Annotated in this window: 60 protein-coding genes and 1 pseudogene (2 of these 61 running past the window's edge); 18 read left to right on the plus strand and 43 right to left on the minus strand. The window is 63.7% G+C overall.

Going from position 1 to position 55150, the window contains the following annotated elements:
- The 6 genes from FJ974_RS19790 to hmgA all read right to left on the minus strand — a co-directional run.
- Window positions 1-46, minus strand: partial view of a BrnA antitoxin family protein gene (locus FJ974_RS19790; protein WP_140537848.1) — the beginning only. 281 nt of this gene lie to the left of the window's left edge; 46 of the gene's 327 nt are visible here — the first part of the coding sequence; its start codon is at window positions 44-46; the stop codon falls past the left edge of the window.
- The gene (locus FJ974_RS19795; protein ID WP_140537847.1) at window positions 33-290 is read right to left on the minus strand and encodes a BrnT family toxin; all 258 of its coding nucleotides are present in this window, start codon (window positions 288-290) and stop codon (window positions 33-35) included. Before FJ974_RS19795 ends, FJ974_RS19790 begins: the two co-directional genes overlap by 14 nt.
- 72 nt (window positions 291-362) lie before the next feature.
- Window positions 363-899: a DinB family protein gene (locus tag FJ974_RS19800; RefSeq protein WP_140537845.1), complete on the minus strand. Its 537-nt coding sequence runs from the start codon at window positions 897-899 to the stop codon at window positions 363-365.
- A gap of 25 nt (window positions 900-924) precedes the next feature.
- Entirely contained in the window at window positions 925-1938 is a 1014-nt protein-coding gene (locus FJ974_RS19805; RefSeq protein WP_140537844.1) for a fumarylacetoacetate hydrolase family protein, read from the minus strand.
- Window positions 1935-2834, minus strand: a complete 900-nt coding sequence (locus FJ974_RS19810) for an MBL fold metallo-hydrolase (protein ID WP_140537842.1) — start codon at window positions 2832-2834, stop codon at window positions 1935-1937. Before FJ974_RS19810 ends, FJ974_RS19805 begins: the two co-directional genes overlap by 4 nt.
- On the minus strand, window positions 2831-4144 hold the full coding sequence (gene hmgA, locus FJ974_RS19815) for a homogentisate 1,2-dioxygenase (RefSeq protein WP_140537840.1): 1314 nt from the start codon (window positions 4142-4144) through the stop codon (window positions 2831-2833). Before hmgA ends, FJ974_RS19810 begins: the two co-directional genes overlap by 4 nt.
- Before the next feature lie 86 nt (window positions 4145-4230).
- On the opposite strand from hmgA, the gene FJ974_RS19820 reads away from it, so the two are divergent.
- On the plus strand, window positions 4231-4680 hold the full coding sequence (locus FJ974_RS19820) for a MarR family winged helix-turn-helix transcriptional regulator (RefSeq protein WP_140537839.1): 450 nt from the start codon (window positions 4231-4233) through the stop codon (window positions 4678-4680).
- 198 nt (window positions 4681-4878) lie between these two features.
- On the opposite strand, the gene tdh is transcribed toward FJ974_RS19820, so the two are convergent.
- Genes tdh through FJ974_RS19835 form a run of 3 tightly spaced genes read right to left on the minus strand, consistent with a single transcriptional unit; the run spans window position 4879 to window position 7618 of the window.
- Window positions 4879-5913 (minus strand): L-threonine 3-dehydrogenase, encoded by a 1035-nt coding sequence (tdh, locus tag FJ974_RS19825; protein ID WP_140537837.1) that lies wholly within the window; start codon window positions 5911-5913, stop codon window positions 4879-4881.
- Between the two features lie 46 nt (window positions 5914-5959).
- Window positions 5960-6403 carry an SRPBCC family protein gene (locus FJ974_RS19830; RefSeq protein ID WP_140537836.1) on the minus strand — a complete coding sequence of 148 codons (444 nt, stop codon included), beginning with the start codon at window positions 6401-6403 and terminating at the stop codon, window positions 5960-5962.
- Window positions 6404-6430: 27 nt separating this feature from the next.
- Window positions 6431-7618 (minus strand): glycine C-acetyltransferase, encoded by a 1188-nt coding sequence (locus FJ974_RS19835; RefSeq protein WP_140537834.1) that lies wholly within the window; start codon window positions 7616-7618, stop codon window positions 6431-6433.
- A gap of 301 nt (window positions 7619-7919) precedes the next feature.
- Between FJ974_RS19835 and FJ974_RS19840 the strand changes: the two genes are divergently transcribed.
- Window positions 7920-9989, plus strand: coding sequence for a putative bifunctional diguanylate cyclase/phosphodiesterase (locus FJ974_RS19840; RefSeq protein ID WP_140537833.1), 2070 nt, complete (start codon window positions 7920-7922; stop codon window positions 9987-9989).
- Window positions 9990-10098: 109 nt separating this feature from the next.
- Here the strand turns inward: FJ974_RS19840 and FJ974_RS19845 are convergent, their stop codons facing one another.
- From FJ974_RS19845 to FJ974_RS19855, 3 genes are all read right to left on the minus strand, one after another.
- Window positions 10099-10557, minus strand: coding sequence for a type II toxin-antitoxin system VapC family toxin (locus tag FJ974_RS19845; RefSeq protein WP_140537831.1), 459 nt, complete (start codon window positions 10555-10557; stop codon window positions 10099-10101).
- Window positions 10558-10574: 17 nt separating this feature from the next.
- Window positions 10575-10817, minus strand: coding sequence for a type II toxin-antitoxin system Phd/YefM family antitoxin (locus FJ974_RS19850; RefSeq protein ID WP_140537830.1), 243 nt, complete (start codon window positions 10815-10817; stop codon window positions 10575-10577).
- Window positions 10818-10885: 68 nt separating this feature from the next.
- Window positions 10886-11317, minus strand: coding sequence for a MarR family winged helix-turn-helix transcriptional regulator (locus tag FJ974_RS19855; RefSeq protein ID WP_140537828.1), 432 nt, complete (start codon window positions 11315-11317; stop codon window positions 10886-10888).
- A gap of 160 nt (window positions 11318-11477) precedes the next feature.
- Here FJ974_RS19855 and FJ974_RS19860 point away from each other — a divergent pair, with 160 nt between their 5' ends.
- Window positions 11478-11885 (plus strand): hypothetical protein, encoded by a 408-nt coding sequence (locus tag FJ974_RS19860; protein WP_140537827.1) that lies wholly within the window; start codon window positions 11478-11480, stop codon window positions 11883-11885.
- 200 nt (window positions 11886-12085) lie between these two features.
- Here the strand turns inward: FJ974_RS19860 and FJ974_RS19865 are convergent, their stop codons facing one another.
- Window positions 12086-14131 carry an FAD-dependent oxidoreductase gene (locus FJ974_RS19865; RefSeq protein ID WP_140537825.1) on the minus strand — a complete coding sequence of 682 codons (2046 nt, stop codon included), beginning with the start codon at window positions 14129-14131 and terminating at the stop codon, window positions 12086-12088.
- Between the two features lie 60 nt (window positions 14132-14191).
- Here FJ974_RS19865 and queF point away from each other — a divergent pair, with 60 nt between their 5' ends.
- Window positions 14192-14653, plus strand: a complete 462-nt coding sequence (gene queF / locus FJ974_RS19870; RefSeq protein WP_140537824.1) for a preQ(1) synthase — start codon at window positions 14192-14194, stop codon at window positions 14651-14653.
- Window positions 14654-14874: 221 nt separating this feature from the next.
- Here the strand turns inward: queF and FJ974_RS19875 are convergent, their stop codons facing one another.
- The 6 genes from FJ974_RS19875 to FJ974_RS19900 all read right to left on the minus strand — a co-directional run bounded on the left by FJ974_RS19875 (window position 14875) and on the right by FJ974_RS19900 (window position 22045).
- The gene (locus FJ974_RS19875) at window positions 14875-15465 is read right to left on the minus strand and encodes a hypothetical protein (RefSeq protein ID WP_140537822.1); all 591 of its coding nucleotides are present in this window, start codon (window positions 15463-15465) and stop codon (window positions 14875-14877) included.
- 4 nt (window positions 15466-15469) lie between these two features.
- Window positions 15470-15949, minus strand: coding sequence for a DUF3828 domain-containing protein (locus FJ974_RS19880; protein WP_140537821.1), 480 nt, complete (start codon window positions 15947-15949; stop codon window positions 15470-15472).
- A gap of 110 nt (window positions 15950-16059) precedes the next feature.
- The gene (locus FJ974_RS19885; RefSeq protein ID WP_140537819.1) at window positions 16060-17169 is read right to left on the minus strand and encodes a mandelate racemase/muconate lactonizing enzyme family protein; all 1110 of its coding nucleotides are present in this window, start codon (window positions 17167-17169) and stop codon (window positions 16060-16062) included.
- A gap of 44 nt (window positions 17170-17213) precedes the next feature.
- The gene (locus tag FJ974_RS19890) at window positions 17214-19196 is read right to left on the minus strand and encodes an FAD-dependent oxidoreductase (RefSeq protein ID WP_140537817.1); all 1983 of its coding nucleotides are present in this window, start codon (window positions 19194-19196) and stop codon (window positions 17214-17216) included.
- 121 nt (window positions 19197-19317) lie between these two features.
- Entirely contained in the window at window positions 19318-20967 is a 1650-nt protein-coding gene (locus FJ974_RS19895; protein WP_140537815.1) for an ABC transporter substrate-binding protein, read from the minus strand.
- Window positions 20968-21004: 37 nt separating this feature from the next.
- Complete coding sequence (locus tag FJ974_RS19900; RefSeq protein WP_140537814.1) at window positions 21005-22045, minus strand: trans-3-hydroxy-L-proline dehydratase; 1041 nt, start codon at window positions 22043-22045, stop codon at window positions 21005-21007.
- Between the two features lie 71 nt (window positions 22046-22116).
- Between FJ974_RS19900 and FJ974_RS30420 the strand changes: the two genes are divergently transcribed.
- Window positions 22117-22368 carry a hypothetical protein gene (locus FJ974_RS30420; RefSeq protein ID WP_413468360.1) on the plus strand — a complete coding sequence of 84 codons (252 nt, stop codon included), beginning with the start codon at window positions 22117-22119 and terminating at the stop codon, window positions 22366-22368.
- Here FJ974_RS30420 and FJ974_RS19910 read toward each other — a convergent pair.
- A complete protein-coding gene (locus FJ974_RS19910) occupies window positions 22275-23825 on the minus strand; it encodes a trimethylamine methyltransferase family protein (RefSeq protein ID WP_140537812.1) in 1551 nt (516 codons plus the stop codon). The two genes, FJ974_RS30420 and FJ974_RS19910, sit on opposite strands and share 94 nt — an antisense overlap.
- A 91-nt stretch (window positions 23826-23916) precedes the next feature.
- Between FJ974_RS19910 and FJ974_RS19915 the strand changes: the two genes are divergently transcribed.
- From FJ974_RS19915 to FJ974_RS19925, 3 genes are read left to right on the plus strand one after another with little or no spacing between them, the layout of a single operon-like run.
- A complete protein-coding gene (locus FJ974_RS19915; RefSeq protein WP_140537811.1) occupies window positions 23917-24819 on the plus strand; it encodes a LysR substrate-binding domain-containing protein in 903 nt (300 codons plus the stop codon).
- Window positions 24820-24864: 45 nt separating this feature from the next.
- Window positions 24865-26733, plus strand: coding sequence for a DNA mismatch repair endonuclease MutL (gene mutL, locus FJ974_RS19920; RefSeq protein ID WP_140537809.1), 1869 nt, complete (start codon window positions 24865-24867; stop codon window positions 26731-26733).
- Between the two features lie 4 nt (window positions 26734-26737).
- Entirely contained in the window at window positions 26738-27055 is a 318-nt protein-coding gene (locus tag FJ974_RS19925; RefSeq protein ID WP_210240728.1) for a DUF1905 domain-containing protein, read from the plus strand.
- Between the two features lie 31 nt (window positions 27056-27086).
- Here the strand turns inward: FJ974_RS19925 and FJ974_RS19930 are convergent, their stop codons facing one another.
- Complete coding sequence (locus FJ974_RS19930) at window positions 27087-27434, minus strand: DUF2185 domain-containing protein (RefSeq protein ID WP_140537806.1); 348 nt, start codon at window positions 27432-27434, stop codon at window positions 27087-27089.
- A gap of 76 nt (window positions 27435-27510) precedes the next feature.
- Entirely contained in the window at window positions 27511-28404 is an 894-nt protein-coding gene (locus tag FJ974_RS19935) for a DMT family transporter (RefSeq protein WP_140537804.1), read from the minus strand.
- A gap of 90 nt (window positions 28405-28494) precedes the next feature.
- On the opposite strand from FJ974_RS19935, the gene FJ974_RS19940 reads away from it, so the two are divergent.
- Entirely contained in the window at window positions 28495-29421 is a 927-nt protein-coding gene (locus tag FJ974_RS19940; RefSeq protein WP_140537803.1) for a LysR family transcriptional regulator, read from the plus strand.
- A 6-nt stretch (window positions 29422-29427) separates the two neighbouring features.
- Here FJ974_RS19940 and FJ974_RS19945 read toward each other — a convergent pair whose 3' ends face one another.
- Window positions 29428-30018 carry a hypothetical protein gene (locus FJ974_RS19945; RefSeq protein ID WP_140537801.1) on the minus strand — a complete coding sequence of 197 codons (591 nt, stop codon included), beginning with the start codon at window positions 30016-30018 and terminating at the stop codon, window positions 29428-29430.
- Window positions 30019-30132: 114 nt separating this feature from the next.
- Between FJ974_RS19945 and FJ974_RS19950 the strand changes: the two genes are divergently transcribed.
- Entirely contained in the window at window positions 30133-30366 is a 234-nt protein-coding gene (locus tag FJ974_RS19950) for a DUF2093 domain-containing protein (protein WP_140537865.1), read from the plus strand.
- A 6-nt stretch (window positions 30367-30372) separates the two neighbouring features.
- Here FJ974_RS19950 and lpxK read toward each other — a convergent pair whose 3' ends face one another.
- From lpxK to epmA, 7 genes are all read right to left on the minus strand, one after another.
- On the minus strand, window positions 30373-31401 hold the full coding sequence (gene lpxK / locus FJ974_RS19955; RefSeq protein ID WP_140537800.1) for a tetraacyldisaccharide 4'-kinase: 1029 nt from the start codon (window positions 31399-31401) through the stop codon (window positions 30373-30375).
- 17 nt (window positions 31402-31418) lie between these two features.
- On the minus strand, window positions 31419-32735 hold the full coding sequence (gene waaA, locus FJ974_RS19960; protein ID WP_140537798.1) for a lipid IV(A) 3-deoxy-D-manno-octulosonic acid transferase: 1317 nt from the start codon (window positions 32733-32735) through the stop codon (window positions 31419-31421).
- On the minus strand, window positions 32732-33511 hold the full coding sequence (locus FJ974_RS19965) for a lysophospholipid acyltransferase family protein (protein ID WP_140537796.1): 780 nt from the start codon (window positions 33509-33511) through the stop codon (window positions 32732-32734). The genes waaA and FJ974_RS19965 overlap by 4 nt, the downstream gene beginning before the upstream one ends.
- Window positions 33512-33516: 5 nt before the next feature.
- Window positions 33517-33762 carry a DUF4170 domain-containing protein gene (locus FJ974_RS19970; RefSeq protein ID WP_140537794.1) on the minus strand — a complete coding sequence of 82 codons (246 nt, stop codon included), beginning with the start codon at window positions 33760-33762 and terminating at the stop codon, window positions 33517-33519.
- 75 nt (window positions 33763-33837) lie between these two features.
- The gene (locus tag FJ974_RS19975; RefSeq protein WP_140537793.1) at window positions 33838-34647 is read right to left on the minus strand and encodes a 3'(2'),5'-bisphosphate nucleotidase CysQ; all 810 of its coding nucleotides are present in this window, start codon (window positions 34645-34647) and stop codon (window positions 33838-33840) included.
- Complete coding sequence (locus FJ974_RS19980) at window positions 34634-35977, minus strand: TldD/PmbA family protein (protein WP_140537791.1); 1344 nt, start codon at window positions 35975-35977, stop codon at window positions 34634-34636. The genes FJ974_RS19975 and FJ974_RS19980 overlap by 14 nt, the downstream gene beginning before the upstream one ends.
- Before the next feature lie 159 nt (window positions 35978-36136).
- A complete protein-coding gene (gene epmA, locus FJ974_RS19985; protein ID WP_140537789.1) occupies window positions 36137-37180 on the minus strand; it encodes an EF-P lysine aminoacylase EpmA in 1044 nt (347 codons plus the stop codon).
- Window positions 37181-37303: 123 nt separating this feature from the next.
- Between epmA and efp the strand changes: the two genes are divergently transcribed.
- The 3 genes and pseudogenes from efp to FJ974_RS20000 all read left to right on the plus strand — a co-directional run bounded on the left by efp (window position 37304) and on the right by FJ974_RS20000 (window position 39271).
- Window positions 37304-37873, plus strand: a complete 570-nt coding sequence (gene efp, locus FJ974_RS19990) for an elongation factor P (protein WP_140537788.1) — start codon at window positions 37304-37306, stop codon at window positions 37871-37873.
- 187 nt (window positions 37874-38060) lie between these two features.
- The gene (locus FJ974_RS19995) at window positions 38061-38456 is read left to right on the plus strand and encodes a VOC family protein (protein ID WP_140537786.1); all 396 of its coding nucleotides are present in this window, start codon (window positions 38061-38063) and stop codon (window positions 38454-38456) included.
- A 91-nt stretch (window positions 38457-38547) separates the two neighbouring features.
- Window positions 38548-39271: pseudogene (locus tag FJ974_RS20000) on the plus strand (DUF899 family protein).
- A gap of 117 nt (window positions 39272-39388) precedes the next feature.
- On the opposite strand, the gene FJ974_RS20005 reads toward FJ974_RS20000, so the two are convergent.
- Window positions 39389-40105: an ArsR/SmtB family transcription factor gene (locus FJ974_RS20005; RefSeq protein ID WP_140537784.1), complete on the minus strand. Its 717-nt coding sequence runs from the start codon at window positions 40103-40105 to the stop codon at window positions 39389-39391.
- Window positions 40106-40215: 110 nt separating this feature from the next.
- Between FJ974_RS20005 and FJ974_RS20010 the strand changes: the two genes are divergently transcribed.
- The 3 genes from FJ974_RS20010 to FJ974_RS20020 all read left to right on the plus strand — a co-directional run bounded on the left by FJ974_RS20010 (window position 40216) and on the right by FJ974_RS20020 (window position 43387).
- Entirely contained in the window at window positions 40216-40947 is a 732-nt protein-coding gene (locus tag FJ974_RS20010; protein ID WP_140537783.1) for an MBL fold metallo-hydrolase, read from the plus strand.
- The gene (locus tag FJ974_RS20015) at window positions 40944-42200 is read left to right on the plus strand and encodes an MFS transporter (RefSeq protein ID WP_226891304.1); all 1257 of its coding nucleotides are present in this window, start codon (window positions 40944-40946) and stop codon (window positions 42198-42200) included. Before FJ974_RS20010 ends, FJ974_RS20015 begins: the two co-directional genes overlap by 4 nt.
- A 104-nt stretch (window positions 42201-42304) precedes the next feature.
- Window positions 42305-43387, plus strand: coding sequence for an acyltransferase family protein (locus FJ974_RS20020; protein ID WP_140537779.1), 1083 nt, complete (start codon window positions 42305-42307; stop codon window positions 43385-43387).
- Window positions 43388-43403: 16 nt separating this feature from the next.
- Here the strand turns inward: FJ974_RS20020 and FJ974_RS20025 are convergent, their stop codons facing one another.
- Together FJ974_RS20025 and FJ974_RS20030 are read right to left on the minus strand one after the other, a co-directional pair.
- Window positions 43404-44063 (minus strand): PQQ-binding-like beta-propeller repeat protein, encoded by a 660-nt coding sequence (locus FJ974_RS20025; protein WP_140537778.1) that lies wholly within the window; start codon window positions 44061-44063, stop codon window positions 43404-43406.
- A gap of 37 nt (window positions 44064-44100) precedes the next feature.
- Window positions 44101-45321 carry a helix-turn-helix domain-containing protein gene (locus tag FJ974_RS20030; protein WP_140537776.1) on the minus strand — a complete coding sequence of 407 codons (1221 nt, stop codon included), beginning with the start codon at window positions 45319-45321 and terminating at the stop codon, window positions 44101-44103.
- A 124-nt stretch (window positions 45322-45445) separates the two neighbouring features.
- On the opposite strand from FJ974_RS20030, the gene FJ974_RS20035 reads away from it, so the two are divergent.
- Both FJ974_RS20035 and FJ974_RS20040 read left to right on the plus strand, forming a co-directional pair.
- Window positions 45446-46195: a DUF899 domain-containing protein gene (locus tag FJ974_RS20035; protein ID WP_140537775.1), complete on the plus strand. Its 750-nt coding sequence runs from the start codon at window positions 45446-45448 to the stop codon at window positions 46193-46195.
- 87 nt (window positions 46196-46282) lie between these two features.
- Window positions 46283-46543 (plus strand): hypothetical protein, encoded by a 261-nt coding sequence (locus FJ974_RS20040; protein WP_226891305.1) that lies wholly within the window; start codon window positions 46283-46285, stop codon window positions 46541-46543.
- Window positions 46544-46614: 71 nt separating this feature from the next.
- Here the strand turns inward: FJ974_RS20040 and FJ974_RS20045 are convergent, their stop codons facing one another.
- From FJ974_RS20045 to FJ974_RS20090, 10 genes are all read right to left on the minus strand, one after another.
- Window positions 46615-47316 (minus strand): hypothetical protein, encoded by a 702-nt coding sequence (locus FJ974_RS20045; protein ID WP_140537773.1) that lies wholly within the window; start codon window positions 47314-47316, stop codon window positions 46615-46617.
- Window positions 47317-47353: 37 nt separating this feature from the next.
- Complete coding sequence (locus FJ974_RS20050; RefSeq protein ID WP_140537772.1) at window positions 47354-48502, minus strand: hypothetical protein; 1149 nt, start codon at window positions 48500-48502, stop codon at window positions 47354-47356.
- A gap of 611 nt (window positions 48503-49113) precedes the next feature.
- The gene (locus FJ974_RS20055; RefSeq protein WP_226891306.1) at window positions 49114-49866 is read right to left on the minus strand and encodes a 3-methyl-2-oxobutanoate hydroxymethyltransferase; all 753 of its coding nucleotides are present in this window, start codon (window positions 49864-49866) and stop codon (window positions 49114-49116) included.
- 98 nt (window positions 49867-49964) lie between these two features.
- Entirely contained in the window at window positions 49965-50744 is a 780-nt protein-coding gene (locus FJ974_RS20060; RefSeq protein ID WP_140537767.1) for a TIM barrel protein, read from the minus strand.
- 6 nt (window positions 50745-50750) lie between these two features.
- Window positions 50751-51059: a MocE family 2Fe-2S type ferredoxin gene (locus FJ974_RS20065; protein WP_140537761.1), complete on the minus strand. Its 309-nt coding sequence runs from the start codon at window positions 51057-51059 to the stop codon at window positions 50751-50753.
- An 11-nt stretch (window positions 51060-51070) separates the two neighbouring features.
- On the minus strand, window positions 51071-52030 hold the full coding sequence (locus FJ974_RS20070) for a sugar phosphate isomerase/epimerase family protein (RefSeq protein WP_140537759.1): 960 nt from the start codon (window positions 52028-52030) through the stop codon (window positions 51071-51073).
- Entirely contained in the window at window positions 52027-53031 is a 1005-nt protein-coding gene (locus tag FJ974_RS20075; protein WP_140537757.1) for a Gfo/Idh/MocA family oxidoreductase, read from the minus strand. Before FJ974_RS20075 ends, FJ974_RS20070 begins: the two co-directional genes overlap by 4 nt.
- 80 nt (window positions 53032-53111) lie before the next feature.
- Window positions 53112-53957, minus strand: coding sequence for an ATP-binding cassette domain-containing protein (locus FJ974_RS20080; protein ID WP_140537755.1), 846 nt, complete (start codon window positions 53955-53957; stop codon window positions 53112-53114).
- Between the two features lie 73 nt (window positions 53958-54030).
- Window positions 54031-55050, minus strand: coding sequence for an ABC transporter permease (locus tag FJ974_RS20085; RefSeq protein WP_140537863.1), 1020 nt, complete (start codon window positions 55048-55050; stop codon window positions 54031-54033).
- A protein-coding gene (locus FJ974_RS20090) for an ABC transporter permease (protein WP_226891639.1) crosses the window boundary here: on the minus strand, window positions 55050-55150 show its 3' portion. It continues 844 nt past the right edge of the window; the window shows 101 of its 945 coding nt (coding positions 845-945); its start codon lies off the right edge, out of view; its stop codon occupies window positions 55050-55052. The genes FJ974_RS20085 and FJ974_RS20090 overlap by 1 nt, the downstream gene beginning before the upstream one ends.

The following is a 55150-nucleotide window of genomic DNA, read 5'->3' on the forward strand; positions in this document are numbered from 1 at the left end:
GGAACTCCTTGTCAGGTGTCGTAACGTTCAGCTTAGGTTTTGCCATCGAACAATCTCCTTTCCGCCTGGTTGGCCGGACGCATCGAAATCATCGAAAAGCCTTCCGAGCCAAGCCGGGCAAAGACCACCGCAACAACGCCGCCAGCTACCCGACCAATCGCCATGAAGCGACCGGCCTTGGCCGCCCGAATCGTCGACGCAAGGAAGAACTCTTCATCCAACGCCGCGAAATCCAAGCCGTGTTTATCGATGTTGGCCAGCCGCTTCGGCTCATCCCAAACGATCTTCATCGGAATTTATGTACCTACAGTAACTAAGTCAATAATTTTTCGTAACTACGATAATTCATGAAGCATTCTCACTTACAGCCCCAGCCGCTCCACCTCCACTCGCCTCAGCTTCAAATCGTAGTCGAGCAGGAACTCATCCAATTGCGGTGGCGCGATCGACGTACTCGAAAGCATCGCATGCACCTGGCCGCGATGGTGGATGTCGTGCAGAAAGACGTGCGCCAGGATGTCGCCGATCCTCTCCGGGATCGTGCCGTCCTCGCGCCGGTCGGTGATGACGCGGCGGTCGAGATCGGCTTCATACAAACCGTCACAGAAGGTGATCAGCCTGCGATCGAAATCGGCCTGCGCTTCTGCCAGACTCGCGGCATTATCGAACGGCACGAAATTGTCATAGGCGGCGGCGCCGATACCGCCCTGCTCCAGGAAATCGAGATAGAGATGGTCGACCGCAAGGATGTGGTTCAGCGTTTCCCTGATCGAGGGAAAGAAACTGGTGCGCTCGGCCTCGAACTCGCCGGGCTGCAGCGCGAGCACGGCGCGGTAGAGCCGGTCGTTCGACCAGAGATTGTTGCGCGCCATGCGTCGCAGATGCTCGAGCAGGGTCATCGTTCCAGGCTCCTCGTGCCCGCGCTCACCCGTCGTATCTCTCGACCGTCTGCTCGATGGCGCCGAAGATCGAATGGCCGGTTTTGTCCTTCATTTCGATGCGCACCGTGTCGCCGAAACGCAGAAACGGCGTCTTCGGCTCGCCGCTCTCGATGGTCTCGATCATGCGCAGTTCGGCGATGCAGGAATAGCCGGCCCCGCCCGCCGCGACCGGCTCGCCCGGCCTGCCGTCCAGCTTGTTGGAGACGGTGCCCGAGCCGATGATGGTGCCGGCGGCGAGCGGCCGCGTTTTCGCGGCATGCGCGATCAGCGCCGGGAAATCGAAGGTCATGTCGATACCGGCATTGGCGCGGCCGAACGGTTTGCCGTTGAGATCGGCAAGCAGCGGCAGGCTGACCTTGCCGCCATCCCAGGCATCGCCCAGCTCGTCCGGCGTCGCCGCGACCGGCGAAAAGGCCGACGACGGTTTCGACTGGAAGAAGCCGAAGCCCTTGGCGAGCTCCGGCCCGGTGATGGCGCGCAACGTCACATCGTTGACCAGCATGACGAGGCGGATCGCATCTCTCGCCTGTTCGACCCCCGCACCCATCGGCACGTCGTCGACGATCACGGCGACTTCCGCTTCCATGTCGACGCCGAAGGCCTCGTTGGCTACGCGGATCGGATCGCGCGGCGGAATGAAGGAGTCTGAACCGCCCTGGTAGATCAGCGGATCGGTCCAGAAACTCGCCGGCATTTCGGCGCCGCGCGCCTTCCGCACCAGCTCGACGTGGTTCACATAGGCCGAGCCGTCGGCCCATTGATAGGCGCGCGGCAGCGGCGAATGGGCGTCGTGCTCGTGGAAGCGCGCTGAAGGCACCGCATTGTTCTCCAGCGATTCCGCCATGGCGGCAAGATGCGGAGCGATGCGCTGCCAATTGTCGAGCGCCGACTGCAGCGTCGGCACCAGGAAGGAGGCATCGGTGTAGCGCGTCAGGTCGCGCGAGACGACGACCAACTTCCCGTCGCGCGTCCCGTTCTTCAATGTGGCAAGTTTCATTCGATTCCCTCTCCTCGCGCAGCCTTCTTGCTGCTTAGCCCCACAACAAGGCCGTCGCGGGCAATCGTCAAGTCGCCGGTCCAAGTTTTCCTGACGGCGGCTGTCCAGTCGGCCTCGCCGATCGCTGGATCATCAGCGGGAATGAGATGGTTGAGCACCAGTCGGCCGACGCGGGCATCATGGGCGATGCGGCCTGCGTCCTCGGCTAAGCTATGGCTGGCGAACAGATGCTCGCGCAGCCGCGCGCCGTTGCCGGTCCTGGCGACCAGCCGTTCCACGCCGTCTTCCAGCATGGCTTCGTGGACGAGGATGTCGGCATCCCTGCCAAACTCGGCCAGCGGCGGAAAGAAGGCCGTGTCGGCGGAGAACACAACGCTCCTGGCGCCATGCTCGAAGCGCAGCGCAAAGCAGTCGGTCACCGGCGGATGGTCGACACGCAACGCCGTCACCGTCAGGCCGCGTTGATCCAAGACCGATCCCTCGCCAAATTCCTCGACAGAGACGAGATCGCGGATATCCGGCCGCCCTTCGTCGACGATGCGGATTTCGATGTCGAACTCCATCGCCTGGCAGAAAAGCTGCCAGCAGTGGTTGGTGCCGGGCGGGCCGTAAACGGTTACCGGCGTCGCCAGACCAGCGGTCCAGGCAGTGTGGATCAGCGGCCCGAGTTCCAGCACATGGTCGGAATGGAGATGCGTGATGAAGATGAGGTCGAGCTCCTTCAGGCTCATGCCGGCATCGACTAGGCCGCGCGCGACGCCAAGCCCGCAATCGACAACAATGGTTCGTCCACCAAGCTCCAGCAGTGAGGACGTCGGCCAAGCACCACCCGGCCGCAACGCCGGGCCGCCCTTGGAGCCCAGAAGCACCAGCCGATCCGCTTTTACGGCGCTCAAGACCAGTCGCCCTCGGGCGTGCCGTTGAAGCGTTTCTTCAGGTCGGCCCAGCAGTCGATGTAATTGTCCTGTCTGGTGTCGATCTCGGCGGCGTAGCGGGTCAGCATCTGAGGAAAACGCGTCTCGAACATGAAGGCCATGGTGTTGTCGAGCTTGACCGGTTTCAAGTCCGCGCGGGTGGCTTTCTCAAAACCTGTCGCATCCGGCCCATGCGCCAGCATCTGGTTGTGAAGGCTGATGCCGCCGGGGACAAAACCTTCCTCCTTGGCGTCGTACTGGCCGTGGATCAGGCCCATGAATTCGCTCATGATGTTGCGGTGGTACCATGGCGGCCGGAACGTATCCTCCGCCACCAGCCAGCGCGGCGGGAAGATGACGAAGTCAATGTTGGCGGTGCCTTCCTCGCCGCTCGGCGCCGTCAGCACGGTGAAGATCGACGGATCGGGATGGTCGAACAGGATGGCGCCGACCGGCGAAAAAGTCGCAAGATCATATTTATAGGGCGCGTAGTTGCCGTGCCAGGCGACAACGTCCAGCGGCGAGTGGCCAATCTCGGTGACATGGAAGGAGCCGCACCATTTGACGATCAGCCGGCACGGCGTCTCCTTCTCCTCGAACCAGGCGCAGGGCGTCTTGAAGTCGCGCGGATTGGCCAGGCAGTTGGCGCCGATCGGGCCACGGTCGGGCATGGTGAGCTTGGCGCCGTAATTCTCGCAGACATAGCCGCGCACTTCACTGTCGGCGAGCTCGACCTTGAAGACGAGGCCGCGCGGCAGCACCGTGATCTCGCCGGGCCGAAGCTCGATGACGCCCATCTCGGTGACGAGGCGCAGCGCCCCGACCTGCGGCACGACCAGCAATTCGCCGTCGGCATTGAAGAAATGGTCGTCGACCATGGAGCGGTTGGCGACATAGACATGCGCCGCCATGCCGCTTTGCCCCAATGCATCGCCGGCGGTGGTCATGGTGCGCATGCCGGAAATGAAGTCGGTCGGCTCGCTCGGCATCGGCACCGGGTTCCAGCGATACTGGCCGAGCGCCAGTTCGTGGTCGCCGAGATTGGGCGCGGTCTTCCACAGCGGATAGCTCGCCGCCTTGAAGCGGCCGGTATGCCGCACACTCGGTCGGATGCGGTAGAGCCAGGAGCGTTCGTTAGTGCCGCGCGGCGCGGTGAAGGGCGAGCCGGACAGCTGCTCGGCATAGAGGCCGTAGGCCGGCCGCTGCGGCGAATTGCGCCCCTGCGGCAGCGAGCCGGGCAGCGTCTCGGTCTCGAAATCGTTGCCGAAACCCGGCATGTAGGAAAGGGCCATCGGTTCCTCCCGGATTGACCAAACCAGTTTCATTTGTAACCATCGAAAATGTAACTATCAATCCGCAATGCCCGGATGTTTTAGCCATGGAACCGGAAATCCTCGAACTGGAAAGCTTCCTGCCCTATCGGCTCTATCGCCTCGCCGACAGCATCAGCCGCGAATTCTCCAAAATCTACAAGGATCGCCACGGCCTGACGCGGCCGGAATGGCGCACGCTTTCAGGCCTCGGCCAGCGCGGCTCGATGACGGCGACGGAGCTTGGCGAGCAATCGGCGATGCACAAGACCAAGGTGTCGCGCGCGGTGGCCGAGCTGGAGCGGCGGCGGTGGTTGATACGGACGCCGGACGAGAATGACCGCCGTGTGGAGCATCTGGCGCTGACCAAGGCCGGGCTTGCCGCCTATCGGGAGATGGTGCCGCTGGCGAAAGCGTTTGAAACGGAGTTGCTGGAGAGGCTGAGCGCGGAGGAGCGCGCGGCGGTTGCGAAAGGTGTGGCTGCGCTGGAGACCAGTCTGGTATCGGACCGGAAATAGACGTTGGCGCGAGGCCCCCCTCTCTGTCCTGCCGGACATCTCCCCCTCAAGGGGGGAGATCGGCAGCTTTGGCGACGGCGCTCATCTTGCAACGTCTGCGATTGGCGAAGGCCGGCGTGACGGCCAATCTCCCCCCTTGAGGGGGAGATGTCCGGCAGGACAGAGAGGGGGCGAAGGAACTCGACTTCTCCTCAGGGCCTACCAATCCATCACCACCTTGCCCGAACTGCCGCTCCGCATTGCATCGAACCCTGCCTGGAAATCGTCGATCCCAATCCGATGTGTGATCAGCCCCGAAACATCCAGCGGCCCCTGCACCAAAGCGATCATCTTGTACCAGGTCTCGAACATCTCGCGGCCGTAAATGCCCTTGAGATGCAGCATCTTGAAGATGACCTTGTTCCAGTCGATCTCGAAGCCGGTGGGCGCGATGCCGAGGATGGCAATCTTGCCGCCATTGTTCATGGTGTCGATCATGTCGCGGAAGGCGGGTGCTGCGCCCGACATTTCCAGCCCGACGTCGAAGCCCTCTGTCATGCCGAGCGCCGGCATGACATCGCGCAGCTTTTCCTTCGAGGCGTCGACGACGTGCTGGACACCGAGCTTCCTGGCCAGTTCCAGCCTGACCGGGTTGATGTCCGTGATGACGACCTTTCTTGCGCCGACGCACTGCGCCACCAGCGCGCCCATGATGCCGATCGGGCCGGCGCCGGTGACCAGAACGTCCTCGCCGACCAGATCGAAGGATAATGCCGTGTGGACGGCATTGCCCAGAGGATCGAAGATGGCGGCGATCTCGTCCGGCACGTCGTCGGGGATCGGCACGACATTATGCTGCGGGATCGCCAGATACTCGCCGAAGGCGCCGGGACGGTTGACGCCGACGCCGAGCGTGTTGCGGCAGAGATGCCCCCTGCCCGCGCGGCAGTTGCGGCAATGGCCGCAGACGATGTGGCCTTCGCCCGAGACCCGCTGGCCGACCTTGTATTCGGTGACCGCGGCGCCGAAATCGGCGACCGTGCCGACGAATTCGTGCCCTGTCACCATCGGTACCGGCACTGTCTTCTGCGCCCACTGGTCCCAATTGTAGATGTGGACGTCGGTGCCGCAGATCGCGGTCTTCCTGACCTTGATCAGCACGTCGTTGGGGCCGATTTCCGGCACCGGCACCTCTTCCATCCAGATGCCAGGCTCGGCCTTGGCCTTCACCAGCGCCTTCATCATGTTGGACATTGGACGCTCTCCAAAAAATCTTCTCTATCTTGACGGATCGGAAGCATCAGCCCGTCGCCTCCAGAATGGTCTTCAGCCGCAGCAGATCCCGATCTGTCGAGCGCCGAACGGCCAAGGCCATGAACGGGGCCATCAGACGGGAAAAGCCGGTCGGCGTCCCGCGGTTTCGGAGCGTCATATGGGTGCGGCCTTCGCCGGCGTCCCGCCACGCATAGCCCGTTTCCATGGGAAACGGCCCTTCAGCGGTTCGCATCACGAGTTTCTCGCCAGGCACCAACTCCACGATCTCGTAGGTGTAAACAAGCCGCCTTCCGAGAAACCGCGCCACGAACCCAATTCTCGATCCCACCCTGGCCGGTCGAGGCGTCTTCCACTCCACCGAATCGATGTTGACGTACCAGCGCGGGACATTGTCCGGATCGGCGGAAAAGCCGGCGACCACCGCACGCGGCCTGGCGATCTCGATCTCGCTCGTCACATCGATCGCCATGATAGACTTCCATTCTCCCCCTCAGGGTCAAGCGATGACACCCAATTCCTTTCCCACGTCCCCAAACGCCGCCACGGCGCGGTCGATATCGGCGCTGGAATGCGCCGCCGACATCTGCGTACGGATGCGCGCCTGGCCCTTCGGCACCACCGGGAAGGAGAAGCCGATGACATAGATGCCCCGTTTCAGCATGCGCGCCGCCATCTCCTGCGCGAGTGCTGCGTCGCCCAGCATCACCGGGATGATCGGGTGATCCGCCCCGGCAAGCGTAAAGCCGAGCTTGCCCATCTCGGACCGGAAGCGTTGCGCATTGGCATATAGGCGCTCGCGCAGCGCACCGCCATGGCGGATCAGTTCGAAGACTTTCAGCGAACCGCCGGCGATCGCCGGCATCAGCGTGTTGGAGAAGAGATAGGGCCGCGAGCGCTGGCGCAGCCAGTCGACCACCTGTTTCTTGCCGGACGTGTAGCCGCCTGAAGCGCCGCCGAGCGCCTTGCCGAGCGTGCCGGTGATGATGTCCACCCTGCCCTCGACGCCGCAATGCTCGGGCGAACCGCGGCCGTTCCTGCCGACGAAGCCCACCGCATGGCTGTCGTCGACCATGACCATGGCATCGTATTTCTGGGCGAGGTCGCAGACCCCCTCAAGATTGGCGATGATGCCGTCCATCGAGAAAACGCCGTCGGTGGCGATCAGCCGGAAGCGGCAGTCCTTCGCTTCCTTCAGCCGGGCTTCCAGATCGGCCATGTCGTTGTTGGCGTAGCGGAAGCGCCTGGCCTTCGACAGCCGCACACCGTCAATGATCGAGGCATGGTTCAGCGCATCCGAGATGACGGCGTCCTCCTCGCCGAGCAATGTCTCGAACAGGCCGCCATTGGCGTCGAAGCAGGAGCCGTAGAGGATGGTGTCGTCCATGCCGAGGAAGGACGAGATCGTGGCCTCGAGCTGTTTGTGCTCTTCCTGCGTGCCGCAGATGAAACGCACCGAGGCCATGCCATAGCCGTAGCGGTCGAGCGCCTGTTTCGCCGCCTCGCGCAAATCGGGGCTGTCGGCGAGGCCGAGATAATTGTTGGCGCAGAAATTCAGCACCTTCTGGCCGCCGACCTCGATCTCGGCCGACTGCATGGAACTGATGACCCGTTCGGACTTGTAGAGTCCGGCCGATTTCAGGCCGGCAAGCTCGTTGTCGACGTGGGAAAGAAATGCTGCGCTCATGGTCCGGCCCTGTTCGGTTCGAGACCGGACTGTCGCGCCGCGGTCAAGAAAAATCCATCGCAAAAACGACGGCTTCGGTGGCGTTGCGAAAGCCTGATGGCAATCGATCACGACAGCCGGATGACGATGCGCTCAAAAGCAAGCCAGGCACGAAACGACATGATAACCATCTTAAGAGCTTTGTAGCTCTACCTAGGTCGGCTCCGCGCCTGCTTGCCAAGCTGTTAACCATTTCAAGGCAAGCGTTTACCCGCCACGCATCCATGGCAGGAATCCGCCGGGCCGGAGGGGTCATCCAGTTATGTCGCAGCAGCCAGTGCACAGTGTTTCGCGCAAGCTGACTCTGCTGATCAAGAGCGGCTACTGGCTGGCGCTGACGATCATCGCTGCCATGGTGATAGCCTCATTCATCCTTTTGCAGCAGCTGATGGCCCAACAGCAGCGCAACGACGCGCTGCTCGACATCGTCTCGACGCAGAAGGCGCTGTCGCAGCGTATCGTCTTCCTGGCCAGCGCCACCGGTGCGGCCTCGCGCGACAAGCAACCAGCGCTGGTCACCGCGCTCAAGCAGGCAACGGGCGAGTTCGAGACCAATTATGACAGGCTGCTCGAGCAGACGGGCGCCGATCCGCTGTCGCCGGCGCGCAACGACCCGAAATCGATCGAATACGTACTGTTCAACAAGCCGTTCCACCTCGACTATTTCTCGGTCGGCCTCGTCGACAATGGCGAAAGGCTGGTCTCGTCCTTCGAATCCTCGCTCGGCATGCAAAGCGACGGCTACAAGGGCGGCGGCGAGCGCGTCGGTCTCGACGCCTCCGTCGCCAATGCCACCATGTCCGGCTATGCCGCGCTCGGGCAGCGCATCAGCGCCTACGCCGACGAGCGGTCGAGCAAGGTGCTCGATCTGCACCGAACGCTGTTCTACGCCACCATCGGCGTCATCATTCTGGTGGCGCTGTTCATCTTCCGGCCGATGTCCAACGCCATCCTGCGCAAGACGCATGAACTGGTCGACGCCCGCAATTCGATGGCCTTCATCGCCGTGCATGACGGCCTGACCGGCCTGCACAATCGCACGTTCCTCACCGATCATTTCGATACGCTGATCAAGGGCGCGCAGCGTCGCCGCGAGCGGCTGGCGGTGATCCAGCTCGATCTCGACCGCTTCAAGCAGATCAACGACACGCTGGGGCATGCCGCCGGCGACTATGTGCTGGTGGTCACCGCGCAGCGGATGCGCGATTCCTGCCGCGCATCCGACCTCTGCGCCCGGCTCGGCGGCGACGAGTTCGTCATGATACTCAACGGCGCCGGCAGCACCGAGGATATTCATGCGCTGGCCAAGCGCATCATGTACCAGGTCAACGAGCCGATCGCTTTCCAGGGCACGACCATCATGCCCGGCGCCAGCGCCGGCATCGCCGTCTACCCGGTCGACGCCGACAACGCGCAGGATCTTCTCGTCCATGCCGATCTGGCGCTCTACTCCGCCAAGAAGATGGGCGGCGGCAGCTTCTCCTTCTTCTCCGAGGAACTGCGGCGCGAACTCGACTACCGCAAGCAGCTCGAGCAGGACATTCGCACCGCAATTGCCGAAAAGGCCTTCGACGTTTACTTCCAGCCGCAGGTGTCGCTCACCAGCGGCAAGATCAGCGGCATCGAGGCGCTGGTGCGCTGGAAGCATGCCGGGCGCGGCATGATCTCGCCCGGCGAATTCATCCCGGTCGCCGAGAAATGCGGCTTCATGCCGGATATCGGCCGCATCGTCATCGCCAAGGCGATCAACGAAGCAGCCGAATGGAACCGCGCCGGCATCGAGTTCGGGCGCCTCGCCGTCAACGTCTCGGGCACCGAACTGCGCGAGCCGGATTTCGACAAATTCCTGTTCTTGACGCTGGAGCGGGCGGGGCTGGCACCGCAGAAGCTGGCGCTGGAAATCGTCGAATCCGTCATCCTCGACGACGAGAAGACCGGCATCGCCGCCAAGCTCAGGCACATCCGCGCCGCCGGCGTTCATCTCGAACTCGACGATTTCGGCACCGGCTACGCCTCGCTCAGCCACGTCAATCCGAATGAGATCGACCGGCTGAAGATCGACCGGCGCTTCGTCCAGAACATCAACGAGAACGGCGACAACACCAAGATCGTGCGCGCCATCACCGAGCTCGCTCGTGGCCTCGGCATTTCGATCGTCGCCGAGGGTGCTGAGACCGAAGCCGAGCTCGATTCGCTGATGGCGATCGGCTGCGACCAGGTGCAGGGCTATTCCATCGCCTTCCCGATGCCGCAGGACAAAGCGCGCGAATGGCTGCTGGCGCGCAGCCCGAAAAGGGCGAAGCTGAAGGTGCTGCAGGGTAATTTGGCGTAGCGTATCGTCAGCAAACTTGATGCGCCCGTGCGGGCGCCTTCGATGGCAGGATAACGGCGCTGATCGCGGCGCTCAGACTGCGTCACTACGCCTTCGGCACCCTTCCGGGCTATGACTGAGGCGGTTGCTCAACCGGCAGAGCCGGCAATACCTTCAGCGGATTGAGCATGGGCACGCCTAGAGGCGCAAAGTGGCGCTCGTTGTCCGTCAGTATTATCAAACCGTGGACTTCAGCCGTTGCAGCAATCGCTATATCCTCAAAGCCCGGCCGATGCGCCCTGGCTCGATCGAGAATTGAGCCGGCTGCGTGCGCGGCACGCAGATCAAATGGTAGTATCCTTTCGTTGTAAAGATACTCAATTGCCTGCCACCATTGGCGCAGCAGAGCCGTTTTGCTGGTTGCGCCCTCGCGCTCGGCCTTCGCTATTCCAGAGGTGATTTCGGATGCGGTGACCACCGATAGGAACAGATGGTTGCTGGCATTATCCAGCCAATCCACCAAGGCTCGCCGGTCATTTTTTTTGGACGGCGCCATCGCCGAGATGATATTTGTGTCCAGCAAGAACATCGGAAGCAATGACCGTACTACAGGTCAACCTTGCGTACAGGTTTGCGCGAACGAGGTGGAATGTCATCCTCAGTCCCAGGGAACGCTGCCAGCAATCGCCCGAAGCTCGGCACCCGAGATAGCCTCTCATAGTCCTCGAAAGACAGGATCACAGCTTGCTTGCGACCGTGCCGCGTGATGACGGCTGGTTCTCCGGCGACCGCTTGGTCGACCACCGCTGAAAGCGTGGCTTTGGCATCCTTCAATTGAATCTCTCGCATAGCCGAACTCTACAATATGACTAGAGTGGTCATATAGCATTGCCGGTCCGCGGAAGCAATAGCATCTTTTAGAGGCTGCCAACATTCGCGCGAAGCGCCGCCAAGACCTTGGCAAATTCCGCCAGCCGGTCGTCTGGCAAGCCCGCCCGCAGGCGCTTGTCGAAGGCCAGCGCTGCCATCCGCAATTTCTCGAACAGCGCTTCGCCGGCCTCGGTCAGCGCCACCTGATGGACCCTGCGGTTTTCCGGGTCACGGCGGCGCGTCAGCAACCCTTGCGCCTCCATCGCATTGAGATGATGGGTCAGCGTCGCGCCCTGGATGCCGATCATGCCGGCAAGCTCGCGCTGGTTGGCGAGTTCCTTCGACTTGACCGAGAGCAAGGTCAGCCAGACCGGCAGCGTTCCACCGGCCTCGACCATCGCAGCGTCAAAGGCCTGCGCCACGATCTTGGAGGTGCGGGCGAGATTCATGCCGACAGGCGGGCGCTCGAACGGCGTCATGGCCGCGACACTAGAGCAAGCAAATGAATGGCGAAACTCCGCATCATGGATTGACTTCTAACCGTTAGATATCTAATTTTGACTAAATGATGGCGTTGCCCGTTTCGTTTCAATCCCGGGCGACACACGCTGGCGGCGGGCGAAAAAGAGGAATGCAGTGATGCAATATGTCTACATCATCGTCATCGGCCTGCATGTCATGGCCGGCGTCTTCTGGGCCGGCACGACAATCGCGGTTGCGCGAGACCCCGACATTCGGGCGGAACGGTTCTTCCGGCCGCAAATGGGCGCGGCCGGTCTGGCTTTTCTGACCGGCTTGCTGCTGTGGTATTTTTTCCATGAGGGTGCCTTCGGCTCGATGGAAAAGGTGCTGGCACTCGGCATCGTAACGGCACTGATCGCCGCCGGCGTGCAGGGTGCGCTTGTCGGCTCCGCCAGCAGGCAGCTCGCCGGCGCCGACGCGGGGACGCAAACCCAGCTGCGCGCAAAAATGACCAGAGGCGAACGCATCGCCGGCGGGCTGCTGGTCATCACCGTGTTTTGCATGGCGACCGCCAAGCTGTTTTGACATCGCACGGCCGGCGAAACCGACCGGGCGCGGCGCGCAACGGACCAAAGCGGCAGGTGGCTCTCCTTGCGGAGGTCGGTTGCGCGCCACAATAGACCTACTCCATCCCGACCAAAATCGGCATGGAACAGCCTCTATCCTTTTTGAGCAGGATCTTTTCCGAAAACCGGTTTCCACTTTTCGGGACTATGTTCCATGCGTCAGATGCGTATTCCGAACCGGATGCCGTCATAGATGGCGGCGTGGATGTTGCGGGAGGCGACCGCATCGCCGATGCGGAAGACCACGAAGCCGCCTTGCGGATTGCGCGATGGAAATATATCGCCGCCGCTCACGAGCCGCTCGTAGTCGACCGCGCCGGCATTTTTCGACAGCTGCTTCAGCGACAGGTAGAGTTCGTCGAGCGGAGCGGTGCCATGCTCGACCACCACCTGGTCGACGCGCCGTTCGCCGCGCCAGCCATCGGCGAAATCGGACGCCAACTCGGCGATGAGCTGGTTGCCCTCGCGGCGCACCGAACGCAGGCGGGTGTTGATGGTGATGGTGACGCCCTTTTCGTGGAAGGCGCGCATGTAGGGCACGTGGTTCATGCCGCCCATTTCCGGCGCGAAGAAGCGTTCCGGCGAGACTAATTCGAGTTTCGAACCGCTGTTGGCGATCAACTCGGCCGCGCCCATGCCCTGATGGCCGCCATTGTCGTCGTAAAGCAGCACGTTCTCGGCCGGCTTGACGCTGCCCGCCATGATGTCCCAGCTCGAGGTAACGAGGTTGTCGCCCGCCGCCAGCGGCGGGTTTTGCGGCAAGCCGCCGGTAGCGATAACCACCACGTCCGGCGACAGCGCCAGCACGTCGTCCTTCTCGGCCCATGTGTCGTAACGGATCTCGACGCCCAGCCTGTCGAGCTCCGCCAGCCGCCAATCTATGATGCCGATCAACTCCTTGCGGCGCGGGTTCTGCGTCGCCAGCCGCACCTGCCCGCCAGCCTGGCTCGACGCTTCCAGCACCGTCACCTGATGGCCGCGCTCGGCGGCGACACGGGCCGCTTCAAGGCCGCCGGCGCCTGCGCCCACAACCACGACTTTCTTCCTCGGCCCTTCGCTTTTCGCGATGATATGCGGAATGGTCGCCTCGCGCCCCGTCGCGGCGTTATGGACGCACAGCGCCTCGCCGCCTTCATAGATGCGGTCGAGGCAATAAGTGGCGCCGACGCAAGGCCGGATCTCGTGCTCGCGGCCTTCCATTACCTTCCGGATGATATACGGGTCGGCGATGTGGGCGCGCGTCATGCCGACCATGTCGAGCTTGCCGGCGGCGATGGCGTGGCGTGCCGTGGCGACGTCGGAAATGCGCGCCGCATGGAAAGTCGGGAATTTGGTCGCCGCCCTCACCTCGCCGGCGAAATCGAGATGCGGCGAGGAGCGCATGCCGGTCACCGGAATGACCCTGGTCAGCGCCGCGTCGGTTTCGATCGAGCCGCGGATGATGTTGAGGAAATCGACCTTGCCGGAGGCGGCGAGCCGCCTGGCGATCTCGATGCCTTCGTCCTTCGACAGCCCCTTTTCGAGATCCTCGTCGGCGACCATGCGGATGCCGACGACAAAGTTTTCGCCGACGGCCGCACGCACGGCATCGAGCACCATGTTGGTGAAGCGCAGCCGGTTGTCGAGCGAGCCGCCGTATTCGTCGTCGCGATGGTTGGTGGCCGGCGACCAGAAACCGTCCATCAGATGACCGTAGGACTCGAACTCGATGCCGTCGAGGCCGGCCGCCTGGCAGCGCTGGGCGGCGGAAGCATAGTCGGCGACGATGCGCTCGATATCCCAGTCCTCGATAGTTTTTGGAAAGGAGCGATGCGCCGGCTCGCGCACGGGCGAGGCCGACAGCACCGGCAGCCAGTCGGCCTTGTTCCAACCGGTGCGGCGGCCGAGATGGGTGATCTGGATCATCACCTTGCAGTCATGCTCGTGGCAGGCATCGGCCAGTTCGGCGAGCCAGGGCACGATGCGGTCGTCATAGACATGCAGATTGCCGAAGGCGGCCGGGCTGTCGCGCGAGACGATCGCCGAGCCCGCCGTCATGGTCAGCGCCATGCCGCCCTTGGCCTTCTCGGCATGGTAGAGTCGGTAGCGCTCCTTCGGCATGCCGTCCTCCGAATAGGCCGGCTCATGGCTGGTCGACATCACCCGGTTCTTCAGCGTCAGGTGCTTGAGCTGATAGGGTTGGAGAAGCGGGTCGTTGCTGGTCATCATCTTCCTGCCGTTTCAAATTGTGCTAATGAGCCGCAAAAAACAAAGAAGGCTTTGCTCATGACCGATACTAAAAACCTCACCCAGCTCGGCGGGCACGTCGAGACGCCTCGAAGCCCTGAACAGGCGGTCCTGGAGACCGTGCCGTTTTCGCGCGGCGACGGGCCGCCGGCGATCGTGCGCTTCACCTGTCCGGAATTCACCTCGCTCTGCCCGGTCACCGGCCAGCCCGACTTCGCCCACATCGTCATCGACTACGCGCCGGATGCGATGCTGGTGGAATCGAAGTCGCTGAAGCTGTTCATGACCTCGTTTCGCAATCACGGCGCCTTCCACGAGGAGTGCACGGTGATGATCGGCCGCCGCATCGTCGAAGCGACCAAGCCGCTGTGGCTGCGCGTCGGCGGCTATTGGTTCCCGCGCGGCGGCATCCCGATCGACGTTTTCTGGCAGACCGGCGCGCCGCCCAAAGACGTCTGGCTGCCCGATACCGGCGTTGCGCCCTATCGCGGACGGGGCTGAAATTTGTTGCGAAGGGCTGGCGGGACAGCGCCCCCCTCTGTCCTGCCGGACATCTCCCCCACAAGGGGGGAGATTGGCAGCTTCGGCGCCCCGCTTATCCTGCAACGTAGGAGATCGGCGAAGGCCGGCGTGACATCTGATCTCCCCCCAAGTGGGGGAGATGGCCGGCAGGCCAGAGGGGGGCGCGAAGGATTGCCAGCCCTGATCTTCAATCACTGCCATCATTCGCATTGATACTGGCTGAGCGCCCATTCGCCGGTCACCGACAAAAGATCCGAAATCTTCCAGTCGCCGCCGACCTTCTTCAGCTTCCATTCCAGCCGGTGCGCATTGCCTTCGACGACGAAGGCGACGACGACCTTGGCCTCGTCGCCATTGACCGCCTCGATGGTCTTGAAACTCCTGTCGATTGCGAGCTTGTCGTAATCGGCATTGTCGAGCGCCATGTTGGGGTCGAGGCATTCGCCCTGCCCCGAGGCCCGCAGCGCATCGCTCTTGTCGAGCACGGTCTTGGCCGGATCGATGAAGTTCTTGCGCTGGGCCGGGTCGAGTTCCAGTCCAAGATGCTCGTAGAACGGTTTTACCACTGCAGTCGGCGATCCCGGCAGGATGAGCGCAGGCGCCGCCGCTTCAGGCGCCGGACTTTGCGGCGCCGGCGCGGCGGGCGGCGGCGAGGTATCTGCCGGCGCGTTGCCGCCGGCCGGCACATTCGACGGCGGCGCGCCGAACAGGCCTTGCGCCAGAGCGCTGCCGCTTAGCCCCACGGCGAGCATCGAAATCGTCGATAGCGTGAGCACAAGACGGCGAGCCACGGCATCACTCCGGAGCCTTGTCGGGCAAGCATTCCAGCGCGCTCAGCGTCCAGTTGCTGGTCTTCGAGCTGATGTCGGCGATCTTCCACTTGCCGTCGACCTTCTTCAGCAACCAGAGCATTTCGCGTTTGGCATCATCGCCTTCCGGAAAAAGACTGAACGTCGCCGTCACTTCGGCCATATCGCCATTGACGGTTTCGGCGAGCCTCAGCGTCTTCGACAGGGTCTTCTGGTCGAAATCCTGGGCATCGAGGCCTGGGTCAAAGTCGAGGCAGGCGACCTCGTCCGGATTGTTCTTCGAGGCCTTGTCGTTGAGATCGAACAGCCTGGTGACCGGGTCGGTAAAGCGGTCGCGATATTTGGCGTCAGCCTCGAATTTCACCTCAGGCACATAGAAGAATTTTACCGCGTTGGAAGCCGGCCCCGCCAGTGCTGCGGCAGGCAAGCCAATCGAAAGGACAGCGGCAAGCACTATCGGTTTCATGCAGGATCTCCGGACGTTCGGCATCGAGGTGGCAAGATCAACACCACGCATCATGCATATCGGCTTTTTTGCGGCTCATGAAGATTTCGGGCATATTGTCCATACGATCCTCAGCCTCCGAAAACAGCGACCGGCGCTTTGAGTTGTGAGCGCTCGGGCTTGACGCCGAGCCCTGGCACTTGCGGGACGCGTATATGGCCGCTTTCGATAACGATGGGGTTTACGGGGTCGGTATGGCCTTCGATGTATTCCTGCGCGATCCAGGCGCCCTCGAAACGTCTAGGCTCGACAGTGGCGGCGAGGTGCACGCAGGCCGCGGCGATGACGTCCCCGCCCCAGGCATCGTCGCAACTGTGCGGAAGCGATCGTATCGCGCAAAGATCGCGGACCGTGACCATCCTGGTGAGGCCGCCAAGGCGGGTCACCTTCAATCCGAATCCGTCCGCGATACTGGAAGAAATCGCTCGCAGCACGGCATTCAAATCCTCCGTGTTCTCATCGAGATAGATCGGATGGGTAACGCGTCCCTTGAGGCTCGCGACTTCCTCCATGGTGTTGCAGGGCTGTTCGAAGACGAACGGGATTGCCTGGCACAGCCGGTCGATGTGCAGCGCCGCGGCAGCGGTCAGGCCTCGATTGGCGTCGACGGCTATGCGGGCCTTGAAACCAATCGCTTCCGACACTTTGTGCACGGTGGCGACGTCCTGCTCGAGATCCCGTCCGCCGATCTTGATCTGAAGCCGTGGATATCCAACCTTGACCTTGTCGAGGGCAATGCGCGCGGTCTCGTCGGGGGCACCGACAATCGTCGAATAGTAAGACGGCACACGGTCGGTGAGCGCACCGCCAAGAAGCGTCGAAACCGGAACGCCGAGCCGCTGGCCGGCGAGGTCGAGGAGCGCTATGTCCAATGCCGCCTTGGCATAGTTGTGGCCGTTCAGCCGCTCGTCCATTTTTTTGGCGAGGCGGCGCATGGACCCTGTGTCCTCGCCGACGAGTCCAGGTGCCATCTCGGCAATTGCGGCTCTGGCGCCAAGAGCATGTTGGGGCTGATAGACAGGGCCGATCGGGCAAGTCTCGCCCCAGCCCGACAGTCCGTCCTCGGTGGTCACTTCAACAAGCGTTGAGTCCAGATCCTGCACGGTATCGCTGGCCATCCGGTAGGCCCCGCCTTTGACGGGCAGAAGCAGCTGATAGACCTTGATTGTTTCGATACGCATTCAGCAATCAGCCCCGTTCATGTCCTGCCTGGTCCGCTTTCGCGTCAAAGACCAAGCGCCACCTTGCGCCCGTCATGAATGGCGAAGGCCGCCTGCCTGGAGGCGGTGCAGTCGCCGATGGAAATATGCGCAATGCCGCGCCTTTCGAGCTCGATGGACAGGCTGTCTTGCGCCATGCTGGTGGCAGCGAAGACCAGTGCGTCGGCCTCGATCTCCTGCTCGGTTCCGTCGAGCAGCGAAGCGACTCTGGCCACCTTGCCATCCCAATGCACGATGGCGCTTTCGGTCACAAATTTGACCTTCAGCGAGGCAAGCGCCCGGCGCAGCGGCGCATCGACCGCCATTCGCTGCAGTTCCTTGCCGACCAAGGCGTCAGGCGTCACGATCGTCACGTGGTGCCCGTCCTCGGCGAGTTTCCAGGCGGTGCCGCAGCCTTTCCAATTGCCGCCGTCGTCCAGGACGATGACGTTTTTTCCCGGTCTTGCTTCTCTGGCCATCACAGCTTCGGCGGAAAGAACGGCACCTCCGCCCGGAATGCTCTCCCACTGCGGCAGCGCCCGCTGGAAGGCACCATCTTGAGGCAGGGAGCCGGTCGCGATGATGACGTGGTCTGCGCCTTCGCGCTCTACATCCTCCACCTCGACATGCTGGCCGTAGCGCACGTCGACCTGAAGCTGGCTCAGTTGCCGTTGGTACCAATCGATGAGGTCGAGGATTTGCGCCCGGCGCGGCTGCAGGCCGGCCAGCCGGAATTGGCCGCCGAGGCGGTCCGAGGCCTCGGCCAGCGTGACACGGTGACCGCGCTCGGCCGCCACGCGCGCCGCTTCGAGACCGGCCGGCCCGCCGCCGACGACAAAGACGTGTTTCGGCCTGGCGGCCGGAGTGAAGCGGTCGCCTCCCCACTCCCATTCCCGGCCCGCCGACGGATTGATGACGCAGCTGATCCAGTAGTCGCGGCTGCGCCGGCCCCAGCACATCTGGTTGCAGGACAGGCAGCCGCGGATGTCCTGGTGCCGTCCGGCGGCGGCCTTTGCGGCGAGATGCGGATCGGCGATCTGCCCGCGCACGATTGAAACGAGGTCGGCACGGCCTTCGCTCAGCACGCTCTCGGCATTTTCCGGGGTGCGGATGTGGCTCTCGGCGGTGACCAACGCATGGCTCACTGTCGATTTGAGCACCGCCGCAAGGTCCGTGCCGAGCTTGTCCGGATAAAGGAAGGTCGGCATGATCTTGTAGAAATCGAAATAGGAACCCGTCCCGCAGGTGACGTAGTCCATCAAGGCGTCGCGGTCGTGGAGGTCGACGATCTCGGCCAATGCCTCGCGCTGCAGCGCCACCTCGACGTCCGGTTCGTCGGTGACCGCAAGACCGACGATGAAATCCTCGCCGCATTCCCTGCGGATGCGCGTCATCACCTCGCGGCTCATGCGGGTACGGTTTTCAAGGCTGCCGCCCCACCGGTCGTCCCGGCGGTTCGACCAGGGCGTCCAGAACTGGTCGAGCATCGAATGGTACGCGGCCCAGACCTCGACGCCGTCGAACCCAGCCTCGCGGCAGCGGCGCGCTGCCTGGACGAAGCCGTCGATCGTTTCCTCGATCTGGCGACCGGACATGCGGTGCGAACCGTCGGAGTCGTGATAGCTCGGCAAGCCGGAAGGCGACCAGCCGGCATGGAACGAGTTATCGGCGTCCGCGTGCTGGCCGACATGGTAGAGCTGCTGAATGGCGACGGCGCCATTGCCGCGGATGGCTTCCGTCACCTTGCGAAAATGTGGAATGACGCTGTCGTCGGAGGGGCGAAAATTGCCGCGCGTCAGCACCGCGGCCTGATGCACGGGCATCGGCTCGACCACGATCATGGCCGCGCCGCCGATTGCGCGCTCGGCGTAGTAGCCGACATGGCGTTCGGTCGGGACCCCATCCTCGGCCATGTTTGCGGTATGGGCCCCGAATACGATCCTGTTGCGCAATGTCTTGCCGCGCAATGTCGCCGGCTCGAACAGACGCTTGAAGACCCGGTCAGACATACGCTCTCTTTCGACAGAAATTAATTCGCAGTCGGACATCGGCTTCGCTGCGTCTTTTTTGACAAGCATCGCCGGCACCTCTGAAAGGGTGCCGGCGCAGCCGGGCTGCCAAACCTTGGAGTTAGGCGTCGAGCCAGACGTTCTGGAGATCCATCTCGAAGGTCTGATGGACTCCGTAATTCTTCACCTTCTTGTTCATGTGGCTGTAGAGCTTCTGCCAGAACGGCTGAATGATGACGCCAGAATCCTGCAGGATCTGCTCGACATCCTTCATCACCTCCTTGCGCTTGGCGACGTCGATCAGCGACAGCGCCTGCTTGAGCTTGGCGTCGAACTCCGGGTTTGAATACGCCGTCTCATTCCAGGCCTCGCCGGTGCGGTAGCCGAGCGCCAGCACCTGCACCCCGAGCGGACGCATGTACCAGATGGTCATCGAGTAGGGGTATTTCGTCCAGTCGTTCCAGAAGGTCGAACCCGGCAGCACGGTCCGCTTCACCTTGATGCCGGCCTCGCGCAGCTGGCCGGCAATCGCGTCGCCGGTGGCCTTTTGCCAATCGTCCTCGACGGTGATCAGCTCGTGCTCGAAGTCGGCCTGACCGGCATCTGCCATCAACTTCTTGGCGCCGGCGGCGTCGCGGGTCTTCTTGGGCAGCGGATAGTATTCCGGATGGATCGGGCTGACATGGTGGTTTTCACCGACCGTGCCGCGCCCGTTATAGCCGAGTTGAAGCACCGCATTGTTGTCGACGGCCATCTGCAGCGCGTTGCGCACCTTCTGGTTGTCATAAGGCTTATGGGTGATGTTGGTTCTGGCAACCAGCGTGGTCGCGGTCGCGACCTCGGATTTCACCAGGCCCATCTTATCGAGGATGTCGATGAAGTCGGAAGGCGTCTCGAAATTGAGGTCGATCTCGCCGGAATCGAACGCATTCACCGAAGCGTTGAAGTCGGTGCCGTAGTCGATGAATTCGACGCCGTCGAGCGGCGCCTCGCCGCCCCACCACTTGCCGTTCTCGCGGCGCTTGACGACGGCCTTGGTGCCGACCGCGTAGGACACCAGCTCGAAAGGTCCGGTGCCGATCGGCTTCTTGATCGGATCGGCGCCGTCGGCATCGAAATTGCGGTGGACGACCAGCGCCGGATAGTCGGTGAAGTTCGGGATCAGCGAGATGTCGGGTTCGCTGAGCTTCAGTCTGACCGTGTTGTCGTCAACCTTGGTGATGGCGCCATCCCTGGCTTTGCCGGTTTTGGCGTCGATCAGCGCGCCGACGCGCGCGGCCATGGAATTGCCGGCAGCATTCTTCTCGCACCAGCGTGTGACGTTGAAGACCACATCATCGGCGTTAAAGGTATCGCCATTGTTCCAGGTGATGCCCTTGCGCAGATGCAGCACATATTCGGTGGCGTCGTCATTGATATCCCAGCTTTCGAGCAGGACAGGCTCGAAGGTGAACTGGCGCGTGTAGCGGACAAGTGGCTCCAGCCAGGTGCGGGTTACGTTCGCCATCTCCACCCAGTCATAAGTGCGCGGATCCTTCTGCGCCTTTACCGACATCGAGACATGCAGTGTGCCGCCCTTCTTCGGCTCCTGCGCCAACGCCGGCTGCGGCACGGCAAGGCCGATCATTCCATAGGCGGCGGCCGTCGAAGCGCCGAAGGCGCTTGCCAGCGCCAGGAACTCGCGCCGGTCCATCCGCCCCGCGCGCGTCTCTTGCGCCATCGCCTCGATGGCGGCTGGAACGCGATCACCATTGCTTCTGTAGAGTGTCATTTTTTTCCTCCCAGGTTACGAAGGCGGACAATCGCCTTCACGGTTTTGCGCGCTTCATCGGCCAGGTGTCCGCCACGCGATAGCCGGCCGGCCAAGGATCCTCGGGGTCCAGCATGTGCTGATGGATGCCGGTGATCCAGCCGCGGCCACTGATCTGAGGGCGTATGGCGGGCGTGTCGGCGACATTCGTGGTGCCCAGGATCTTGCCGTGAAACTCCGACCCGATGATCGATACACCGGTAAAACAATCCTCCACCGCCATTTCACCCTTCGCATGCAGGATCGCCATGCGAGCCGATACAGCGGTTCCGGTCGGTGACCGGTCGAGCTTGCCAGGCTTTATGGAAACAACGGATTTCGCGAGGAGGCGGTTACCATCACGGGCGATTGCGCCCGCGAAGAGACAGAACGAATGGTGGCGCCAATCAGGGCGATCGGGGTGAAAGAATGCCATCTGCTCATTGGCCGCATCGGTGACGCGCACCCCAAGTTCAGCGAGATCACGGGCTTCGTCGGTTTCCAGGGCAAGGCCAAGCGCAGGTGCGTCAACGACGACGAAACTGTCACCCCCATAGGCCGTATCGACCGTAATGGTACCGAGGCCATCGACCTCAAGCGGCACGCCGAGCTTGCTGGCGAAAGACGGCACGTTCTCGATCGTGATGCGCTGGGCTTTCCCCCCGGCGCAGTCGGCCCGCACGCGCACCAGGCCGCCGGGAGCCTCGAGCACCAATTCGGTCACCGGCTCCCGCATGGGAATGATCCCGGTATCCAGAATCACCGTCGACACGCAGATCGAATTTGAGCCGGACATTGGCGGCGTATCCTCCGGCTCCATTATGATCCAGGCCATCTGCGCGTCCGGATGCTTGGGAGGGATCAGAAGATTGACGTGCCGGAAAACACCGCCGCGCGGTTCGTTGAGAAGGAAGTTACGAAGCTCGTTGTCCTGCGCGATCCATTTGCGCTGATCCCAGACGGTCTCACCGGGCGGAGGAGAAACACCGCCGACAATCACATCCCCGACCTCGCCCTCGGCGTGGCAGGAAACGACATGGATGACTTTCGTGCTTCGCATTCGGACTACTCAGAGCCGCTTGTCTGGCGATTTCGGACGGTCATGAGCTTGCTGATCGACAACATCGCGCAATCCTGGCCGCTTGCCGCGCCGGCGATGCTGAAGGCGCCGCCAAGCTGGTCTACGATCACATCATGAACGCCTGCCAAGCGCTTCAGAAACATCTGGGAAACGGCCAGACGCGCGGTGAATGGGCCTGGGATACTGTCAGTCATGATGGCAATCGGGATCAACTGACGCTGTCCGGTAGTTTCTCCTCGCGCTGCGCGATCAAATCCGCGAGACCCTCGGCGATGCCCTCGTCGAGTTTTGGCTCCTCATAGTCGGCCAGCATGTTGCGCGCTTTCTCGCGGCCGCGGGTGTCGTGGTCCTTTGCCCCTTCGGCGCTCCACTGCTCGAACGAATTGAAGTCCATGATGCTCGGCATGAAGAAGGCCCGCTCGAAATGTTCGAGCGTGTGCTGCGTGCCGAGGAAATGGCCCTGCGGCCCTACCTCACGGATCGCCGCCATGGCCTCCTTGAAATCGTCGAACGGCAGCCCGCCGGCATATTTATACCAGCCGACCAACTGCTCGCAGTCGGTGGCGAATTTCGAATAGCCGCAGGCAAGACCAGCTTCGAGCCATCCGGCCGAATGCCAGATGTAATTGGCGCCGGCGAGGATGGCGGCATGCATCAGCATGTTGGCCTCGTAGCCGGCCTGGGCGTCGTTCAGCTTCGAGCCGACATGGAAGCCGGAGGTGCGCCACGGCAGTTTGTATTTCCGCGCCAGCGCGCCCATCAGATACATCATCTGGGCGGCCTCCGGCGTACCGCCCATCGGCGCGCCGGTCTTCATGTCGACAGTGACCATGAACTGGCCGTAGATCTGCGGCGAACCCGGACGCACGAGCTGCGTGAAGGCAACGCCGGCCAGCGCTTCGGCATTGACTTGCGCCACCGCGCCGACGGCGGACGCCGAGGTCGAGGCGCCGCACAGCGCGAAGGGCGCCAGGATCAGCGGCTGGTTGTGACGCGCATAGACCTTCATGGCGTCGAGCATCGTGGCGTCCCACACCAGCGGCGAATTGCAGTTGGTGATCGACACCAGCACGGGATTATCGCGGACGAACGCCTCGCCGAAGACTATTGCGGCCATCGCCATTGTGTCCTCGGCCCGCTCCTTCGAGGTAACGATGCCCATGAACGGCTTGTCGGAATGCTTCAGCGCCGAATGGATGATGTGGAGGTGCCGCTTCGGCACCGGGATTTCCATCGGCTCGCAGATGATCGAGCTCGATGAGTGCAGCGCCGGCGCCATGTAGGCGAGCTTGTGGAAGTTGTTGAGGTCGGCGAGCGTGCCGTAGCGGCGCTTGTTATCGAGATCGCGCACATAGGGCGCGCCATACATCGGCACGAAGATGGAGTTGTTGCCGCCGACGCGCACCGTGCGCTCGGGATTGCGCGCATTGAGCGTGAATTCCGGCGGCACTTTCGAGACGAGTTCCATCAGGAGCGCGCGGTCGATGCGGACGCGCGTCTCCGAGACATCGGCGCCGGCCTTCTTCCAGAGTTCGATCGCCTCGTCGTCGCGGAACTCGCAGCCCACCTCTTCGAGGATTGCGAGCGACTCCTGGTGGATCAGTTCCACCGCTTCGTCCGGGACCATCTGATAGACCGGGATCCGGCGAACCAGGGTCGGAAAGGAGGCAATCGGTGCGCTGCGAAGCGCCTTGCGGCCGAGCCGGCCACCGCCACGGCGGTGGGTGGGTTCAGTCAGTTCAGCGGCCGGTGCGTTCATGGAGGCTCCAATTCTTTGGTTCAGCCAAGTTAGCGGGACGAAATATGACTGTGACGCTGGAAAATCCTGATCGCTTGTATAAGCTACACTTATGCGAAGCTTGCGTCACCTCCTCCCCTCCGCCGGCAGCCTGGTCGTCTTCGAGGCGGCGGGTCGGCTTTCGAGCTTCACCGCAGCCGGACGCGAGCTCGGCATGACGCAGGCTGCGGTGTCCTACGCGGTGCGCGGCCTGGAGGAAAAGCTTGGCGCCCAGCTCTTTCAGCGCCGCCATCGACAGGTGCTTCTGACGGAGGCAGGCGAGCGCTTTCACGCCGATGTTTCGCTGGGCCTCTCGCATATCCGCAAGTCGGCCGAAGACCTGCGCCTGCAGGCTACCGGCGGCCATGTGACGCTCGCCGCCTCGACCGCCTTCGGTTCGTTCTGGATGATGCCGCGCCTGCAGCAGTTCCGCGACGAACTGCCGGGCGTCGATCTGCGCATCCAGACCGCCGACCGCGACCTCGACATCATCGCCGAGGGCATTCCGCTCGCCGTGCGCGGCGGCGTGCCGCGCGAATGGCCGGACTATCACTCGCTATCGCTCTCCGACGAAGAGATTTTCCCGGTCGCTGGCCCTAGTTACCTCGCCAAATTCGGCCGGCCGAAGACCGTCGAGGAACTGGCAACGCACCGGCTCATCCATCTGGAGGAGCCCTATCGCGAGGCCCCGAACTGGGACGAATGGTTCGCGTCCGCCGGAACCAGTCTGCGCAATGCCGAACGCGGCTTGCGCATCAACGACTATGCGCTGGTGATCCAGGCGGTGATGGAGGGCCAAGGCATCTCGCTCGGCTGGCGGCATCTGGTCGAGCGGCTGGTGGCATCCGGGCTGCTGGTGCCAGTGACCGATCATGTGATGAGGACCGGCATCGGCTTTTATGTCATCTGGCCGAAGAACCGTGAGCTCAGCGGCAATGCCCGCAAAGTGAGAGACTGGCTGGTGGCGCAGGCGTGAAGTATCCCCTCCCCTGCGACCAACGAATCCGCCTATACTCGCCTTATGCCCATCCGCCAGCTTTCCGAAACGATGATCAACCAGATCGCCGCCGGCGAGGTCATCGAGCGTCCGGCGAGCGTGGTCAAGGAGCTGGTCGAGAACGCGCTCGATGCCGGCGCCAGCAAGGTCGAGATCGTCACTGCCGGCGGCGGGCTGAACCTTATCCGCGTCACCGACGATGGCTCGGGCATTGCGGAAAAGGAGTTGGCGCTGGCGATTGCGCGCCATTGCACCTCCAAACTTGCCGACGACATCAACGACATCCGCTCGCTCGGCTTCCGCGGTGAGGCCCTGCCCTCGATCGGTTCTGTCGCGCGGCTGTCGATCCGCTCGCGCACGGCGGCAGGCGACGGCGCCGCCGAGATCGGCATCGAGGGCGGACGCGTGCTGCCCGTCAAGCCGGCGGCGGCCAATCGCGGCACCACGGTCGAGGTGCGCGACCTGTTCTTCGCCACGCCGGCGCGGCTGAAATTCATGAAGGGCGAGCGCGCCGAAAGCTCGGCGACCAGCGATGTGGTGAAGCGCATCGCCATCGCCTTCCCGGCCGTGCGCTTCACGCTGGCCGGCTCCGACCGTTCGACCCTGGAATTGCCGGCGACTGGTGACACGCCGGAAGGCCGGCTTGCCCGCGTCGCGCAAGTGATGGGCGCGGAATTTCCCGACAATGCGATCGCCATCGATGCAATGCGCGATGGCGTGCATCTTTCAGGCCATGTCTCGATCCCGTCCTACACGCGCGCCAACGCGCTGCAACAATATGCCTATGTCAACGGCCGCCCGGTGCGCGACAAGCTGATCGCCGGCGCCATCCGCGGCGCCTTTGCCGATGTCTTGCCGCGCGACCGGCATGCGGTAACGGTGCTGTTCGTGTCGCTCGATCCGGCAATTGTCGATGTCAATGTCCATCCGGCCAAGGCCGATGTGCGCTTTCGCGATCCGGGCCTGGTGCGCGGACTGATCGTCGGCGCCATCCGCGAGGCGCTGGCGGGCGCCGGCATTCGCGCCGCGACCACGGGTGCGGCCGGCATGATGGCGGCGTTCCGGCCGGGTGCGGCGCCTTTCGGGCATGGCGGTCCGGCCAATGGCCACCGCAGCTATGAAGCGGCCTATCGCGCGTCGGGCTTTGCCGGTTTCGATCCGTTGCGCTCGCCGCAGCGGCCGCTCGACATGGGCGAGGCACGATCGCACGGAAACGGTTTTGGCGAAAACGATCAGGCGGCGTTCGACACCGGGCCGCTGGCCAGTGCCGATGCGCGCGCCGGCGAGAGCGTGGCGGCTGAGGCGCTGCTCGGCATGACTTTGGGCGCGGCGCGCGCGCAGGTGCATGAGAACTACATCGTCGCCCAGACCAGGGATTCGCTGATCATCGTCGACCAGCACGCCGCGCATGAGCGGCTGGTCTACGAGGCGCTGAAAAATGCGCTGCACTCGCGCGCGGTTCCCTCGCAGATGCTGCTGCTGCCGGAAATCGTCGATCTGCCCGAGGAGGACGCCGAACGGCTGGCGCTGCATTCCGAAACGCTGGCCAAATTCGGGCTCGGGCTGGAGCGTTTCGGCCCGGGCGCGGTGGCCGTGCGCGAGACGCCGTCGATGCTGGGCGAGACCAATGTCCAGCAGCTGGTGCGCGACCTTGCCGACGAGATCGCCGACAACGACACGGTCGAGACGCTTGAGGAACGCCTGGACAAAATCGCCGCCACCATGGCCTGTCATGGCTCAGTGCGCTCCGGCCGCCTGCTCAAGGCCGAGGAGATGAATGCGCTTTTGCGCCAGATGGAAGCGACGCCCGGCTCCGGCACCTGCAACCATGGCCGCCCGACCTATATCGAGCTCAAGCTCGCCGACATCGAAAGGCTGTTCGGAAGGCGGTGAGTCCGTGAGCGGCAAGACAGGCTCGATAGTTCAGTTCCGGTTCGACGCCGAAGTGATCCATTGGAGAGGCCCGTCACCATACTTCTTTGCGCCAATACCCGCGCACTATGGCGAGGAGATCAAGCAGGTAGCGAAGCTCGCGACATATGGGTGGGGGGTGATACCTGTCGAGGCAACGATTGATGGCGTCGGGTTCCGCACATCCCTGTTCCCCAAGGACGGAAGCTATCTATTGCCCCTCAAGGACGATGTCCGGCGCAAATGCAATTTAACGGCAGGCGATTCGATTTCCGCCGTCATCGCAATACGACTTCGCGGATGATGACAATGCGACGGCAGAGTTCCGCAGGGTGTTACAAGCGGTCTGTTGGCGGTTCCAACTTTTCAGGAATGAACTTCCCGGCAAATCTTGAGAACGCGCTTCCGGGAGGGGCCTCTAAACAGGAGGCTATGAGCACATCGTAATTTGCAATCGTATTAACGTCATACAATCCGAGATTGCTGGGGTTCTCGACATACTCTTTGGGCTCATCGCCTGCAAAAAAGCGCCAGCCACTATCATCCGGACCATTAGGCATTTCGCGATAGAGATAGCCTACTTGTGCACCATCCACCGTGATGCGGTCGGTCGCAATACAGCTGCCGTAGCCAACCGCGATCGGACGAAACGTGGACGCATCGCGAAAAAATGTCTTAGGCATCTCAAACTTGCTGCGGGATCGGTTCCTTGAGTCAAGTGAGCCTTAACGTGCCGGCATCAGTCAAGCTCCCTAGTCCTCACCGCTTCAAATTCACCACGATCACGCCACCCAGCGCCAGCGCGCCGCCGAGGATGCCGAGCAGGCTCGGCACTTCGCCCAGCCAGAAGAAGCCGATCAGGGCCGACATCGGCGAGACCAGATAGAGGAAGTTCGAGGCGCGCGCCGCCGGCAGACGCGACAGCGCCGTCGCCCAGGCAGCATAGGCGATCAGGCTGGGCACGATGCCGAGATAGATGACGGCGCCGAGACCGGCGGTGTCGGCGACCGCCGCCTGCCCGAAGGCTGCCGGCAGGAAAGGCGACAGGCAGAGCGCGCCGAGCACCATGTTGGAGGCGGAAATGGTGAGCGGATGATGGCGGGCAAAGAGCGGCTTCTGGACAATGGTGTTGACGGCCGAGCACAATGCCGAGCCCAGCACCAGCAGCGCGCCGGCATTGAAATGCAGGCCGTGCCCGTCGGCCACCGCAATGACGCCGATGCCGGTGAACGAGATCGCCGTGCCGGCCCAGGCCATGCCGGAAAAGCGCTCGCCGAGCAGCGCCATGGCCATGATGGCGGTGAAGATCGGGCTGACATTGATGATGAAGCCGGCTGCACCGGCCGAGACGGTCAGCTCGCCGAAATTGAGCATCGCCGTATAGAGCGCGACGAAGACGGCGCCGCCGAAGACGAAGCGCCAGATCTCGCCGATCCGGGGCAGCGCGGGGCGCTTGACGGCGAGGAAGACCGCCGCGGGAACCGCCGCGATGGCAAAGCGCAGCGCCCCTAATTCCAGCGGCTGGAAGGCCGCAAGTCCGGCGCGGATCGCCGGAAAGGCCGAGGCCCAGCCGATCACCGTCAGTGCCACCGCGATGGCCGCCGTGGTGTCCATGCGCTGTGTCTCATTCAACGTGCCGGTGTAAGCGCTCATCGCCGTTTCCTCGCCTTTCGATGCCATGAATGGAGAAAACGCCATTGCCAGCCGATTGACAAACGACCAATTCGAGGGTCAGCTGTGAACATGGATCACAGCTCTGACCAGATATTGCCGCTCGAAACCTTGCGTGCCTTCGATGCGGCGGCACGAACCGGCAGCTTCTCGGCCGCGGCCGAGAAGCTCAACCTCACCCATGGCGCTGTCAGCCGGCAGATCGCCAAGCTGGAGGACTGGCTTGGCCTGAAAGTGTTCGAGCGCAATGCGCGCGGCGTGACGCTGACCAACGAGGGCAACAGGCTGCATCTGAGGACCACCGAGGCATTCGCGCTGATCTCGGTCAATTCGGACCGCTGGGTCGAGCCGCGCGGCACAGCCGTGGTGCGGCTGGCCTCGATCCCCTCGGTCAGCGGCCTGTGGCTGATGCCGCGCATGGCGGCGCTCGAAAACAGTCCGACCCGGCTGCGCATCGTGCTCGATGTCGACAACCGCCAGGCCGACCTCGCCGACGAAGGCATCGACCTGTCGGTGCGCTGCGGCCGCGGCCGCATTCCGGGCCGGGTCTCGGTGCAGCTGTTCGAGGAGCATATCTTTCCGATCGCATCGCCGGATCTGGCCAAGGAGATCGGCCACGGCGACCCTGCCCGGCTGCTCAAATTCCCGCTGATCAACGATTCCGACGCATCCGGCTGGCGCGCCTGGCTCGCGGCGCAGGATATCGACTACCGCCCGCGCCCGCAGGACCGGCGCTTCGAGGACTACAATCTGGTGCTCGACGCGGCCGCGCATGGACTTGGCATTGCACTGGCGCGGCCGCCGCTGACGCAGGACCAGATGAAGTCGGGCCGCATCGTCGCCGTCGACCAGCGCGTCGCGCTCAATCCGGTCTCCTACTGGCTGGACCGGCCGGTCGGCCGTCCGCGCGCCGCCGCCGTCGATCTTGCCAGGCGGATTGCGGAACAGGCCGGACTGGCGCCGGAAAAGCTGGAGACCTTCCTGCTGGACGAAGAGTAAAACTCGTCAGCGAAGCAGCAGCACGACGATTGTGGCGACCGTGGCCGAGATCAACGCCGTCACGACCGAAATCATCCACAGCGGTTGGGAGGGCTTGGAGCGCGGCGCATGACCGCGCGGGGCCGCGGTGCCGCCGCGCAGCGCCGCATTGGAATTGGCGGCAACCAGCACTGAAGGGGCAGCGAGTGCGGGCGAAAACGACGATGGCGGCGGGGCTGCCGTGACCCTGGCCGCGCTGTCGGCGACGGCCGGCTGAGCCTGGCCGCGCCGAGGCTGAACGGACTCCGCTGCCTGGTTGCCCCGCGGAGCCCTTCCCGGCGCATCGTCCATGCCTGCGTCCGCTTCCATGATGGCGCGGTAAGCGTCCTCGATCTCGCCGGAAGACAGGCGCTGCGGCAGTTGGGCGGCCGGCCGTTGCAACGATGCTTCCAGCGCCTGCGCGGCAAACTGCGCCGATTGCACCGTCGACGGCGCCGGCGGCTGGATAAGCGCCTTGATCAGCGTGGTTGTGGCCGCGTCGGCCTTGGCCGCCGGCACCGGCTGCGGGGTCAGCGCTTCGCTGAGCAGCGAATTCAGGCGGGTTGAGGCGATTTCCATGCCGGGTTTCCGGAACCATTGTCCATTCCAGCCATAATACACGAGCATTGCGTCAAGCTTGACCGCGCCCAAGATTTATGGCGATTGAACCTGGATGAACCCAAGCGTCATTTCATGATGAACCGTTTTGAAGGCCCCGGCGGCAAGGAAGCGCGCATCCGCTATCTCGACGGCGATTTCCAGGTCACCAGCCCCGGCTCGTTCGTGCGCTGCGCGGTGACCGGCGAGAGCATTGCGCTGGACGAGCTCAAATATTGGAGCGTCGCCCGGCAGGAGCCTTACGTGAACGCCGCAGCGTCGCTGCGGCGCGAGATCGAGACGCATCCGGAATTGCGCAAGCGGGGCTGACGCCGCTTAACCCCTTAACTTCCGCAGCCGCCACGCATCCAGCGTTTCGCCGATGATGCGTTCCGGCACGTGGTCGAGGTCAAAGACCGCGTCGATCTCGAGCACGTCGAGCTGATCAAAGAAGCCGGCTGGCGTGGTGCCGTGGCGCAGGCGCGCGGCGTCCTTGGCCGTGCTGACGAGGCGCAGCCCTTCGCGCCCGGCCAACGCCGCCAGATCGGCGAGTTCGTCGTTTGCATAGAAATGATGGTCCGGAAAGGCGCGCGATACCACAACCTCGCCGCCGGCCGCGCGCACCGTGTCGAAGAATTTTTCCGGATGACCGATGCCTGCAAAGGCGAGGAAGCGGCCGCCGGCAAAGCGGGCGCGGTCGGCTGGCTCGGCATGCGCCAGAAAGATCGGCCGGCCGGCGCGCGCCGCCTGGCGCACCACCGGATCGGCGGCGGTCCCCTCACCCATCTTCAAAAGCCCGCTGGTGAAGACCAGCTGGTCGACGACCTTGGCCCTGAGCGGCCCGCCCGGAATGACGCGGCCGTTGCCGATGCCGTAGCGCGCGTCGACGACAACCAGCGCGTAATCGATATGGATGCGCGCGGACTGAAAGCCGTCATCCATGATCAGGAAATCGCAGCCATGCTTTTCGATCAGCAGTTTTGCGCCGGCGGCGCGGTCGGCCGTCACCGCCACCGGCGCATGTTCGGCAAGCAGCAGCGGCTCGTCGCCGACATGCCTGGCGGCATCGTGATGCGCATCGACGACGTGCGGCTTGGCGAAGGAGCCGCCGTGGCCGCGCGACAGGAAGCCGGGCGTGAGCCGCATGCGCTTTGCCTGTTTGGCCAGGGCGATGGCAACAGGCGTCTTGCCGCTGCCGCCGACGGTGAGATTGCCGACGCACAGAACCGGCGCCTCGACTTTTTCGCGCGGCGCGTGCCGCATGCGGCGGCCGGCGACCAGCCCGTAAACCGCCGACAGCGGCGACAGCGCCAGCACACGCCAGTCGGGCTTCTCCCACCAGAAGGGCGGCGCTTCGCTGGTCATGATCGCCAACCCACGACCTAGCGCCCGTTGGCGCCTTTCAGGCGCGCCTTGACGACCAGCGGCTGGATGTAGGGCTCGAGCGATTTCAGCGTGCGCGCCAGCGCGCCGCGCATTTCGTCGACGGTCGCGGCGCCTGCCGCCATCATCTCGTGGCGCGCCGCCTCGTTGGTCAGCAGGAAATTGACGGCGCCAATCAGCATGTCGCGGTCGCGCACCAGCTTGGCGCCGCCGCTGTCGAGCAGGCGCTGATAGGCCTCGCGGAAATTCTGCACGTTGCGGCCGGCCAGCACCGCGGTATCGAGCATTGCCGGTTCGAGCGGATTCTGGCCGCCCTCGGATGTCAGCGAGCGGCCGACAAAGGCAATCTCGGTCAGCCTGAGATAGAGGCCCATCTCGCCGATCGTGTCGCCGAGCAGGATATCGGTGTCTGGCGAGATGCGGTCGCCCTTGCTGCGCCGCGCGACGTTCAGCCCCATGCCGGAAATCTGCGCGGCGAGCGCATCGGCGCGATCAGGGTGGCGCGGCACGACGATGGTCAGCAGGCCGTGATGGCGCTTGTGCAGGCTGGCATGGACTTCCGCCGCGACAACCTCCTCGCCGTCATGCGTGGAGATCGCCGCCCAGGTCGGGCGCAGACCGATCTGCCTCCGCAAGGTGGCGAGCGTGCGCTCATCCGCCGGCGGCGGATTGGTGTCCACCTTGAGATTGCCGGAGACGGTGACCGGCCGGGCGCCGAGCGTGCGGAAACGCTCGCCGTCGACATCCGACTGGGCAACGACATGGGCGAGATTCTCGAACAGCGCCTCGGCGACGCTGGCGCGCTTCTTCCAAGAGATGAAGGAGCGGTCCGAAAGCCGGCCATTGACCAGCACCTGCGGCACGTTGCGGGCGCCGAGCTCGAGAATGGTCATCGGCCAGATTTCCGATTCGGCGATGATCGCCAGTTCGGGCTGCCAGTGGTTGAGGAAACGGCTGACCGCCGGCTTCAGGTCGAGCGGCACATATTGGTGGATGATTCGCTCGCCGAGCCGCTCGTCGGCAACTTTGGCCGAGGTGACGGTGCCGGTGGTCAGAACGACGTTGACGCCATAGTCGAGGATGCTTTCGACCAGTGGCACGACGGCGATCGTCTCGCCGACGCTGGCGGCGTGGATCCAGATCACCGGCCCCTCCGGACGCGGCCGGCCCGCAACGCCGTAGCGCTCGCGGCGGCGGATGCGATCCTCCTTGCCGCGCGAGGCGCGCCAGGCGACATAAGGCCCGATCAGCGGATATGCGACGGCGCCCGCATAGCGGTAAGCCGTGAGGGCGGCGCGCGCCCAGCGCTCGCTCATTTGTGGCCGTCCACGAGGCCGTAGGCCTCTTCTGTCGCGGCATTGAGCGAGGCGGTGACCTCCTGGCGCTTGCGTTCCATCTCTGCGTCATCGGCATCGGCCGGCACATAGACGGGCGTTCCGATGACGATCGCGGAGCGGCCGAACGGCAGGTTGATGGTGGTCTTGTCCCAGCTTTTTTCCAGCACCTTGCGGCGGCTGGTGGTGATCGCCGTGGGCAAGATCGGCCGGCCGGAAAGCTTTGCCAGAAGCACGATGCCCAGCCCGGCATCGCGCGGCGTGCCATGCGGGATGTCGGCGATCATGGCAACGTTCTTGCCCGCGACAAGCGATTTCTTCAGCGCAATCAATGCTTTGGCACCACCCTTGTCGAGATGCCTCGAATTGTCGCGGCCGCCGGAGCCGCGCACTGCCTCGATGCCGAATTTCTCCAGCATCAGCGCATTGAGCTCGGCATCGGCACTGCGCGAGACCATGGCGACCAGCGGCCGCTCCTTAGGATAAAAGGCGGGGGTTAACAGATGCTGGCCATGCCAGAGCGCGATGATGCCGGGCTGGAGATGCGCATAGGCGCCGCCGGCAAATTTGGCAGAGCCTTCGACCAACGGGCTTGTGATGCGAATCAGGCGCACGAACCAGGCGAACAGGCTGGCGATGAAATTCTTGACGAAGCCCGACTGCGCGAGCGGCTCGCGGATGCGCCGCCACAAGTTGCGCGTTCCGCCACGCCTGGCGGCGGGACTGGTGGCCGCGCGCTTCACCGCTTCATGCTCCATCGGCGTCAACCGGCAGCCTTCGATTCCGGATCGAGCAACCGGTGCAGGTGGACGACGAAATAGCGCATATGGGCATTGTCGACGCTGGCCTGCGCTTTCGCCTTCCAAGCGGCGTGCGCCGATTGATAGTCGGGGTAGATGCCGACGATGTCGAGCGCATCCAGGTCACGAAACTCGGTTCCACCCAGCTTTTTCAGCTCGCCCCCGAACACGAGGTGCAAAAGCTGCTTCTTTCCGTCTTCCACGGCCATGCCGATCCTTCGCAGATTCATGAGTTTTGTGAAACGTTTAGACCAAAGCAGCCGGCTTTGGAACTGTGGGCCCGCTCACCCTTCGTCAGATCCGGCAATGACGCCAGCCAGGATGTCCAGCAGTTCGCCGCTGCCGGCGGCGAGCGCGCCGTGGTTGATCACACTGCCGGCATAACGCGGCGGCTGTCCGCCGCGGTCGAGCAAGGCGCCGCCGGCTTCGACGAGGATCAGGTCGGCGGCGGCGATGTCCCAATCATGCGCATTTGGCTTGACGAAGGTCGCGTCGAGCTTGCCGGCGGCGATCATCGCCAGCCGGTAGGCGAGCGAGGGGATGTAGGCCGCGCGCCGGATCCGGCCTTGCCAGGCCTCGGGCATCAGGTCGATCAGCGGCTTTGGCCCGCCGATGTCGACCGTGTCGCCAAGCGGGCGCACACGGATGCGCTTGCCATTGAGGAAGGCACCCTCGCCGGGCATCGCCCAGTAGGTCTCCTGCTTGGCCGGGCATTCGAGCACGCCGGCGAGCGAGCGGCCGTCCTCGACCACGGCGACACTGACGCACCAGGAATGCAGGCCGTCGAGAAAGCCGCGCGTGCCGTCGATCGGGTCGACGACGAAAGTGCGGCACGCCGAAAGCCGCGCATGATCGTCGGCGGTCTCCTCCGACAGCCAGCCGTAATCCGGCCGCGCCTTGAGCAAGGTCTCGCGCAGATAGTTGTCGGCCGCGTGGTCGGCCTCGCTGACCGGCGAGGTGCCGCCTTTCATCCACACTTGCGGGCTGTTGCCGAAATAGCGCATGGCGATCGCGCCTGCCTCGCGGGCGGCGTCGCGCAGCAGAGCGAGATCTTTACGGGCTTCGGCCAAGACAGGCTGATCAAGCGCCGGCAAGGGTCATCCCTTCGATCAGCAGCGTGGGTGCGGCGGTGCCGAAATTGCGGTCGAGATCGCTTGCCGGCACCATGTTGAGGAACATGGTCTTGAGGTTGGAGGCGATCGTCACCTCGGCCACCGGATAGGCAAGCGCGCCATTCTCGATCCAGAAGCCGGAGGCGCCGCGGCTGTATTCGCCGGTCACCGTGTCGACGCCTTGGCCGAAGACTTCGGTGACATAGAAGCCGCGCTTCAGCGCGGCGATCAGTTCTTCGGGCGAGCGTTCGCCAGGTTCGATGGCGAGATTGGTCGAGGACGGCGAGACGGAAGAGCCGCTGCGCGAGCCGCGGCCGTTGGTGACGAGACCCAGTTCCCGCGCGGCGGAGGTCGACAGGAACCAGTGGTTCAACACGCCCTTGTCGACCATCAACAGCTTCTCGCCCTCGACGCCTTCGCCGTCGAACGGACGCGAGGCCTGGCCGCGGCGGCGGAGCGGCTCGTCGGTAACGGTGATCGCGGCGGACGCGACCTGCTTGCCCATCATGTCGCGCAGAAAGCTGGTCTTGCGCGCCACCGCAGCGCCGTTGATGGCGCCGGCGAGATGGCCGGCAATGCCGCGCGCGACGCGCGGATCGAGCACCACGTCCACCGGTCCGGTCGCCGCCTTGCGGGCGCCGAGGCGGCGCACGGCACGCTCGCCGGCCTTGCGGCCGATCTCCTCAGGCGCATCGAGATCGGCAAAATGCTGGCGGGAGGAAAATTCGTAATCGCGCTCCATCGCGGTGCCCTCGCCGGCAATGACGCTGGTCGAGCGCGAGAAGCGCGAGGCGACATACTGGCCGACAAAACCGTGCGAGGTGGCAAGCACCAGGCCGCCCAGTCCGGCGCTGGCATTGCTGCCGGACGAGTTGGTGACGCCGTTGACGGCAAGCGCCGCTTCTTCCGCAGCAAGGGCTGCTTCCTTCAACTGATCGGCCGAGACCTCGGTCGGGTCGAACAGATCGAGATCGCGCAGGTTACGGGCAAGCAGCGTCGGATCGGCGAGACCCTGAAAGGGATCCTCGGGCGACACTTTGGCCATGGCGACGGCACGTTCGGCGAGCACCTTCGGGTCCGATGCGGCAGTGGCGGAAACGCTCGCCACCCGCTGGCCGACGAAGACGCGCAAGGCGACATCCTCGCTTTCCGACGATTCGGTGCCCTCGACCTTGCCCAGCCGCACAGACACGCCGGCCGAACGGCCGCGCACCGCGACCGCATCGGCTGCGTCCGCGCCGGCGCGCCTGGCCGCCTCGACAAGGGCTGCGACGCGGTCGGTCAGTTTCGCTGCGTCGAGCGTATCGGTCATGCGGTTTGTCCTGTTTGGTCAAGCTGTCCGGGAGGGCGGACGCCTCCGCACCATCTATTGTTCCACTGCCGCTTCTGCAATGGCGGATACGGCAATCTCAAGGCAATAGCCCGGGTTCGTTCCGGATGCCAAATTCTTCGGGAGCTCCTGGAGGCAAAGTCAGGTCGCCACGGGCGCCCAGATCACGTCGTCGATCCTGGCCGCACCCGTCGCCAGCATCACCAATCGGTCGAAGCCAAGCGCCCCGCCGCTCGCCTGCGGCATGATGGCCAATGCGGCGAGAAAATCCTCGTCGAGCGGGTAGCGTTCGCCGTAGACGCGCTCCTTCTCGTCCATCTCGGCGATGAAGCGGCGGCGCTGCTCGGCCGGATCGGTCAGCTCGCCAAAGGCGTTGGCGAGCTCGACGCCGCAGCAATAGAGCTCGAAGCGCTCGGCAATGCGCGTATCCCCGGCGTTCGGTCGCGCCAGGGCCGCCTCCGACACGGGATAGCCATGGAGAATGGTGGCCCGCCCCCGCCCCAGCGCTGGCTCGATCTTTTCGACCATCACCCGGCTGAACAAATCGGCCCAATTGTCGTCGGGCGCCGTGCGCAGGCCGGCGCGGACCAGCGCCTGGTGGAGCACTTCGCGGTCGGTGCTGCCGTCGGCGGCGACGGTTGCCAGAAGGTCGATGCCGGCATGGCGCATGAACGCTTCCGCCACGCTCAGCCGCTCAGGTTCCGCGAACGGATCGGCCTCACGGCCGCGGAAGGTGAAGCTCCTCGCACCGGCTTTTTCCGCCGCCAGCGCCAGGAATTCGGCACAGTCGGCCATCAGGCTCTCATAAGTTTCGCCGACGCGGTACCATTCGAGCATGGTGAATTCGGGATGATGCAAAGGCCCCCGCTCGCGGTTGCGCCAGACCGGGCCGAGGCTGAAGATACGCGTCTCGCCGGCGGCGAGCAGCTTCTTGCAGGCGAATTCCGGCGAAGTGTGGAGATAGAGCGGCTGGCGCGATGCATCGGGATTGATCGCCTCGGTGGCGAAGGCCGCAAGATGCGCCTCATTGCCGGGCGAGACCTGCAGCGCCGACGTCGTCACCTCGACGAAATCGCGCTCGGCGAACCAGCCTCGCAAGGCGGCGGCAATGGCATTGCGCGCCATCAGTCGCGGCCGCCGATCGGCATGAATATGCGGCATCCACCAGGGCGAGGCGCCGGTCATAAGCGGGAAAATCGCCGGGAAGGCTGGCGGTTCGGCGCAAGATGCGCTACGGCGCGCGGGATAGCCGTCATTGCCGATTTGTGGCAATCACCAGGCCGATAAACTCGATTGGGAATGAATAAAGTGGTCAAGGTCATCGCCAGTTCGTTACGCAAAGGCAACGTCGTCGATAAGGACGGCAAGCTCTATGTCATCCTCTTTGCCGAAAACATCCACCCTGGCAAGGGTACGCCGGTGACGCAGCTCGACATGCGCCGCATCGGCGACGGGGTGAAGATTTCGGAACGCTACCGCACGACGGAGATGGTGGAGCGCGCCTATGTCGAGGAGCGCGAGCACACCTTCCTCTATGCGGACGGCGAAGGCTACCACTTCATGAACCCGGAAAGCTACGACCAGGTCGTGGCTCCCGAAAGCGTGGTCGGCGACATGGCTCCCTATCTGCAGGAAGGCATGGCGGTGCAGTTGGCGCAGTTCAACGGCGTGCCGATCTCGCTGGTGCTGCCGCAACGCGCCACCTTCGAAGTGGTGGAGACCGAGCCGACTACCAAGGGCCAGACAGCATCGTCGTCCTACAAGCCGGCTCTGCTTTCCAACGGCGTGCGCACCGCTGTGCCGCCGCATATCTCTGCCGGCACCCGCGTGGTGGTGATGACCGCCGACGGCTCCTATGTCGAGCGCGCCAAGGACTGAGGGTCCGGAGTTTCACAACAGCCCAACTGCCACGGCCCGCCCGCGACCAAGCGGTCCACGGTCAGCACGGTTGTCCGCCGTCTGGATGTCAGGCTCTGATCCGAAGCGATAAGGCGATCCTGTCAGCGACGACAGCAACAAAGTGGTGACCTTGGCCCCAAAGCCCAGCTTGGCTAGAGTTCGAAAGATGCTGGACGCCATTCACCACGTCGCGATTATCTGCACCGACTACGATCGATCGCGACGGTTCTATGCCGAGCTCCTCGGCCTGGACCTGATCCGCGAGGTCTATCGGGAGGAGCGGCAGTCTTGGAAGGCCGACCTGCGGATCGGATCCGCCCAGCTGGAATTATTCTCCTTCCCGGCCCCAGTGCCGCGGCCGTCTAATCCAGAGGCGACAGGGCTGCGGCACTTGGCATTTGCTGTGGGGAACCTCGACGCCGTAGTTGTGCGCCTGGAAGCCGCCGGCGTTGCCGTAGAGCCAATCCGGATCGACCCGTATACGGATCGGCGCTTTACTTTCTTTAGCGACCCGGATGGATTGCCGTTGGAACTCTACGAAGCGCAACAAAGTACCGTTTAATACGACAGTCTGCGTATCGCGCGCAGCAGAGATCCAGGCGGAACCCTAAGGCGGGTGACCAGTTGAAAGGGATTGGAAAGGAGACAACGTCATGGCCGACGGTTCCGCCCTGCAACCCGCTGCTGCGATCGCTCACAAGAACCGCGCCCGCCAGCCGAACGAGAGCGCCGAGTACCGCAAGGCGCGCGAGGCCCTGTTGATCGAGGAGATCGAACTCAACCGCCACATCGCGCGCGTCGCCGCCCAGCGTCGCGCCTTGCCGCCTGGCGGCGAGGTGAAGGGCGACTATCAGTTCATCGGCGAAGCCAGTAGCGTGGCCGGCGCCAATCCCGTCGGCTTCGAGGAGCTCTTCGGCGATAAGGACACTCTGTTCGTCTACAACTGGATGTATGGCCCCAAGCGCCAGCGCCCTTGCCCCATGTGCACCGCGCTCCTGAGCTGCCTGGACGGCAACGCCGACCACCTCCGCCAGCGAATCGCCCTCGCCATCGTCGGCCTTTCGGCCATCGAGCGGCAGATCGCCTTCAAGGTAGAGCGTGGCTGGAAGAACCTGCCATTCTACGCGGACGTCAACGGGAATTTTAGCCGGGATTACCACGCGATCATGGACGATGGGACCGACACCGCCGCCGAAAACGTCTTCACCCGGCGCGACGGAACCATTCGGCACTTCTGGGGCGCGGAGCTGGGTTTCGAGTCAGCCGATCCGGGCAAAAGACCCGACGACCGAGCCGGACCTGATGATGCTGTGGAACGTGCTGGACTGGACGCCGGGAGGTCGCGGGACCGACTGGTACCCGAAGATCACCTACTAAGCGGTCGAGATGGTTTGCCAGGGGCTTGGAGTAGCGGAAAAGGTGGAGACCTGCCAATCCGCTCACGGCCCGCTCAAGACATTCGCCATGTTGTTATCGAGCGTCTGCAATTGGCGCTCAGTGGCCTTTCCGCGCGTGAGCATTCCGCGCTGTCTGATTAGTCACGATCAGGCCGGCCACTTCCACCGGCAGGCCGGCGGCTTTCCATTCCGGCATGCCGTTCTCCAGCCGGCGCGCGGAATGCCCGAGCGAGCGCAGCGCCGCGACCGCTTCGAAGGACATCACGCACCACGATCCACGGCAATAGGCGACGATTTCACGGCCGACAGCGGCGTCGGCTGACCAGGCCCTGACTTCCCTCAGCGGGACATTGATGGCGCCTGGTACATGGCCGAGCGCGAACTCATCCGCCGGGCGCACATCGATCAGCGTCACCAACCCGTCGCGCATCAGCGCTTGGAGCTCCTCGCGCGTGACCGGCTGCATGTCGTCACGCGCATCGAAATAGCCGCGCACGATGCGGTCGACCTCGGCGAGCTGCCGCTCGGCGACGCCGCTCACGGCGGCGAAGGCGGAGAGCACGCTCTCATCCGCGAGCGCGTAGTAGACGAATTTGCCGTCGCGCTCGGCCGAGACGATGCCGGCGCGGCGAAGCGCCTGCAAATGCTGGGAGATGTTGGCAACAGGCTGGCCGAGCTTGACCGCCAACGCCTCGACGCTGCGCGCGCCTTGCGCGAGATGCTCGATCATTTCCAGGCGCAGCGGATGGCCGAGCGCCTTGGCGACGATCGCGAACTGCTCGTACAGCGCTTGTTTCGGATTGCGGATTGACATCGGCCCTTCAGCGACGCATCGTTATTCAATAGAATAATTGAATGACGATTTCGACCTGCTGTCAAGCCGGAGGCTTGCCCGGCGCAGCCGATCCGTGCGGAGGAAAAGCGATGATTCTCAGGCAGTTCCTGCATACCGATCCGGTCGCCGCCTCCTATCTGTTCGGCTGCGGCGGCGAGGCTTCCGCGGCCGTCGTCGATCCGGTCGGGGATAGCGCGCCCTATATCGAAGCGGCGCGCGCGACGGGCATGCGCATCCTCTATGTTGTCGACACGCATATCCATGCCGACCATATCTCGGCCGGCCGGGCGCTCGCCGAGGCGACCGGCGCCGAATACGTGCTGTTCGAAGGCGCCGAAGCAGGCTTCGCGTTCCGGCGGGTGAAGGACGGCGAGGTGCTGGAACTCGGCAACGTGACGGCGACCGTGATGCATACGCCCGGCCACACGCCGGAGCATTTGAGCCTTCTGGTCACCGACCGGACGCGATCGGCCGAGCCCTGGTTCGTGCTCACCGGACACACGCTGATGGTCGGCGACCTTGGCCGCACCGAGCTTGCTTCAAACGCCGAGGACGGCGCCCGCGCGCTCTATGCCAGCGTGCGCCGGCTGAAGGAGTTGCCCGATCACATCGAGGTGCTGCCGGGCGCCTATTCCGGCTCGGTCTGCGGCCGGTCGCTCAGCGGCAAGCCGACATCGACGATCGGCTTCGAGCGGCGCTTCAACCAGGCCTTCCGCATCGAGGACGAGAACCAGTTCGTCGCCGCCATGACCGCCGACATCCCTCCCCCGCCGCCGGACGCCGCCCGGACCCGGGCCGCGAACGCCGGGACTCGATCTTGAGCGCATCCGCGCCCGCCGTTGCGCTCGGCCTCAAGGCCAACTGGAAGCAGTTTTCGCTTTTGGTGCTGATCAACGCCTTCGTCGGCGGCATGGTAGGCATCGAACGGACCGTCGTGCCGCTGATCGGCGCCGAGGAATTCGGCATCGCCTCGACCACGCTCGTCACCTCCTTCATCGTCAGCTTCGGCGTGGTCAAGGCCTGCGCCAACTTGGTGTCCGGCCAGCTTGCCGACACATGGGGCCGCAAGCGGGTTCTCATCCTCGGATGGCTGTTCGGCCTGCCGGTGCCCTTCATCATCATTGCGGCACCAAGCTGGGGCTGGATCGTCGCCGCCAACGCGCTGCTTGGCATCAACCAGGGGCTCGCCTGGTCGATGACCGTGATCATGAAGGTCGATCTGGTCGGGCCGAAATCACGCGGGCTTGCGGTCGGCCTCAATGAATTCGCCGGCTACCTCGCCGTCGGCGTCACGGCCTTCCTCACCGGCTATCTGGCGAGCCGCTACGGGCTGCGTCCCGTGCCGATCTATCTCGGCGTCGGCTATGCGGTCCTAGGTGCGGCGCTGTCGATCCTGCTCGTGTGTGACACGCGCGAGCATCTGCGGCTGGAACTGGCGAACCATCCGAAAGCAGCTTCGCCGCTGAGCTTCAGCGAGATCTTCATGCTGACCTCGTTCGGCGACCGCAATCTGTTCGCAGCCTCGCAGGCCGGCCTGGTCAACAACCTCAACGACGGCATGAGTTGGGGACTGTTTCCGCTCTTCTTCGCGGCCAATGGGCTGGGGATCGAGCGCATCGGCATCCTCAAGGCCGTGTATCCTGCCGTCTGGGGCATCTTACAGGTGGCGACCGGCCCGTTGAGCGACCGCTGGGGCCGCAAGGGCCTGATCGTCGCCGGCATGTGGGTGCAGGCGGCGGGACTTCTCACCACCGCACTGACGCGCGATTTCGACTGGTGGCTGCTGGCGAGCCTGCTGCTCGGCCTCGGCACTGCGATGGTCTATCCGAGCCTGATCGCGGCGGTGTCGGACGCCTCGCATCCCTCCTGGCGGGCGCGCTCGCTCAGCGTCTACCGTTTCTGGCGCGATCTCGGCTATGCGGTGGGCGCGCTGTCGGCGGGGCTGATCGCCGACTTCTTCGGCTTCGTCGCGGCAATCGCAGCAATCGCGGCGCTGACCTTCCTGTCCGGCGCGATCATAGCGGTGGCGATGCGGGAGACAACGGCCTTAACGCCGGCACGAGGCGACGGCTAGCACGCCTGCAAGGAAACCCGCGTTTACGATATCCGAAGCTTCATGCTGCCAGAGGAGAGCCTGTCAGATACTATGGCGCAGGTGAATTCTCCTCGAGATCGTTCATGAGCAGCACGACACGCATGCCGTGGGTGGACACGGCAAAAGGTCTTTCCATCATCCTGGTGGTGATGATGTATTCCGCTTACAACACCGGTGAATACACTGGCGGCGTCGGCTTCCTGCATTATGTCATCGGCTTCGCGACGCCGTTCCGCATGCCGGAATTCTTCCTGATCTCGGGGCTGTTCCTGTCGCAGGTCATCGACCGGCCGTGGCGGCGCTATATCGACCGGCGCGTCGTCCACTATCTCTATTTCTACGTGCTGTGGGCGATCATCTCGATCGGGCTGAAGATCGGCATCTTCAGCCGCGATCCCAATGGCATGCTGCACGACCTCGCCATGGCCGTCATCCAGCCCTATGGCGTGTTGTGGTTCATCTATATGCTGGCGGTGTTCGGGCTCGTCATCCGCGCGCTGCGCGAGCTTCGCGCGCCGCACTGGATCGTCATCCCGATCGCCGCCGCGCTGCAAATGTGGGCGCCGCAGTCGGCGAGCTACGCGCTCACCCAGTTCGCCGCGTATTTCGTCTTCTTCTATCTCGGCTTCGTCCTGGCGCCGCTGGTGTTCCGGCTCGTCGCATGGACGCAGGAGCGCCCGGCGATAGCTGCTGCCGGCCTGCTCGCCTGGGCGATCGTGAATGGCCTGCTCGTCTATTCGCCGGGCTATGCCATGCAGCCGGTCGGCATGCAGATGGGCCTGGCGGCATGGCCGCCGCTGCATCTGACGCTCGCCGTCGCCGGCGCGGTGGCGCTCTGCGTTCTCGGCGGCTTCCTGTCGAAATTCGCTTCCATGGAATGGCTGCGCTGGCTCGGCGAGCACTCGCTGGTCGTCTATGTCGCCTTCACCATCCCGATGTCGATCGTGCGTGGCGTTGCGCTCTCAAGCGGGCTCGTCACAGACACCGGCACGCTCAGCCTAGTCGTGCTTCTTACCTCGGTGATCAGCCCGGTGATCCTCTATTTCATCGTCAAGCGCATCGGCTTCGGCATGTTCTTGTTCGAGCGGCCGGCCTGGGCGCATATCGACAGGCCGAATGCCGGACAGGTTTCCGGCGTGGCACGGCCGGCGCGCGAGGCGGCCTGAGCGAGGCCGCCTTTCGCTATCTGCGACCAGAGCCCTTGTCCGCCGCGCCATGTCCGGGACGACGGACGGCCTTGATCTTGCCGCTGCTGCCGCCACCGCAGAAAAAGCAGCCGCCACCATCGGATTCCAGTCCCGAGACACCGGAGGGCATCGCCACCTCCTGCAGCACGTCGCCTGTCTCGGGATCAATGCGCAGCAGATCGCCCTCCTCGCCTTCCCAGGTGGCATGCCAGAGCTCGCCGTCAACCCAGGTGACGCCGGTGACGACGCGTTTCGACTCGATGATGCGGATCACCTTGCCGGTTTCAGGATCGATCTGATGGATCTTGTGCGCCCTATATTCGCCGACCCAGAGCGAACCTTCGGCCCAGGCAAGCCCCGAATCGCCGCCATTGCCGGGGGCGGGAATGGTGGCGACGATCTTGCCGGTCTTCGGGTCGACCTTGTGGATGCGGTCCTCAGCGATCTGGTAGAGGTGCTCGCCGTCGAAGGCGGTTCCGGCATGCGAGGCGACATCGATCGACTGCACGATCGCGCCGCTCTCCGGATCAAGCGCCTTCAACTTGTCGCCGGTGGCGAACCAGATATTCTTGCCGTCATAGGTGACACCATTGACGCGCTCGGCGTCCGGAAAGGGTCCATATTCACGCAGGATTTCCGCAGCCGCTCGTTTCATTGTGATCTCCATCGATCTGAACAATCTTGCCTGAACCCTAGTCGCTCGGCAGCGGACCCGGGAGTAACAAGACGGTCGGGAAACCGATCACTGGCGGCATCATCCAGCGACGCGCCCGGCCACGGCCGATTGCCTGCGCCTTGTTTTGCGCCGCAAGATCCTCCAGCGCCCGCTGCACGGTGCGGGCGCTGGCGCCAAGCGCGATCGCCAGCGCCGAGCTCGACCACGACTCGCCGTCGGCAAGAAAAGCAAGCACTGCGCCATGTTCTTCCTCGACCGGCGGCGCCAGGACGACGACCTCGCCGGCGCTGAGCGGCGTCAGCGCAAAACCGGCGGCCGTCGCGTTGATTTCGGCCAGAGCGCCGAGTTCGGCGCGCAGCCGCCCCATCTCCACGCGCAGCCGCGCGCGGTGCGATTCATCGGCGTGCTTTGCCCGGAAGGCGCGACGAAGCAGCGTTTCGCGCGGCGCATCCGCCGGCCAGGCTTCGGCGAGAGCGCGCGCCAGCGCAAACAGCACCGGCCGCGTCGCCAGCGAAACCGCCGCATCGGCCTGGCGCACGACATTGCGGCAGGCATCGATGACCAGCGCGCCGGACGCCAGCAGCGCCTCGACCTCGTCGAGCAGGAGCGGTTTCTCCGCGCCTTGCGCGATGAGCCGCGCGACGGGCGCCTTCAGCACCAGCGACGCGGTCTCGACCTCCGCCTTCAGCGCCGGAATGTTGGCCTCGTAAGCGGCAAGCGATGCGCGACCGAACGCCGAGCGCGCCGCCTTCGTCCTCAGACGCCTGACCGCAATGCCCGCGGCCGCCAGTTCATGCGCGACGCGCGCCACCGGCGGCAACGGCCCCGGATCGAAGCCGGCAAGCAGGCGCTCGGCCTCGTCGAGGCGGCCGATCAGGATCAGCCGGCGCGCCTCGAGGCTGCCGGCATAGGCTGCGTTGATGCGGTCGCCATGTGCCAGCAGCGTCGCCCGCGCCGATCTTAACGCCTTTTCCGGCCAGCCGAGGTCGCGCGAGACCAGCGCGATCTCGGCCTCGGCGACGACGCAGCGCGCGCGGGCGACGGTCTCCCTCAAACTGAAGGCGCGGGCGGCGCTCTTCAGCAGCGCCTTTGCCTTGGCGAAGTCGCCGAGCTGCGCCATCGCAATGCCGCGCAGCGCCAGCGCCGGCGCATCCTCGCGCAAGGCAACGCGCTTCAGGGCGCCGAGCGGATCGCCCGCGGCAAGCGCACGCCCGGCGGCATTGATCAGCGAGTCCATGCAACGCCCGCCTCGAGGCCCGCCGCAGCAAATCGCGTCACACTTGTAACTCTCACCATCGAAGCGTCTGGCCCTATGTCTGTCCTCGTCATCCCCAACCAAACCCAAGAACGGGACAAGAGCAATGACCCAACATATGAAGACACCACCGGTCGTTTCGCAGGAAGCATGGGAAGGCGCGTATGAAGAGATGCTGGTTAAGGAAAAGACCCTGACCCGCGCCCGCGACGCGCTCGCCGCCGAACGCCGCCGCATGCCGTGGATGCTTGTCGAAAAAGACTATGTGTTCGAAGGCCCGAACGGCAAGATGAGCCTGCTCGACCTCTTCGAAGGCCGCCGCCAGCTCATCATCTACCGCGCCTTCTTCGAGCCCGGCGTCTATGGCTGGCCGGAACATGCCTGCCGCGGCTGCTCGCTCGGCGCAGACCAGGTCGGCAATCTCGCCCATCTCAACGCCCGCGACACCACGCTTGCCTACGCCTCGCGCGCCCCACAGGCCGACATCCAGCGGCTGAAGCAGCGGATGGACTGGAAGATGCCCTGGTACACCATCACCGACAGCTGGGATAAGGATTTCGGCGTCGACGAATGGCACGGCCACAACGTCTTCATCCGTGACGGCAAGCGCATCTTCCGCACCTATTTCGTCAACAACCGCGGCGACGAAGCCTTTGGCACTGTCTGGAGCTATCTCGACGTCACGCCGCTCGGCCGCCAGGAGGTGTGGGAGGATTCGCCCGAGGGGTATCCGCAGACCCAGACCTACAAATGGTGGAACTGGCACGACAATTACGAGGAAGGCGCGGCGCCCGATCAGAGATGGGTCGAGGTGTCGGATGCCGGGGAAGCGGCGTTCCGCAACAAGGACGCCTGAGCGTGAAGCGACTCTGGCGGCGCGAGCTGCGCCGCCAGAGCCGATTTTCGGCGCCCCGCGGGCCTAACCACTTTGAAGGTGGATAAGATGAGCACCGACAAAACCTCCCTATCCGCCGCCCCTCGCCCCGCCGGCTTAAGCAGCTTCGGCCTCGCCGACTGGCTATGCCTCGCCGCGGCGCCGACCTTCGCGATCATGGCGCTGCTGACGGCCGCCTATGGCGGTCAGGACATGATGTGCATGTCCGGCCATGAAGCCTCGATGCTGAGCGGCATGGTGCCGATGTATCTGCTGATGGCCGCTTTCCACCTCGCGCCCTGGCTGCGGCTGGCAACCCGCCGGGCGTGAGATTTCGTACCGACTGCAACTCGAGCGATCTCGGCAGAGCGCCGTCTTTGTCCCTCTTACAGGGCCCCGTGCTATATTATCGCAGTGACCCTGCCCGCCGCATCGAGGCGACAACCGACCTGCGCCTGCCGGACCTCGATGCCACCTTTTCTCGCGTAATCTACTCGCACGGTGATCGGCGCCGTCAGTCCACCCCGACGTGGACGCAAGGAGCCTGCGCTTACCGCATGGACGCTGATGGCGCCAAGCGGCGTCGCAGCGGCCATGATCGCCGCGCGGCAGGCCCGCACGACCGCAACTGGCGTACCGGGCTTCGCTTTCAGTGCTCCCAGAGATCCAAAGGGATACCCCATGGTTAAATCACCGGCTCTGGAAGGCCTGAGGACGGATGGCAGGGTGATCGATTGCCTGGCGGTCTTGCCATGGGCTGGTGCAGTGGTGACTGCAGCCGGACTATCGGGCGCGGTAGCCGATCCGTCTTCGGCGGACGGATCGTCGCCCACGCCGATACCTGTCGAAACGCTTCCGCTCGTGCTACCGACGGTGCTGCCGGCACTGACGCCGGTGTTACCTGCGCCGACCGAGGCTCCAACGTTTGCTCCGCCCACGCCGTCGACGCTCGTACCCGCCCCCACGGATACGCCTTGCGAACCGGCACTCACGCCAGCACCGATCCCGAGGCCGCCGACTTTGCCGCCTAGACCCGCCTCCAGTGCCGAGGCAGGCCCGATTGCGACCCCGATCGTCAGCGCGGCTATGATGTATTTTTTCATTATTTCCCCCTTGCGGCATACATTTCGCTCGCTGTCTTCACTGACGCGGGTCGAGGCCTTTCGGCGGTCGCGTTGGGAGCAATGCTTCGGGAAGAGCGATGGTCGTCAGCAAAACACGTTGCGGTGATCTTTGAACCTTCACTTTCTGTTTTTCCGGCGAGCCCGGTTTACGGGCTGGCCGGACGCCCGAACGCGATGATGCATTTGCAAGTCCACGCTCGGGGGCATGCGCCTTCGGCGCGCTCTCCACAGCCGCAGCGCGGCGCTGATCCTTGGCGATTTCGATCGTCTCACGCGCGGCACTCAGACTGCGAGCCAAGCCGGTAGCCCTTTCACGCTCCTGGTCGAGCTCCGCTCTCAATGCTATCGAGTTCTGCTTCAAGGCATCGCGCTCCTTGCGAACGATGTCGAGGTCATGCGCAGCTCGCTCGCGTTCTAGTTCGAATGTTTCTCCGGCCTGCTTTGAAGCGGCCTCGGCCGCCTGTCGGTCCTTTACGGCTTTGGCCTGCTCGACCGCGGCCAGATTTGCGCTTGTCTTAAGAGCATCGATCGTTTGGCGAGCCCTGGCGAGTTCCTGTTCCAGGAGCTCAACCTTCCGGCGCTCGTCATCAAGCGCCCGCGTCGCAGAAGCCGGAGGGACTTCCACCGAAGGATGCGCTTCAGGCGTGGCGCCTTTCTCGCTGTCCCAGAGACTGGTTGCCGCCTTGAGATTTTCGATGACACGCTGCGCGGTCTCCAGACTATGCGCGAGCGCTTCGTCTGTTCGCTGCTGCGCTTCCAGGGCCTGTGCCTGCCTGGCCAGCTCCGCTCGTGCGGCGGCCAATTCGCGGCGCAAGGCGTCCTCATCCTCGGCAGGCGGCGTTTGCTTGAGAGCCTGCGCTTCAGCGGCCACTAGATCGGGTTTGTTGGATTCGAGCGCGCCGGGTTGCGCTTTGTCCGGTTCTTTCTCGATACCGGTGTGGTCCGGAACCGACAAGCCGTCGTCCGCGGCAACCGCTGACGCCCCGGGCGCCAACTGACTGTTTGCCGGAGATGCCAACAGCAGAATGAGGATTGCCGGAACGAGGGACAGCATGGCGTCACAGCCCGCGCCACGTATCTGCTGAAATAAAATTAAAGGCAGTCGCCTAACAAGGATGAAGTCACAGCGGAGACATTTTGACATGGCACTCTGCGCTTCATCCATCACTGAAACTCACTGACCACGGCACTTTACCGCTATTTATTCTCCACTTGATGCACACCGCGCCATTTGAAGCTTAGCTCCTGCTTCCTGCTTTTCGTCATTCGAACGAACGAAACTTCGTTCATTTGCTGAGGGGTTGGTCCGAAATTCCGAAACCTGCGCCGCTCATTGCCGCATACAAACTGCTCCGTCTGGCCGCTCCAAGGCTTCCCAGGATACCGCCGGCTGGACAAGGTGCGGCCTGATTCTCTCCTTGATCTATGCGGCCGTGTTATCAGCTCGGTTTCCGCTGAGCCTTTCGATCACGAATATAATTTCGGAAGCAGTTCTGCATTTCTTTGAAGGACCTGAAGCCGAGGTACGGAGCGAGGCGAGATAAGGTCGTCGTTGACACGTTGCAGCGGCGCGCGATCGAGACAGAATTCTCGAAGGCGACGTAGTCCGGCTCTGCAAACATCACGCGGGCGACAGTTTCCAACTTAGTTGGAAGTATAAGCTCCCGCTTGGCAATCAGCATTTTGAGTTCGTCGAGCGTTGGCACGCTGGTGTTACGAACTTCGACTTGTCCGGCACCCGCTCGTGATGAAATGGGTAGCCCCAAAGGCATTGTTTCACCGTTTGGCTGCTTGCATGAAGCTGTCGAACTCGGCGTCCCCAATTGGAACTGTGTGCTCGTAACCAGGATACTTGCCGGAATCCACGTCTGCCTTGTACTCCCTAAAGGCCGCCACACGCTCGTCCTGTATCTTCTGCAGCTCAGGGCCAAGGTTTCGGTAGACCTTTCCATGTCGCGGCTTGTGGTTCTTGCCGTAGCCGCAGACATCTTCGGTGAAGAGATATTGCGCATCGGCATTTTTGCCGGCGCCCATGCCAAGCATGACGAGCGATGAGTTTTCCGTCAGGAATTTCGCCACCCGGTCGGGCACGACTTCCAATTCCGCCCCAAAGACACCGATCTCCTCAAGCTTCTTTGTATGCCGCCACAAGCGCATCGCTTCGCCCGCCGTCTTGCCGACCGCGCGCCAGCCCGTCCAGGTAATGTAGGAAGGGACCAGGCCGATATGACCAACGACAGGGAGGTGGTTGTCGCAAAGCGCCTTCTGGATGTCATATGAGGCGGCACAGTAGAAGGCGTCACCGCCGATGCCGGCAAAGTGGAAGGCGGCACGCAGATAGTCTTCCGCCGTGGCGAGCGGCCGACCGGCAAAACTGCCCCAGCCGCCGTAAGGCAGACCGACCTGCACGAAACAGTTGCCGGCGGCATCCCGCATGTCCTGGTCGAAATACCGGCCTTCGATCGAAAGCATGTGGATGCCCGCCGCGGCAGCGGCGGCGGCTTCGTCGGGCGTGCTGACGAAGAGCATGGATATCTTCTGTCCGTTCCGCTTCATCTTTCGGATGTCCTCGACATGAGGACGGTTGTGATACATGCCCATGGTCAGCCTCCGCCGCAGTTCATTTTTTAGATTGTGAAAGCCCGCCGGAAGGCGTCCAGCGCCGCTTCCGAATCGTTCTGGGCAAAGGCTTCCAGACCCACCGGCCCGCGATATCCCATGTCGAACAGGGCTCTCGCGATGTAGGGCCAGTTCATCTCGCCCGTTCCCGGCTGGCAGCGACCCGGATTGTCGGCGACCTGCACCTCGCCGATGAAAGGCAGGCACTTCTGACACCAGCGCACGATGTCGCCCTCGCCGATCTGCGTGTGATAGAGGTCGAGGTTGATCCGCAGTTGGGGTCTGTTAATCGACGACACCAAAGCCAGCACCGATGCCGTCGAGCCGAATGGGCAGCCGGGGTGGTCGAGCAGGTTCAGATTTTCGAGCGTGAAGACGACATCTTCGGCCTCCGCCATGTCGCAGATGCGGTTCAGCGTATCGCGCGCCTTCAGCCACATCGGGCCTGTCTCGACCTCGGCCTTGACGATGGGAATGCCGCCCTCGCCGAGCCCGGTCCCGTGCAGATTCAACCGGGCAACGCCGAGACGCTTCCCGACCTTTGCGGTTTCGGAAGCCGACCTCAAGAGAATGTCGGCGCCCTCATCGTCGGCAAGCCGCCCTTCGAGATAGCCGTTCATGATGGTGAAGGTCGCGCCCGTCTTCTCGATCGCCGCGAGATCATGGTCGGGCCAATTCCATAATCCGACGCCGAAACCCATCTCGTGCAGACATGCGATGCGCCAAGCCATCGGGCGGTCAAGCCAGAGCATCTCGGCGCAGGCGGCCAGTTGGAACGGTTGGCCCATGACGGCTCAAACCTCGATCATGACGCGGCCGTTCTCGACCTTTGTCTTGTAAGTCCTCAGGTTCTCGCAGGCCGGTGGCGTCTCTACTTCGCCGGTCGTGAAGTTGAAGACGGAAGCGTGCTTGGGGCACTCCACCGTGTTGCCCATGACGAGACCGTCGGCAAGGTGGATCGACTCGTGTGTGCAAAGTCCATCGGTGCAGTAATATTCATCCGCGTCGTTGCGGAAGATCGCGAAGGTGCGGCCGCCATTCTCGAAGCGTTTGGCCTCTTCGGCTTCGATCTCATCGGCGGCACAAGCGTCGACCCAGGGCATTCAATATCTCCTCAGATATCTTGTGGTTTGAAATCGGCGGGAGCTGACGGCATCACGCCCTGGAGCAGCGCGACGGACTTTTCGAGCCCCTCCAGCGAATTCAGGAGCACGTCCTCATGCTCGATCGAAAGCCAGCCGTCATAGCCGGCCATCTTGAGCCGATAGCAGAACTGCCGCCACCACTCCTCGCCATGGCCGAAGCCGAGCGTGATGTAGCTCCAGGAGCGGGCCGGGATGTCCATCAGGCTGCCATTCTCAAGCAGCGAGGTCGTGGCCTGGACGGGCCGGTTGAGCATCGTGTCCTTGGCATGCACGTGATACACGGCCGCACCCAGCGCTTCGGCTGCAGCAAGCGGATCGGCGCCCATCCAGAACAGGTGCGAAGGGTCGAGATTGGCGCCGATGACCGGCCCGACCGCTGCTCGAAGCTTCAGGAGCGAAGGTACGTTGTAGACGCATTGATTGCCGTGCAGTTCGAGCGCGATGCGCTCGACGCCGTTTGCCTTGGCCAGCGCAGCGATCTCGGTCCAGAACGGGACCAGCTTTTCTTCCCATTGATATTTGAGGATCGCCTGCGTCTCCGGTGGCCACGACGAGACAACCCAGTTCGGCATGCTGTCGCCGGCGCTGCCGGCCGGCAGGCCGCTCATGGTGCAGACGGTGCGGATGCCCATTTCGCCGGCGACGCGGATCGTATCCTTCAGTCCCTCGCCCTGGGCCCGGTCGGTCGGATGCAGCGGATTGCCGTTCGCGTTCAGGCTGACGATCTCCAACCCGCGTTCCTCGAACGCTCCGGTGAAGCGTCTCTGTGCTTCCCTGTTGCCCAGCATCGACGACAGCCGGAAATGCGGCGCGGTCGACCAGCCACAGGTGTTGACCTCGATGCCGGATACCCCCATGCGCCGGGCATGATTGAGCACCGCCTCGAATGGCAGACCGCCGAGACTGTCAGAAACGAAACCCAGCTTCACGCGTAAAACTCCGGCTTTGCAATCATCTGGACGGGTGTGCGGCGGCCTTCCTTCAGCGCCTTCACGCCGGCCTCAGCAACGACGGCGGCGCAATAGCCGTCCCAGCAATCCGAGGCGGTCGTTGGGAACTCGCCGGTCACGACGAAGCGCAGGAAGTCGCGGTTCTGGCGGCGGTAGGCATCGTAGTAGCGGGTCCGCCAGTCGGCGTCGTAGCTTGTGCTTTGGGTAAGCGCCGAGTCCGTGCGGGTGTAGGCGACATTGTTGGTCGCAACGGTGCCGCGCTCGCCGACCAGCTCGGCGCGAACGTCATAGCCATAGGCTGCGTTGTTGTTGATCTCGATGTTGACGAGCTGGCCGTCCACCGTTTCCAGCATCATGACAACGGGAGCCACGCGCGCGTCGGAGCGGCTCGGCTGGAATGCGGAAATAGCGGCATATTCCGTCCCGAGCACGTAACGCACGACGTCGAATTCATGCGGAGCGGAATTGGTGATGGCCATCGCGCCGGTGAAATCGGCAGCCGGCGTTTCGACATTGCGGTGGAAATTGTGCATCATCAGCGCCCGGCCGAGACGGCCGTCGTCGAGCGCCCGCTTCATCTCCTGGTAGGAACGGTCGTAACGCCGCATGAAGCCGAGCTGGACGTATTTCGCGCCCGCCTTCTGTTCGGCTTCCATCACCGCGACGCACTCGGCCGATGCTTGCGAAAGCGGCTTTTCGCACAGGACCCGCTTGCCGGCGGCAATACAGGCCATCGAAAACGGCGCATGCGTGAAATCGGGGCTGGCAATGATCACTGCGTCCACATCCTGCCGCGTGATGGCGCCGTTCGGGTCGGTAGCGATGTCCAGGGCGCCACACGCGTCGGCAACGCGACGGGCGCGCTGCTCGTCCATATCGCAGACCAATTGAAGGGTTGCGCCGGGCAGTTCCTCGGCAACGATCCTGGCATGATCCGCGCCCATCAGGCCGGCGCCGATCACAGCAATGCGGATTGTCATTTCTGTCCTGCTTTTTCTTCCTGGAATTACGGGTAACGGCGACGTGAAACAGCGCCGGGCTGGGAATACCTCGGCGTTGTCTAGCGCGCGGTTGGCTCCTCCAGACGTTGGATGGATGGTGGATGCCCCTCATGTGTTTCCATGTACCCTTCGACCTGGGCCTCCAGATCGGCCATGGTCTCGCCGCCGGCCATCAGGTCCGTGATCTCCTCGCGGGACTTTTCGCCCCTGCGGAAATCGGCGGCGATGGCGCCGCGGATCAGCACCGCGAAATGGTCGCCGACGGTCATGGCATGCATGACCTGGTGGGTGATGAAGACCACCGCCAGGCCACGCCTTTTGGCCTCGTTGACGATGCGCAGCACATGCGAGGCCTGCTTGACGCCGAGCGCCGCGGTCGGCTCGTCCAGGATCAGCACGCGCGCTCCAAAATACACGGCGCGCGCAATGGCGAGCGACTGGCGCTCGCCGCCCGACAGGCCGCCGACCAGGCGGTCGCCGTCATCGATGCGGGTGATGCCGAAATCCCGGACCGCTTTCACCGCGATCTCGTTGGCGCGCTTGCGGTCGTAGATCCTGAACGGTCCCCAGCCTTTGGTCGGCTCGACGCCCACGAAGAAGGAGCGCCCGATGCTCATCAGCGGAAACGTGCCGCCGAACTGGTGCACCGTGGCGATTCCGCGTCCCTGCGCATCGCTTGGTCCCGTGAACGTTACCGGCTGACCATCCATCAGGATCTGTCCGCTGGTGGGCTTGTGGACCCCGGCCAGGGTCTTGATGAGCGTGGACTTGCCGGCGCCGTTGTCGCCGAGCAGGCAAAGCACTTCGCCGGCGCGCACCCTCAGCGAAATGTCGTGCAGGACGTCGATCGGTCCGAAGGACTTGTTGACGTTCCTCAGTTCAAGAATGGCAGGTTTGTCGTTCATGGCGTCATCTCTTCATCTGCATCCGGCTGCGCCAAGGTGCTCGGCGAAGCGGGGGCTGATCCGAACTCGTTTCTCAAGGGTTTGCCGGCTCCCGCGGCAAGGTTCGTTTGCGCCCGGGTCTGAAGTACAGGGCCAGGTCGCGGAACGACTGGTTCATCAGCACCGCCAGCAAAAGCATGACGCCGATGATCAGGTTCGACCAGTTCCGGTCGATCTGGGTGAAGTAGATGCCCTGGCTGACGATGGCGAAGGTGATGGTGCCGACGAAGATGCCGACAACCGAGCCGAAGCCGCCGGTCAGCAGCACACCGCCCACCACGACGGACACGATGGCGTTGAAGATGAAGTTCATGCCGCCCGAGACCTGGGCGGAATTGAACAGGATCGCCTGGCAGATACCGACGAACGTCGCGCTGACCGCGGACAGCACAAACAGCGCGATCGTCATGCGGTTCGTCGGAATGCCGGCGTTGCGGGCGCTGACCTTGTCGCCGCCCATTGCAAACAGCCAATTGCCGTAACGCGTCTTGTGCAGGACGAAACCCATGATGGCGGCGAACGCGAGCCACCAGACGATGATGACCTGGTGGCTGCCGCCGATCAGCTGTCCGAACAGGAATTTTGCCCAGTCCGGCGCGGTGAGCGCCACGCTGGCATTGCCGGTAAGAAGCACAGACGCACTGAGCACCACGCCCTGCATGGCGACGAGCGTGGCAAGCGTGATGATCAGCGACGGCACCGAAGTCCGAATGGTCAGCAGGCCGTTGACCAGGCCGACCGCAATGCCGACCGCCAGCGCGCCGGCAATGCCCACCGTTATAGGCAGTCCGTAGTAGCCCGACAGCATGGCGGTGGTCATCGAACCTGCCGGGATCAAAGCGCCGATCGAGATATCGAGTTCGCCGGCGATCATCAGCAGCCCAACCGGAATGGCGACAATGCCGAGATTGGCCGCGAAATTGACCCAACTTGCCGCCCCGACCAGCGTGACCAGATTGGCGCCGCCGAACAGGACGAAGAACAGCACCACGCCGACGAGGCTGAGGATCGACCCGGCTTCCGGACGGCGCAGCAAGGACTTGACCATGTCCATCATGACTGTCCTCCCTTCTTCGACGAATAGCTGAGCGCCAGCTGCCGGAACGTGTCGTTGGTCAGCACCGCGATCAGCAGAAGCGCGCCGATGATGACGC

The sequence above is a fragment of the Mesorhizobium sp. B1-1-8 genome (assembly GCF_006442795.2).
In the GTDB taxonomy this organism is placed as follows: domain Bacteria; phylum Pseudomonadota; class Alphaproteobacteria; order Rhizobiales; family Rhizobiaceae; genus Mesorhizobium.

Coding starts and splice junctions, on each gene's coding strand:
- FJ974_RS19795 (WP_140537847.1), bottom strand. CDS start 290: ATGAAGATCGTTTGGGATGAGCCGAAGCGGCTGGCCAACATCGATAAA.
- FJ974_RS19800 (WP_140537845.1), bottom strand. CDS start 899: ATGACCCTGCTCGAGCATCTGCGACGCATGGCGCGCAACAATCTCTGG.
- FJ974_RS19805 (WP_140537844.1), bottom strand. CDS start 1,938: ATGAAACTTGCCACATTGAAGAACGGGACGCGCGACGGGAAGTTGGTC.
- hmgA (WP_140537840.1), bottom strand. CDS start 4,144: ATGGCCCTTTCCTACATGCCGGGTTTCGGCAACGATTTCGAGACCGAG.
- FJ974_RS19820 (WP_140537839.1), top strand. CDS start 4,231: ATGGAACCGGAAATCCTCGAACTGGAAAGCTTCCTGCCCTATCGGCTC.
- tdh (WP_140537837.1), bottom strand. CDS start 5,913: ATGTCCAACATGATGAAGGCGCTGGTGAAGGCCAAGGCCGAGCCTGGC.
- FJ974_RS19830 (WP_140537836.1), bottom strand. CDS start 6,403: ATGGCGATCGATGTGACGAGCGAGATCGAGATCGCCAGGCCGCGTGCG.
- FJ974_RS19835 (WP_140537834.1), bottom strand. CDS start 7,618: ATGAGCGCAGCATTTCTTTCCCACGTCGACAACGAGCTTGCCGGCCTG.
- FJ974_RS19840 (WP_140537833.1), top strand. CDS start 7,920: ATGTCGCAGCAGCCAGTGCACAGTGTTTCGCGCAAGCTGACTCTGCTG.
- FJ974_RS19845 (WP_140537831.1), bottom strand. CDS start 10,557: ATGTTCTTGCTGGACACAAATATCATCTCGGCGATGGCGCCGTCCAAA.
- FJ974_RS19850 (WP_140537830.1), bottom strand. CDS start 10,817: ATGCGAGAGATTCAATTGAAGGATGCCAAAGCCACGCTTTCAGCGGTG.
- FJ974_RS19855 (WP_140537828.1), bottom strand. CDS start 11,317: ATGACGCCGTTCGAGCGCCCGCCTGTCGGCATGAATCTCGCCCGCACC.
- FJ974_RS19860 (WP_140537827.1), top strand. CDS start 11,478: ATGCAATATGTCTACATCATCGTCATCGGCCTGCATGTCATGGCCGGC.
- FJ974_RS19865 (WP_140537825.1), bottom strand. CDS start 14,131: ATGACCAGCAACGACCCGCTTCTCCAACCCTATCAGCTCAAGCACCTG.
- queF (WP_140537824.1), top strand. CDS start 14,192: ATGACCGATACTAAAAACCTCACCCAGCTCGGCGGGCACGTCGAGACG.
- FJ974_RS19880 (WP_140537821.1), bottom strand. CDS start 15,949: ATGAAACCGATAGTGCTTGCCGCTGTCCTTTCGATTGGCTTGCCTGCC.
- FJ974_RS19885 (WP_140537819.1), bottom strand. CDS start 17,169: ATGCGTATCGAAACAATCAAGGTCTATCAGCTGCTTCTGCCCGTCAAA.
- FJ974_RS19890 (WP_140537817.1), bottom strand. CDS start 19,196: ATGTCTGACCGGGTCTTCAAGCGTCTGTTCGAGCCGGCGACATTGCGC.
- FJ974_RS19895 (WP_140537815.1), bottom strand. CDS start 20,967: ATGACACTCTACAGAAGCAATGGTGATCGCGTTCCAGCCGCCATCGAG.
- FJ974_RS19900 (WP_140537814.1), bottom strand. CDS start 22,045: ATGCGAAGCACGAAAGTCATCCATGTCGTTTCCTGCCACGCCGAGGGC.
- FJ974_RS19910 (WP_140537812.1), bottom strand. CDS start 23,825: ATGAACGCACCGGCCGCTGAACTGACTGAACCCACCCACCGCCGTGGC.
- FJ974_RS19915 (WP_140537811.1), top strand. CDS start 23,917: ATGCGAAGCTTGCGTCACCTCCTCCCCTCCGCCGGCAGCCTGGTCGTC.
- mutL (WP_140537809.1), top strand. CDS start 24,865: ATGCCCATCCGCCAGCTTTCCGAAACGATGATCAACCAGATCGCCGCC.
- FJ974_RS19930 (WP_140537806.1), bottom strand. CDS start 27,434: ATGCCTAAGACATTTTTTCGCGATGCGTCCACGTTTCGTCCGATCGCG.
- FJ974_RS19935 (WP_140537804.1), bottom strand. CDS start 28,404: ATGAGCGCTTACACCGGCACGTTGAATGAGACACAGCGCATGGACACC.
- FJ974_RS19940 (WP_140537803.1), top strand. CDS start 28,495: ATGGATCACAGCTCTGACCAGATATTGCCGCTCGAAACCTTGCGTGCC.
- FJ974_RS19945 (WP_140537801.1), bottom strand. CDS start 30,018: ATGGAAATCGCCTCAACCCGCCTGAATTCGCTGCTCAGCGAAGCGCTG.
- FJ974_RS19950 (WP_140537865.1), top strand. CDS start 30,133: ATGATGAACCGTTTTGAAGGCCCCGGCGGCAAGGAAGCGCGCATCCGC.
- lpxK (WP_140537800.1), bottom strand. CDS start 31,401: ATGACCAGCGAAGCGCCGCCCTTCTGGTGGGAGAAGCCCGACTGGCGT.
- waaA (WP_140537798.1), bottom strand. CDS start 32,735: ATGAGCGAGCGCTGGGCGCGCGCCGCCCTCACGGCTTACCGCTATGCG.
- FJ974_RS19965 (WP_140537796.1), bottom strand. CDS start 33,511: ATGGAGCATGAAGCGGTGAAGCGCGCGGCCACCAGTCCCGCCGCCAGG.
- FJ974_RS19970 (WP_140537794.1), bottom strand. CDS start 33,762: ATGGCCGTGGAAGACGGAAAGAAGCAGCTTTTGCACCTCGTGTTCGGG.
- FJ974_RS19980 (WP_140537791.1), bottom strand. CDS start 35,977: ATGACCGATACGCTCGACGCAGCGAAACTGACCGACCGCGTCGCAGCC.
- epmA (WP_140537789.1), bottom strand. CDS start 37,180: ATGACCGGCGCCTCGCCCTGGTGGATGCCGCATATTCATGCCGATCGG.
- FJ974_RS19995 (WP_140537786.1), top strand. CDS start 38,061: ATGCTGGACGCCATTCACCACGTCGCGATTATCTGCACCGACTACGAT.
- FJ974_RS20005 (WP_140537784.1), bottom strand. CDS start 40,105: ATGTCAATCCGCAATCCGAAACAAGCGCTGTACGAGCAGTTCGCGATC.
- FJ974_RS20010 (WP_140537783.1), top strand. CDS start 40,216: ATGATTCTCAGGCAGTTCCTGCATACCGATCCGGTCGCCGCCTCCTAT.
- FJ974_RS20020 (WP_140537779.1), top strand. CDS start 42,305: ATGAGCAGCACGACACGCATGCCGTGGGTGGACACGGCAAAAGGTCTT.
- FJ974_RS20025 (WP_140537778.1), bottom strand. CDS start 44,063: ATGAAACGAGCGGCTGCGGAAATCCTGCGTGAATATGGACCCTTTCCG.
- FJ974_RS20030 (WP_140537776.1), bottom strand. CDS start 45,321: ATGGACTCGCTGATCAATGCCGCCGGGCGTGCGCTTGCCGCGGGCGAT.
- FJ974_RS20035 (WP_140537775.1), top strand. CDS start 45,446: ATGACCCAACATATGAAGACACCACCGGTCGTTTCGCAGGAAGCATGG.
- FJ974_RS20040 (WP_226891305.1), top strand. CDS start 46,283: ATGAGCACCGACAAAACCTCCCTATCCGCCGCCCCTCGCCCCGCCGGC.
- FJ974_RS20045 (WP_140537773.1), bottom strand. CDS start 47,316: ATGAAAAAATACATCATAGCCGCGCTGACGATCGGGGTCGCAATCGGG.
- FJ974_RS20050 (WP_140537772.1), bottom strand. CDS start 48,502: ATGGATGAAGCGCAGAGTGCCATGTCAAAATGTCTCCGCTGTGACTTC.
- FJ974_RS20055 (WP_226891306.1), bottom strand. CDS start 49,866: ATGCTCTTCGTCAGCACGCCCGACGAAGCCGCCGCCGCTGCCGCGGCG.
- FJ974_RS20060 (WP_140537767.1), bottom strand. CDS start 50,744: ATGGGCCAACCGTTCCAACTGGCCGCCTGCGCCGAGATGCTCTGGCTT.
- FJ974_RS20065 (WP_140537761.1), bottom strand. CDS start 51,059: ATGCCCTGGGTCGACGCTTGTGCCGCCGATGAGATCGAAGCCGAAGAG.
- FJ974_RS20075 (WP_140537757.1), bottom strand. CDS start 53,031: ATGACAATCCGCATTGCTGTGATCGGCGCCGGCCTGATGGGCGCGGAT.
- FJ974_RS20080 (WP_140537755.1), bottom strand. CDS start 53,957: ATGAACGACAAACCTGCCATTCTTGAACTGAGGAACGTCAACAAGTCC.
- FJ974_RS20085 (WP_140537863.1), bottom strand. CDS start 55,050: ATGGACATGGTCAAGTCCTTGCTGCGCCGTCCGGAAGCCGGGTCGATC.